The following is a 55,169-nucleotide window of genomic DNA, read 5'->3' as shown; positions in this document are numbered from 1 at the left end:
GATGGGCTGCGACAGCGGCACGGCGATCGACAGAATCTCGCGGTGCAGATCGCCATGGCTGCGGCAAAAGCCGTGCAAGGCCAGGTCCTGGCGCGCATCGTCCAGGCGCTCGCGCAGCAGCGCAGCGCGCTCGGGTGCGCGGCCATCGAGCTCGTCCAGATAGGCCTGGCGCTCGGCCTCGCTCTGGCCCAGCAGGTAGGCGCGGCCAGTGGCAGTGCGCACCAACGATACGGCCACCCCGATCTCGGGCGTGAAGACCTTGTTGTCCATGCCGTTGGCCAGCTCGGCCAGCACCAGGCGCCGGCCCTCACCCACCGCCAGCTGGATCTGGCCGCCCATGTAGTTGGCCAGCTCCTGCATCTGCGGGCGGGCAAACTGACGCACCGTCATGCGCGACAGCAGTGGCGAGGCGAGGTTGAGCACCCCGATGCCCAGCACGTACTTGGACAGGCGCTCCGAATAGCGCAGCAGGCCCAGCTCGCACAGGGTTTCGGTCAGGCGGAACAAGGTCGGTTTGGGCAAGCCCGTCAGGTCCATCAGCTCTTTGCCACTGAGTTCTTGCTGCTTGTTGTTAAAGCACTGCAAAATACTGACGCCTCGCACCAGCGCGCTGACCAGTTTTCCATCCGCTTCAGAATTCATATTTCAGTATATAAGTTACTTATTACGAGACAAATGTCTCGATTTATGAAATTCTAATCGGGATTGGTCCGATATGGGCAGCTTGCAGCTTGGCTTGGTGCCCCCAGCCGCCCAATGGCGGCAATCTGCAACACTCCCCACCTGCCATGAGCCTGAACCAACACGGTCTGCCCACCCGCGTACCCGCGATCGCCGCCATCGGCCAAATGCTGGCGGACCGGCAGCTGCCCGCCGCCGAACGCCAGCAGGCCCTGGATCTGCTGGTGCAGGACCATGCCGATCTGGACGAGGTGGAAAGCCAGGCCGCCCTCTGGGCCATCGCCCAGATGGGGCGCGAGCAAGCTGCGTGCACTGCGCTGCTGGCCTGCGCCGATACCTGGTTGCAGAACGCTGAGATGGCGCAGCCGTTTCTGGATGGCTATGCCCAGGTCTGCGGCAACCGCATCGTGCCCGCTGCAGCGCCGGCCTTTGCCCAGCTGCAGCAGCTGGCGCAGCACGATGCCGAACTGGCCGCCCGCCTGCCTACCTTTACGAAAGCGTCTTGATGTCTCTGCTGACGACCACCGCCTTGTTTGTGCTGACGGCCATTGCCGAGATCGTGGGCTGCTACCTGCCCTATCTCTGGCTCAAGGACAAGGCGCCGGCCTGGGTGCTGCTGCCGGCGGTGTTGGCGCTGGTGGCCTTTGTCTGGCTGCTGAGCCTGCACCCGACCGCATCGGGCCGGGTGTATGCCGCTTACGGCGGCGTCTATGTGACGACGGCGATTGCCTGGCTGTGGCTGGTCGATGGCATCCGCCCCAGCAGCTGGGACATCGCCGGCGTGCTGCTGTGCCTGGCCGGCATGGGCGTGATCATGCTGGGCGCGGCGCAACGCTGAGCCGTCCAGACTGTTTTAGCCCTTGTTGGCAGCGCGGCGCGCCTGCACCGCTTGCGCCAACTGGGCCAGCACCGGCAGGGTCTGCTCCATGCTGATGCAGGCATCGGTGAGCGAAACCCCATAGGCCAGCGGCTGGCCTTCGACGATGTCTTGCCGGCCTTCGTGGATATGGCTCTCGATCATCACACCGGTGATGCGGCGGTCGCCCGCTGCGACCTGCTGGGCCACATCGGCGGCCACATCGATCTGGCGGCGGTGCTGCTTGCTGCTGTTGGCATGCGACAGGTCGATCATCACCTGCTGATGCAGGCCGGCCTTGGCCAGCATCTCGCAGGCGGCCTGCACATCGGCCGCGCTGTAGTTGGGCTGCTTGCCGCCGCGCAGGATGATGTGGCAGTCCTGGTTGCCACGGGTCTCGAAGATGGCGCTCTGGCCCATCTTGGTCATGCCCATGAAGGCATGCTCGGACTGGGCCGCCAAAATGGCGTCGCTGGCCACCTTGACGCCACCATCAGTGCCGTTCTTGAAGCCCACCGGGCAGGACAGGCCACTGGCCAGCTGGCGGTGGCTCTGGCTCTCGGTGGTGCGCGCGCCAATGGCGCCCCAGCTGACCAGGTCACTGATGAACTGCGGCGACAGCAGATCCAGAAACTCGGTGCCCGCCGGCAGGCCCAGCGCCAGAATGTCCAGCAGCAGGCGGCGCGCCAGCTCCAGCCCCTCATTGACGGCAAAGCTGCCATCGAGGTGCGGGTCGTTGATATAGCCCTTCCAGCCCACCGTCGTGCGCGGCTTTTCAAAGTACACGCGCATGACCACCAGCAGGTCGTCCTTCAATGCTTCGGCCTGCACCTTGAGCTGGCGCGCATAGTCCATCGCCAGGTCATGGTCGTGGATGGAGCAAGGACCCACGACGACGACCAGGCGGTCGTCCTGGCCATGCAGAATCCTGGAGATGGCCGCGCGGCTCGACGCCACCAGCTGGTAGGCCTCGTCGGTGATGGGCAGCCACTCCTCCAGCAAGGCGGGCGTGATCAGCGGGCGCACCACCTTGATGCGGGTGTCATCGATGCGGGTCTTGTCAACCGTGGAAAGCCGGGACGGGGACTTGCGAGGCACGGTGCCTGCAGCAATAGAAGAATCGGTCATCCCGCTATTGTCGCAGGGCCTGCAAACACGTTCGCAGGCCTAAGGCATGCAGGATCAGGAAGAGGACAGCTTCATCAGCACCAGACCGCTGACAATCAGCAAGGCCGCCACCACGCGCATCGGCGTCAGCGCCTCGCCCAGCACCGTGATGCCGACGAGGAACGCACCCACGGCACCAATGCCGGTCCAGATGGTGTAGGCCGTGCCCAGCGGCAGGCTGCGCATCGCGACCGACAGCAGGCCAAAGCTGGCAATCATCGCAACGAGGGTGATCGCGCTGTATTTGATGTTGGTGAAGCCATGGGACTGCTTCATCGTGAACGCCCACACCACCTCCAGCACACCGGCAACCAGCAAATAGACCCAGGCCATATCGAACTCCTTGAAAAACGGAAATTTGGAATGGCCAGGCCGTCCTGGCGGTGGTGCGCGCCGCTGCTGCAGCGCCATGCAGGGCCGTCCCTGCGCAACTGGGTCCCATGATAGCGGCGCGGCCTGCGCAGGGCCAGGTGGCGGCTGGATTGCCCGTGGCGCTGTGGGTGGTTGGCGCGCCACAGTGGGCAGCGCGATCAGGCCAGAGATTCGGTCTCGGCCTCGGCGGGCTCCATCTGCAGCAGGTTGCCGACGGTGGCGCCGTAGTAGGTGGCCACCCTTTTGCGCTGCTTGAGCACGGCCTTGTCCTTGCTGACCAGTAACGCGCGGTGCTGGCTGGCCAGGTCCAGAAAGTGCTGGTCGTCCGGGTCGGTGCAGGTAAAGCGGATCTTGGGGGCAGCATCGACATACTGCACGGCCGCATCGAAGGCGGCCATCACGCCCTCGGGTGTCTTGCCGTAGTAGCTGACGCGCGGGGCGATCTGGCTGTAGTGCAGCACCCTTTCGAGCTCGGTGCGCTGGGCCTGGTCGGCAATCCAGCGCAGCGCGCCCTGCGCCACCAGCGCACGGATCGGCGGGATGTGGGGATCGTCGAAGATCAGCATGTCGAGCACCACATTGGTGTCCAGCACCACGGGCCGGGGCAGGGGCCCGGTGTAGCCTTCATTGCAGGAAGGCCACTTGAGCACGACCTTCATCGCTGGCCGCCGGGCGCAGCCTGCTCGCCCCGGGGCTTGAGCGCGCCCTTGATCATGTCAAAGCGGAACAGCCGGCACTCGATCGGGCCGTTCCACATGGGGGTGCGGCGCGATTCCTTCAAGCGCATCTTGCCGGGCAGCTTCAGGTCGGGCGTCAGCATCCAGGCGCTCCAGCCGCTGTAGTTCTTCTTCCAGTGGCTGGCCAGCTGGGTGAAGAACTCGCCGCCATCCTCGGTCTGCGCCGTCTCGCGCCCTGCGCGCTCGACATGGCCCATGCGCTCGGCCGCATTGCGGCCGGCACTGCCGGCTGCGGCAATACGCTCGCCGTACGGCGGGTTGAGCAGCATCATGCCGGGTAGCTCGCTCGGGGGCATGCGCTGCAGCGCATCGCCGCCGCGCAGCTCGATGGTCTCGGCCACACCGGCACGCTCGGCATTGCGCTGGGCAAAGTCGACCATGCGGAAGGAGATGTCCGAGCCATAGATGCCCACCGGGCTCTGGGGCAGGATCTGGCGCTCGGCCTCGTCGAGCATCGCCTCCCAGACATGGCGCTGGAAAGGCACCAGCTTCTCAAACGCAAAGCGGCGCAGGATGCCCGCCGGGATCTTGCGCGCAATCTGGGCGGCCTCGATGACCACGGTGCCACTGCCGCAGCAGGGGTCGTACAGCGGCTGCGGGTCGTCGCCATGCGGGTCCCAGCCGCTGGCGGCAATCATCGCGGCAGCCAGGGTTTCCTTCAGCGGGGCATCGCCCTTGTCCTCGCGCCAGCCGCGCTTGAACAGCGCCTCGCCCGAGGTGTCGATATAAATGGTGGCGCCATCGGTGGTCAGGTGCAGGTGCACGCGCACATCGGGGTGGTGCGTCTCTACGCTGGGGCGCACGCCGTGGCGGCGCTCGCGGAAGCGGTCGGCAATCGCATCCTTGACGCGCAGCGCCGCAAAGTTCAGGCTGGTCAGCGGGCTGTGCTGGGAGGTGACCTCGATCTTGAAGGTCTCCTTGGGCGAGAACCAGATCTCCCAGGCCACCTCGCTGGCAGCGCGGTAGAGATCGTTCTCGTTGCGGTACATGCTGTGCGACAGCTCCACCAGCACGCGCTGGGCCAGGCGGCTGTGCAGGTTCAGCAGCAGCGCATCGCGCCACATGCCGCGCAGCATGACGCCGCCGCGCGCCACCAACAGGTCCTGGCCGCTGGCGCCGGTGATGGCATGGACTTCGTCCGCCAAAAGGCCCTCGACGCCGGCGGCGCAGGGCAAAAACAAATGCAGTTGGTTCATAAGCAGGGGCGCAAGCATACGCGCTTGCGCCATTGTCTGCGCAAGCGCATGGGAATGTGTACTGTGCCAGCCGCCTTCGGGGCCGGGCCCTCGATAGCGCTGCGGTAATGATGGGCCGGCTGCTATAGTCCGACTCCAGAGCGGGCCGCCGCCCCGTGCGCCCAGGCCCTCCCCCCAGACCCCTGAAGAAAGATAAGCGGATGCCCTACCTCGGAGCCGGCGTACACGTCATCATTGCGCTATTTTTTGCCGTCCATGCGGTGCGCAGCGGCCAGAACAACTACTGGCTGTTTGTGCTGCTGGCCTTCCCCTTCCTGGGCAGCGTGGTGTATTTTTTCGCCATCTACCTGCCCAATTCACGGCTGCAGCGCCATGCCCGCAGCCTGGCGAGCAATGCCGTCAAGGCGCTGGACCCGACCCGCGAGGTGCGTGAAGCCCAGGCCGCCTACGATTACAGCCCCACCGCGCAGAACCAGATCCGCCTGGCCCAGGCGCTGCTGGCCACCGGCCAGGCCGAGCAGGCCTTTGGCCACTTCGAGGCCAGCATGAAGGGCCCGTTTGCCAATGACCTCGATATCCGCTGGGGCGCTGCGCAAGCCGCCTACCAGGCCGGCCATCCGCAGCAGGCCTTGCAGCAGCTGCGCGTGATTGCGCAGGCCGACGTGCATTTCCGCGCCGAGGCCGTGGGCCTGCTGGTGGCCAAGGCCTATGCCCAGCTGGGCGACCAGGAGATGGCCCGCAAGAGCTTTGACTTTGCGCGCCAGCACTCGGGCAGCTTCGATGTGATGGCCGAGTATGCGATCTGGGCTGCAGGCCAGGGCGACTGGCAGACCGCCCATGCGCTGCAGGCCGAGCTGAACAAGGCGATGACGCACTGGAGCGGCCAGCAGCGCCAGCTCAACCGCGAGATGCTGCAGCGCCTGAAAACCGCCTTCGCGGCACAGCCCAAGTAAGCGCGCAGGCCTGGGACGTCGGCAATAGGCCTGCTGGCAGCAGGCCATCAGACCGCCCCGCAGGCCTTGCAGCGCGCCGGTTTGCGCTCGCGCAGACACCCGCCACAGCGCAGTCGCTAAAATCGCTGTCTATGGCAAAAATCATCGTTCTGGCCCTGGTGCTGCTTTTCTTTGGCTGCGGCCTCTACATGCACCTGCGTGGCAAGGTGCGGCACAAGCTGCTGCGCCAGCTGTTTGACCACTCCACCTTCACGGCGCCGTTCAATGTGTTCATGCTGATGTTCAGCAAGGTACCGCGCACGCCGTACCTGCCCACCAGCACCTTCCCCGACCTGGCCCCGCTGCAGGCCAACTGGCGCGAGATCCGCGAAGAGGCCATCGGCCTGCACCAGGCGATGCAGATCAAGGCAGCGGCCAACAACGACGACGCGGGCTTCAACTCCTTCTTCAAGACCGGCTGGAAGCGCTTCTACCTGAAGTGGTACGGCCAGGCCCACCCCTCGGCAATGGAGCTTTGCCCCAAGACCACGGCGCTGGTGCAGTCCATCCCCGGCATCAAGGCGGCCATGTTTGCCGAGCTGCCGCCCGGCGCCAAGCTCAACCTGCACCGCGATCCCTACGCCGGATCGCTGCGTTACCACCTGGCCGTGCTGGCACCCAATGACGACCGCTGCATGATCGAAGTCGATGGCACGCCCTACAGCTGGCGCGAGGGCGAAGGCGTGGTCTTTGACGAGACCTATATGCACTGGGCCGAGAACCGGTCCGAGGGCAACCGCATCGTGCTGTTCTGCGATGTCGAGCGCCCGATGACGAATGGCTTTGCGCAGTGGCTCAACCGCTGGCTGGGCACGCATGTGGTGGCTGCTGCCAGCTCGCCCAACAACGAAGGCGATCCGCGCGGCTTCATCAGCCGCATCTTCAAGGTCTCCTTCTACATGGGCCAGTACCGCCGCCGCTTCAAGGCCTGGAACAAGACGGCCTACAAGCTGACCAAGTTCGGCCTGATGCTGGCCGTGCTGGCCTTGTTCATCTGGTGGCTGTGGCCGAAGTAAAACCGCAGCGCCTCAACGCAAAAACCGCAGTGTGCAACGCCACTGCGGTTTTTTCATGGCCCGTGCTGCCTGCGTTTACAGCGCCTTGCGCAGGCTGGCCGGCGGGATGCGCATCGCTTCGCGGTACTTGGCCACGGTGCGGCGCGCGCATTCAATGCCCTGGGCCTGCAGCAGGTCGGCAATTTTTGCGTCCGACAGCGGCTTCTTCGCGCTTTCCTCGTCCAGCAACTGCTTGATCAGCGCCTTGACCGCCGTACTGGAGGCGCTGCCGCCCGTCTCGGTGCCCAGGCCCGAGCCGAAGAAGTACTTGAGCTCGAAGGTGCCCTGCGGCGTGGCCATGTACTTGGCCGTGGTCACGCGGCTGATCGTGGATTCGTGCAGACCCAGCTCATCGGCGATCTCGCGCAGCACCATCGGGCGCATCGCCAGCTCGCCATGCACAAAGAAATTGCGCTGGCGCTCCACAATGGCCTGCGAGACACGCAAGATAGTGTCAAAGCGCTGCTGGATGTTCTTGATGAACCAGCGCGCCTCCTGCAGCCGCTGCTGCAGGGCGCCATGGCCCTCGCAGCCCTTGTGGCTGCGCAAGGCATTGGCATAGACATCCTGCACGCGCAGGCGCGGCATCACCTCGGCATTGAGCTGCACGCTGAAGCCGGGCACCGGCAGGCCGCGCTCGTTGCTGGGGCGCACGATGACATCGGGGATGATGGCATTGCGGTCCACATCGGCATAGGGCCGGCCCGGGCGGGGTTCGAGTTTGGCAATCAGCCCCAGCGCGCTGCGCACCGCCGCCTCGTTGCAGCCGGTCAGCTGCATCAGCTTGCGCACATCGCGGCGCGCCAGCAGGTCGAGGGATTCCTGGCAGACCAGCAACGCGGTCTCCAGCGCCAGCGCATCGGCCTCGGGCGTGTCCGAGCCCTCTTCATCCAGCAGCCGCTGCTGGGCCTTGATCTGCAGCTGCATGCATTCGGACAGGTTGCGTGCGCCCACACCGATGGGTTCCAGGCTTTGCAACAGGCGCAGCGCCACCGTCAGGTGGTGCAGCAGTGCTTCGTAGCGCTCGGGGTCGCTGGCATCGCCAAAGCTTTGTGCCAGCTCGGCGAGTGTTTCTTCGAGGTAGCCGTCGTCGTTCAGCGATTCGATCAGAAAATAGAGCGCTGCCCGGTCTTCCTGGCACAGGCGCAACGACAGCGCCTGGCGGTGCAGCACATCCTGCAGGCTCAGGTGCTCGCTGCGCCGCTCGGACATCGGCGTTTCGTCATCGTCATCGCCCGCACTGGCACGGGCCGGCAGCTCGCCGCCCCACTCTTCCCAGTCCGATGCCGAATCGCCCGCAGCTGCCTCGGCATCTACGCCGGTTTCCTTGCCGGCGCCAAAGTCCAGCGGCAGATCCGATGCACCCGGCTCGAAATCGCTGGTGTTGCCGGGGTCGGTGCCGGTCACGAGGTCGGCAACCTTGTCGGCCGCATCTGCAGCCTCGGTGGACTCGGCAGATTCAGCAGATTCGGCGGCGTCCTTGCCCGGTTCGGATTCGGGCGCATCATCGCCCTCGCGCTCCAGAAACGGGTTTTCGTCGAGCATCTGCTCGACTTCCTGCGTCAGCTCCTGCGTGGACAGCTGCAGCAGGCGGATCGACTGCTGCAGCTGAGGCGTCAGCGTCAGGTTCTGCGATACGCGCAGTGACAGCGAAGGCATCATCGCAGAGCCCCCGCTGCGGCTGCGGCAGCTGGCAACGGATCAGCCCCGCCAGCCCCAATGTGAGGGGCGGCTTCTTGGCTCGCACGCCCGCCAGGGCGTGCAGTATCACATGCGGAAATGCTCACCCAGGTACACCCTCCGAACCTCTGCGTTCTCCACAATCTCTTGCGGCGTCCCTGCGGCCAGCACCTTGCCATCGCTGATGATGCAGGCATGGTCACAGATACCCAGGGTTTCACGCACATTGTGGTCAGTGATCAGCACGCCAATGCCACGTTCCTTGAGGAAAGCCACAATGCGCTGGATCTCGATCACGGCGATCGGGTCAATGCCGGCGAAGGGTTCGTCGAGCAGGATGAAACGGGGCTGGGTGGCCAGCGCGCGGGCGATTTCGACCCGCCGGCGCTCACCACCAGAGAGCGCGACCGATGGCGACTCGCGCAGATGCTCGACACGCAGCTCCTGCAGCAATGCGGTCAGCTGGCGCTCGACCTCGGCGCGCGACAGCGACTTGCCATGCTCGTCCTTTTGCAGCTCCAGCACGGCGCGTACGTTGTCCTGCACGCTGAGTTTGCGGAAGATCGAGGCTTCCTGCGGCAGGTAGGACAGGCCCAGCTGCGAGCGCTGGTGGATCGGCATATTGGCGACCGACTGCCCATCGATGCGGATGTCGCCGCCATCGCTGCGCACCAGGCCGACGATCATGTAGAACGAGGTGGTCTTGCCAGCGCCGTTGGGGCCGAGCAAACCCACCACTTCGCCCTTGCGCACGGACAGCGATACGTCCTTGACCACCTTGCGGCTGCCGTAGGATTTCTCCAGATGCAACACCTCGAGCTGGCTGCGCTGGTCGCTGGTGGCCACCCGGGCGTTGACGGAAATGGTCGACGAATTCTCTGCCACGGTTACTTGGCTCCGTCGTTCAGTTGGGTGCTGGGGCGCAATGGCGTCTTGTCGTCGGCTGCGGGCTTGGCCGGACTGCTGGCCTTGTCGTCCGCCTTGCCATCTGCCTTGGGGGTCAGGATCACACGGACACGGTCCTTCTTGGGCGCGCCGGGCTTGGGATCGGCCGCCTGGGCGCCCTTCTGGCCGGAGACGGTGAAGGTATCGCTCAGGTTGTTGTAGACGATCAGCGGGCCGCTGACCTGGTCGGTCAGCGTGGTCTCGCGGTAGCGGCGCAGCTCACCCCGCCGCTCGAAATGCACGGTGTCATCGCGGCCGTTATAGGTGATGACCTCTCCTTCGCCTTCGACGAACTCGTCGGGAGCGCCCGGTGCGGAATCACGTTTTTGGCGGAAGAACGCCAGTTTGCCCGGTGCAGCGGTGACCACGCCATGCTGGAAGCCGTCGCGGTCCTGGCTCACCGTCAGCTGCGCGCCACGGATGATGATGGTGCCCTTGGTCACCACCACATTGCCCGTGAAGACGCTGGTCTGCTTGAGTTCATCATGGCGGCCATCGTCCGCCTCGATGTTCATGGGCTTGGTGCGGTCTGCACGCTCGGCATGCGACAGCAGCGGCACGGTCAGGGCCGCTGCCAGCAACAAAGAGGTAAAAATACGGTGTCTCATAAAGGCATGAATCTTGCTCTGCCCCATTGTAGCCATGCTGGAGCGTTGGACCGTTTTCGGCACAAAAAAGCCCGCGTGCGCGGGCCTTGTCTATCGCGGTGGGAAGTCCGTTCAGCCTTGTGCAGCCAGGAACTCTACCACCTGCAGCACATTGCTCATCGAGCCTGCACGGGTGCCGTCGGTGTAGTACTTGCCGGCCACGCCCAGCGATGGCACACCTTCGACGCCATAGGACTCCTGCAGCTGGGTCGCCTTGCGCACCTGGCCTGCCACGCTGAACGAGTTGTAGGCTTCCTTGAACTTGGCGAGGTTCACGCCGTTCTTGTCCATCCAGGCGAAGATTTCCTCGTCCTTGTTCAGGCGCTGGCGCTCGACATGGATCGCGCGGAACACCTTGACATGCACCTCGGGGATCAGGCCCATCGACTCCAGCGCAAAGTAGATCTTCTGCTGGGGCACAAAGGTGTTGTTGAAGGCGACCGGCACGCGGCGGATCTGCAGGTTCTTCGGAGCCGACTTGGCCCAGGCTTCGAACTGCGGCTCGAAGGCATTGCAGTGGGGGCAGCTGTACCAGAAGAATTCGATCACTTCCACCTTGCCAGCGGGTGCATCAGGGGTCACCGGCTTGGCCAGCTTGATGTAGTCCTTGCCTTCCTTGAACTTGGCCTGCGCATTGGCGCCGGTGGCGAAAGGCAGGCTCAGCGCGGAAGCGGCCGTAGCGGAAGCCGCGAAAGTGGAAAACTCACGACGTTTCATGTTTTGTTAACTCCAGTGACAAGTTGCGGTTAGGAGTGCGCGGCACCGCCAAAAGTTCAACGCTGCACGCGGACGATCTGCGCATCGACGCCAGCGCCATCGAGCTTGCCTTTGAGGCCATCGGCATCATCGCGCTTGTTGAAGGGTCCCACGCGCACCCGGTATACCGTGCGGCCATTGACCTCACGCTCGCTCACCCTGGCTTCCCAACCCATCATTGCCAGTTTGGCGCGCTGCGCATCGCCATCGGACTGGGTGCGGAACGCACCGGCCTGCACGAAGTACTGGAAGCCATCGGTGCCATCCGCACTGCGCGCCTTGGCCAGGTCTCCCAGCGGATCGGCGCCCTGGCCGGCCTTGGGATCGAGCTTGGCCACCTGTGTCTTGTCTGCCGGCTTGTCAGCGGGCTTGCTGGCATCCGGCAGCACCACTTCGGGTTTGGCGGGTTTGGCCTCGACCGGCGGGGTGGCGTTGTCGGCCACCGTGCGCGGTGGCTCGGGCACCACCACCCCCTGCGCAGCCGGTGCCACCGCAGCCGGCGCACGCGCAGGGTTCTTGCCGTACAGCGGCGAGTTCGGGTCCCAGTTCTGGTTACGCTGCGCCTCGGCCTTGTCCTTGGCTTCGCCCTTGACGCCACCTTTGTTGACAAACGGCACCGGCACATTGGTGACGTACACGGCGACGGCCAACGCCGCGCCCACGCCCACCAGCAGCCCCAGGATCAGGCCCAGGATGGTTCCACCACGTTGATGTCGTCGCATTGCAGTTATTACCTTTTCTCGCAAAATCACATGCGTTCCGGGGCACTGACGCCCAGCACGGCCAGGCCGTTGCGCAGCACTTGGGCTACCGCTGCCACCAAGGCCAGACGGGCCAATTTGGTGGCTTCGTCATCGACCAGGATACGCTCTGCATCATAGTAGCTGTGGTAGGCCGAAGCCAGGTCACGCAGGTAGAACGTAACATCATGCGGCGCATTGCCATCGGCAGCATTGGTCAGCATCTCGGGATACTGGGCCAGCATCTGCATCAAGGCCTGGGCCTGGGGGCCTTGCAGCGCGCCCAGGTCGATGCCCGCCAGCGCAGGCAGGCCGGCGCCGCCCTGCTCCTGCCAGCCGCGCAGCACCGAGCAGATGCGCGCATGGGCGTACTGCACGTAGAACACCGGGTTGTCGTTGTTCTGGGCCACGGCCAGATCGACGTCGAAGGTGTATTCGGTATCGGGCTTGCGCGACAGCAGGAAGAAGCGCACCGCATCCTTGCTCGTCCACTCGATCAGGTCGCGCAATGTCACATAGCTGCCGGCGCGCTTGCTGATCTTGACTTCCTCGCCGCCGCGCACCACGCGCACCATCGTGTGCAGCACGTAGTCAGGGTAGCCCTGGGGGATGCCGACGTTGACCGCCTGCAGGCCGGCACGCACGCGGGCAATGGTGCCGTGGTGGTCCGTGCCCTGGATGTTGACGGCCTTGCCGTAGCCGCGCAGGAACTTTTGCGTGTGGTAGGCCACATCGGGCAGAAAGTAGGTGTAGGTGCCGTCGGACTTGCGCATCACGCGGTCCTTGTCGTCACCGAAGTCGGTGGTGCGCAGCCACAGCGCGCCATCCTGCTCATAGGTATGGCCGCTGGCGATCAGGCGCTGGACGGTCTCGTCCACATGGCCATTCTGGTACAGGCTCGATTCGAGGTAGTACTCGTCGAACTTGAGGTTGAAGGCCTGCAGGTCCTTGTCCTGCTCGTTACGCAGGTAGGCGACCGCAAAGTTGCGGATGTTGTCGTAGTCTTCGACATCGCCATTGGCGGTGAACGTGCGGTCATCGGCCTCGATCGTCTGCTTGGCGAGGAACGCCTGGGCAATGTCGCCGATGTAGTCGCCGTTGTAGAAGTTCTTGGCCAGCGGGTTGTCGCTGTCGGTGGGCCAGCAATCGTCACCGGGCTTGAAGCCCTTGGCACGCAGCTGGGTGCTCTTGGTCAGGGTGTCGATCTGCACACCCGCGTCGTTGTAGTAGAACTCGCGGTGCACCGACCAGCCCTGGCTGGCATAGAGGTTGCAGATGGCATCACCCAGCGCGGCCTGGCGGCCGTGGCCCACGTGCAGCGGGCCGGTGGGGTTGGCCGAGACGAACTCGACGATGATCTTTTCATCGCGCTGCGGCTGCATGCCAAAGCGCTCGCCCTGGGACAGCACCTCCTGCACCACCTGCTGCTTGGCAGCGGGCTTGAGGCGCAGGTTCAAAAAGCCGGGGCCAGCGATCTCGATCGCATCCACCCATTGCGCAAACGCGGGCGTGGCTTCCAGCGCGGCCTTGAGCTGCTCGCCCAGTGCGCGGGGGTTGGCCTTGAGCGGCTTGGCCAGCTGCATCGCGGCGGTCACCGCATAGTCACCATGCGCTGCCACCTTGGGCGTTTCAAAGGCCGCGCGGCTACCTGCGCCAGGCGACAATTTCTCGAGCTCGGCAGCAAGCACTGCGAGCAAATCTTTTTTGACTTGCAACATATTTGAAACTTAGACGAAGCAGTTACCAGCGCTGGGCCGGTTTACCAGCCCCGGGCATAAAACACGGCGACGGCGGCGATCACGGGAATCAGGTGGGCTTGCCACATGACCCATTTGCGCGTGGCGCGCACCTCGGCGTCCCCAGGCAAAGCGCCATTGTCGCGCAATTGCCGTAACCAGCGGCGGAACACGGCTGTCGGCTTGAACGACAGCACCACACCGACGACAACCAGGGTCATCTTCAGGTGGAACAGCGGCTGGCTGACATACCAGGTCACCCCCTTGGCCCCGAGAAACAGGCGCAGCAGGCCGGTGGCCAGCACCGCCAGCGCGGCAAAGGCGTAGACCAGATCGAGGCGCGCCAGGCGCTGCACGACAGCCGCATTCATCCACTCACCCCGGCACAGCGCCGCCTCGCTGGAGAGAAAAACCACCATGGTCAACAAGGCCAGCAGGTGCAGACAGGCCAGAACAGCTTCCAAAGTCATCGTGTTACTCCATCTTCTTCCAAAAATCGGCACGTTCGTAGTGCTGCTTGACGAAATCGATCCACAAGCGCACCCGCAGCGGCAGGTGCTTGCGCTGCTGGAACATCACATAAATGCCATTGGGAGGTGCGGCAAAGTCCTCCAGCACCTCCACCAGGCGGCCGGCGGCGATCTCCGCCTCGACCTCCCAGGTACTGCGCCAGGCAATGCCCCAGCCTTGCTGGCACCAGTCATGTAATACCTGGCCGTCCGAGCAATCGAGCGGCCCGCCGGGCTTGAGGTAGACCACCTCGCTGCCGCCCGCCGCAGCCGGCATGCGAAAAGCCCATCCCCGCGTCTGCGAGGCCTCGCTCGACAGGGTCAGGCAGTCATGCTGGTTCAGTTCGCTGGGGTGGCGGGGAATGCCACGGCGGCGCAGGTACTCCGGGGTCGCCACGCACAGGCGCCGGTTGTCCGCCACGCGCACGCTCACCAGCGACGAGTCGGGCAGATCGCCCACGCGGATCGCGCAGTCATAGCCCTCGCCGGCCAGGTCCACCAGCCGGTCGCTCAGGTTCAGCGAGATCGTGACCTCGGGATGGCGCGCATGGTAGAGCGGCAGCAGCGGCGCGACATGGCGCCGCCCAAAGCCGGCTGGCGCGGTCACGCGCAGATGCCCGGTGGCCTTGATGCCGCCGGCGCTGACGCTGGCCTCGACACTGGCCAGCTCGGCCAGCAGCCGCTGGCAGTCTTCGAGAAAGGCCGCGCCCTCGTAGGTCAAGGTCAGCTTGCGGGTGGTGCGCACGAGCAGCTTGACGCCCAGGCGCTCCTCCAGCGCATCGAGCCGGCGGCCCATGATGGCCGGGGCCACGCCTTCGGCCTTGGCAGCCGCCGTGAGGCTGCCGCGCGAGGCGATGGCGACAAATGATTCGAGCTGCTTGAGGCGATCCATACCAGAACACAGAAAATATGCAAAGCCTGCCGGCCCGCGCTTGAGCGACGCGCTGGCTGGGCCACCGCCTATTATCATCGGGGCTCCGGCCTGGCGGGCGCATGAAAGCGCACATCCCGCTGCGACATCATTGACAGCCGCTCTTTTCCTGCGCCCCCGCTCCTATGCCGCTTGCTTCAACGCCGCCTTCCAGCACCCCGTCCAGCGCCGACACCCTCTGGTATGCCCCGGCGCAGCTGCTGCGCCTGTTTGGCAGCAGCCCGGTGGCGATGGCGTACTGGGGGCGCGACCAGCGCCTGCGCCTGGCCTCGCCGCAATGGTGCGAATGGTTTGGCGTGCCCAGCACCGGCATCGCAGGCCAGCTGCTGGGCGAGGCGCTGCCCCCCGCCTTTGCACTGCAGCACCAGGAGGCCCTGCAGGCTGCCGCGCAAGGCCAGCGCCAGCAGTTCGACACGTGCAAGACCGATGCCCATGGCCAGCTCGCCTGGCGCCGTGTCAGTCTTTCGCCCCACCTCTGGCCTGGGTCTGCAGGCAGCAAAAGCGCCCAGGGCGTGCTGATGCTGATGCAGGACTGCAGCGCTGAATACGCCAATGCGGCGCAGGCCGATGCGCTGCGCGCTCAGCTGGCCGCGCTGTCATCCACCAATCCCGAACGCAGCGAAGAGAAGGGCGAGTTGCTGAAAATGCGCACCTTGCTGGACTGGCGCACCGCGATGCTGGCCGAGCACAGCGAGATGCTGCAGCTGCTGTCGCATGAGATCCGCCAGCCGCTGAACAATGCCTCGGCCGCGATGCAGGCTACCATGTCCGCCATTGCCGACCTGCAACTGGCCCAGACCACGCCGGCCACCAAGGCCCTGCTGCGCGCCGAACATGTGCTGCAGCAGGTCATCGGCACCCTGGACAACACCCTGGCTGCCGGCACCATCCTGGCCGTCGGCGGGCGTGCCGGCGCATCCTCCGATACCGATCTGCCCACCCTGGTCAACCTGGTGCTGCACGATATCGCCGCCGATGCCCGTCCCCGCATCCAGGTGGTCTGGGACGCCGAGGCACGCACCGTACAGCTGCACCCGGCGCTGATGCGGCTGACCATTCGCAACCTGCTCAACAACGCGCTCAACTACGCCCCTGCAGACAGCCCGGTGCTGCTGCGCCTGGCCGATTCGGACGACCCGCTGGCGCTGATCATCGAGGTGATCGACGAAGGCCCGGGCATTCCCGATAGCCTGCGTCCCCGCCTGTTCGAAAAGGGTACGCGTGGCAGTGACCATCGCCACCGCGCCGGCGCCGGCCTGGGGCTGTTCATCGTGCGCTCGGTGGTGCAATTGCACCAGGGCACCGTCCAGGCCTTGCCGCGCCAGCCAAACGGCACCATCATGCGCATGGAGTTGCCCCAAGGGCTGGACGACTAGCCAGCACAGCGATGACCGCAACACCCTGCCCCTGCTGAAGTTGGTTCTCGCTTCCCAGGCCTTTACACCGACAGTATTCTTTCAACCGATACACCATGCTTCCCGCCACGCTCGCCCTGGTCGACGACGACCCCGAATACAGCGAATTTCTGGCCCAGCACCTGCGCAACCAGGGCGTCCAGGTGCAGGTCTACAACGACAGCAGCGACCTGCTGGCCGACATCGAGCCCTACCGCTTCGACTTCTATGTGCTGGATTTGATGCTGCCCGGCGTCAATGGCACCGAGCTGCTGCGCATTCTGCGCAAGCGCAGCCAGGCGGGTGTGCTGATCGTCTCGGGCCGGCTGGGCCCCGAAGTGTTTGGCGAAGTCATCCATGCCGGCGCCGACATGTACCTGACCAAGCCGGTGACTTTCGAGCAGGTGGAGCTGGCCGTGCGCGCCGTGCACCGCCGCATCATGACCACCGCCCAGGTGGCAACGGCCTGGAAGCTCGACAGCCACCGCAGCATCCTGATGACGCCCGATGGCCAGAGCGTCGAGCTGAGCCCCACCGACCTGATGCTGATGCAGTGCTTTCTCAAGGCCCAGGGCGCCGTCGTCGGCCGGGACCAGATCCGGGAGCTGCTGGGCTATCCGACGGCGAGCGACTCCGACAACAGTCTGCATGCCACGATCTACCGCCTGCGCCGCCGCATCGAAAAGGCCACGCCGCTGGCCGTGCCGCTGCAGTCGCAGCAGAAAGTGGGCTACCAGTTCCGCGCGCCGCTGGTGTCCGCCTGACACACCGCAACACGACGGCCAGCATCGGCTTCGCTGGAATACGCACGAAAAAAAGCGGGCCCATCAGGCCCGCCCGGTGATCGCGGCAACGCGCAATCACATGCTCATGTTCGATTCCACATCCGCCACCTTGCGGCGCGCCAGCGCCAGGTTGGAGCGGGATTTGTCCAGCACGTAATAGACGAAGATGCCGGACAGCCGCTGAGAGGGGCGAATGATGTGGTACTGCTTGCCCAGGGTGATGAGGATGTCGTCGATGTTGTCGTTCAGACCCAGGGCCTTCATCGTCTTCATCTTCGCGCGCACCACTTCGGTGTTGCCGGCCGCTGCCAGCTCCATGTCCACGCCAGTGCCTACGCTGCCCAGCATCATGCCGCTGCTGTAGTCCACCACAGCAGCGCACAGGGCGCCGTCCATCGACATCAAATCGTTCAAGCTGTCGTTCAGATTTGCCATAACCACTCCAATCTATGTGATCTAGATCAACCACTGCTACCTTATAAAGGTATAGATGATTCTAATAAGTCACTTCTGATTCGAGCAATCATCCGCTGTGCACCGCTGTCACGGATGCCGTAGTCCCAGCGCAGGCCTGTGCTAATTAGATAGCAGCAGCCCTTGGACTGGCTTGCATCCATCCGCAAAACAGCGCCTGGGAACCGCAAGCAGGATTCGTAACAAACCGTGTGTTATTTGCGACGGCCTGCAGTCAACGCAGGCCCCGCGCCCGTGGAGAGGGCCGTGGGAGCCATCTGCAAGCTTATCGGCACCCGGAGCTGGCAATGGCGCCAGCCCGCCATTACATGGTGATGCCGGCTTCGACGTCGGTGACCTTGCGGCGTGCCAATGCCAGATTGGCGCGCTTGTTGTCGAGCACGTAGTACACGAAGATGCCAGCCAGGCGCGAGCAGGGGCGAATGATGTGGTATTGCTTGCCCAAGGTGATGAGGATGTCGTCAATGTTCTCATTGAGGCCCAGCGCCTTGATGGTCTTCATCTTGGCACGCACCACTTCGGTGTTGCCGGCAGCCGCCAGCTCCATGTCCACGCCGGTGCCGGCGCTCGCCAGCATCATGCCGCTGTTGTAGTCCACCACGGCTGCACACAGCGCGCCTTCCAGAGACATCAGATCATTCAAGCTGTCGGTCAAGTTCGCCATGAAACACACTCCTGAAAAAGACGAAGGCGCGTGGGAAATTACCGCCTTTCGATAAAAATGATTGTATCTGATCATTTCTGACGTGCATCAATCTTTGTGCGCATTTTCTGACGGCCTGCTACTTTTCGGCAACAACTGTGCTAATGGACGCTGAGCGCCAGGATGCCCGCCCGCGCAGACCACCCCAAGCCCCGCCCACACCATCTGAGACATAAATAAAGCGGATCATTTCATGCAATCCATCAAAGCTTTGGGCCGGACACGGCGGTAGCAGTGTTCGATTACATCCAAAAAAGTCATATATCAAAGTGTTTTTAATGGATTGATTGCGCTATGGGGTATGGAATAAAGTGTGCTGATGCTGCCCGAGGGCCTTGCGCTCCTGAGGCGACTGCAGTTGATATGTATTGAAAGGTAGACACCATGACTGAACGCACCACCGTCCACGGCCTGCAAGTGGCCCAGACTCTGTATGACTTTGTGAACACCCAGGTGCTGCCAGGCACCGGCGTGGAGCCCGCTGCGTTCTGGCAAGGTTTCGATGCCATCGTCTCCGACCTGGCGCCCAAGAACGCCGCGCTGCTGGCCGAGCGTGACCGCCTGCAGACCGAGCTGGACCACTGGCACAAGGCCCACCCCGGCCCGATCACCGACATGCCGGCCTACCGCCAGTTTCTGACCCAGATCGGCTACCTGGTCGAACAGCCCCAGGACGTGAAGGCCAGCACTGAGAACGTGGACTCCGAGCTGGCCGTGCAAGCCGGCCCCCAGCTGGTGGTGCCCATTCTCAATGCCCGCTACGCGCTCAATGCAGCCAACGCCCGCTGGGGCTCGCTGTACGACGCGCTCTATGGCACCGATGTGATCAGCGAAGACGGTGGCGCAGAAAAGGGCAAGGGCTACAACCCTGTGCGCGGCGCCAAGGTCGTCGCCTATGCGCGCCAGTTCCTCGACCAGGCCGCGCCACTGGCCCGGGGCTCGCATGCCGATGCCACCGGCTACACCGTTGAAGGCGGCCAACTGGCCGTCTCTCTCAAGGACGGCAGCAAGACGGGCCTGCAGGATGCTGCCAAGTTTGTCGGCTACCAAGGCGATGCGGCAGCGCCCCAGTCGGTGCTGCTGAAGAACCATGGCCTGCATATCGACATCATCATCAACAAGGCCACCCCCATTGGCAGCAGCGACGCCGCCGGCGTCTCTGACGTGGTTGTCGAAGCTGCGCTGTCGACCATTCTGGACCTGGAAGACTCCGTTGCAGCCGTGGATGCCGAAGACAAGGTCAACGGCTATGCCAACTGGCTGGGCATTCTCAAAGGCACCTTGACCGAGTCCTTCGACAAAGGCGGCAAGACAGTGACCCGTGGCCTTAACGCCGACCGCGAATACAAGGCGGCCAACGGCGACAGCCTCAAGCTCCATGGCCGCTCGCTGATGTTCCTGCGCAATGTCGGCCACCTGATGACCAACCCGGCCATCCTCTGGGGTGCAGACAAGCAAGAGATTCCTGAAGGCATCATGGACGCGGTGGTGACCACCGCCATTGCGATGCACGATCTGCAGGGCAAGGGTGCGCACGGCATCCGCAACAGCCGCACCGGCAGTGTCTACATCGTCAAGCCCAAGATGCACGGCCCCGCCGAAGCAGCCTTTGCCGATGAGCTGTTCGGCCGCGTCGAGCAGATGCTGGGCCTGCCCGCCAACACCGTCAAGCTGGGCATCATGGACGAAGAGCGCCGCACCACGGTGAACCTGAAGGCCGCGATTGCTGCAGCGCCTGCGCGCGTGGCGTTCATCAATACCGGCTTCCTGGACCGCACTGGCGACGAAATGCATACCGCGATGTACGCCGGCCCGATGGTGCGCAAGGCCGACATGAAAACCTGCGCCTGGCTGCCCGCCTACGAAAAGAGCAATGTGCTGGTGGGCCTGACGATGGGCCTGCGCGGCCGCGCCCAGATCGGCAAGGGCATGTGGGCCATGCCTGATCTGATGAAGGCCATGCTGGAGCAGAAGATTGCCCAGCCCAAGGCCGGCGCCAACACCGCCTGGGTGCCCTCGCCCACCGGCGCCACCCTGCATGCACTGCACTACCACCAGGTCAATGTGGCCGAGGTGCAAAAGGAGCTGGAAAAGACCAGCGCCGACGCCGAGCGCGACAACCTGCTCAATGCCATCCTGCAGGTGCCCGTGGCCGCCAACCCGAACTGGAGCGATGCCGAGAAGCAGCAGGAAGTGGACAACAACGTGCAGGGCATCCTCGGCTATGTGGTGCGCTGGATCGACCAGGGCGTGGGCTGCTCCAAGGTGCCTGACATCCACAACGTGGGCCTGATGGAAGACCGCGCCACCTTGCGCATCTCCAGCCAGCACATCGCCAACTGGCTGCAGCACGGCATCGTGACCGAGGCGATGGTGCGCGACAGCTTCGCCCGCATGGCCCAGGTCGTCGATGGCCAGAACGCTGGCGATGCGGCTTACAAGAGCCTGGTGGCCAACCCCCAAGGCGCGGCCTTCCAGGCCGCACTGGACCTGGTGTTCAAGGGCAAGGAGCAACCCTCGGGCTACACCGAGCCGCTGCTGCACGCCTGGCGCCTGAAGGTCAAGGCCGGTGCCTGAGCGGTCACCTGGCCGGGGCAGGGCTGCGTGCCCTGCCCTCGGTCACTAATCAGGGTAAATACTAGGAGCAGCCCAGGTGGCTGCTTTTTTTATAGCGCCTAAGCTAATCCTCTTCAGAGCCTGCCCGGTTTGGGCAGGCTTTTTTACTTATTCGTAAAAACAAAGCTCAAAAGTAAAGCAAGTTGCCAATTTGCAGATCTTTGTAAAGAAACCTTGGAAGGATCGACTCAGTCTATGAGCCTATATGTAATCTGGTTGTTACGACCATATTGATTTTCTATAGGCATCATCTAAAAATCAAATTCATCTGCTACTAAATATTTCTTGTGTCATGAAATATTCATGATTCACCCGGTTTCAACTCGTCATTTCTGCGCGCCCGACTGCAGTTAAAAACACGCCTTAGCAAGTTTTCGTCTATCGGCAAGGAGTAACTGACCATGGGCCATCAATCCATTACACGCACTGCGCAGGCATGGATCCGCGCACTGGCACCGCAGCGGCATCTGCTGCTGTGCGTGGGCTGGGGGCTGAGCGCCTCGGTATTCGCCCAGAACAACCAGCAGGTGGTGGTCAATGGCGGCATCGTCAATATCTCCGGCCCGGCAGCCCATGCGGTGATGAATATCTCGTCCAACAAGAACATCACCCATATCCGCGGCAACAACCAGGTGACCTCGGTCAATGGCGTGGTCGCGAACATGGCCAGTTTCGGGGCCTATAGCGAATTGAATATTGCGTCGCGCAACGGCGGCGTCGGCAGCGGCAGCCAGGTCGTCTCGGTCGGCGGGCCTGTGGTCAACCAGGCCACCGGCACTGGCATGCGCAGCGTAGTGAACATTGGCGGGCGGTAGCAGGGCGCCATGCGACCGCACGCCGGTGAACGGTTCGGTTTCTCCGCCACGGGGAGCTGACTGCAGAGGTGCATACCCAAGAAGTGCACCATATTCTTTCAGTAACGAGGAGATTTTTATGAAGAAGTTTTTAGCAGTTCTGGTTTCGGTTTCCGCTATGGCCATGTCTGCGCAAGCGGAAGTGAAGATCAAGGGCAACAATGACCAGAAGGTCACCGTGAAAAACGGCGCAGTCGCCAATATGGCGATTGGCGCTGGTGCCACCGCCAAGCAGAATCTGGCCTCCAACAAGGGCAACGTCAATATCGGCGGCAATAACAAGCAGGAAGTCTCGGTCACCAACGGTGCTGTCGCCAATATGGCCATCGGCGCGATGACCAAGGCCGAGCAAAATCTGGCGTCCAACGACGGCAAGTAATCCCCCTTTCCCACCTGCTGGCCACCGCATGCGCCCAAAGCCATACGCTGGTCAGCCCCTCAAAAAAAAGATCCTCTGCAGAGCCTTTGCCCCGGGAATGGATGCGGCCGCGTCCCCACCCTGGCAGAACGTTGTGCAGAGGGTCCCTCAAGGAGACTGCGCATGAAAGCCAGCTATGTCGGGGCCTGTGTCCTGGCCCTGTTATGCGCCGCCGCGCAGGCGCAGCAAAAACCGCCCGCCGGCCGCAGCGGCCTCGATCCGGCCTCGCGCAACAAGGTGAGCAACGCGATGGCCCGCAACTACCTGACGGAGCAGGATTCGCGATCGGCGATCGAGCGAGAAATGGTCACCGGCCCTTCGGGCAAGAACTGCAACACCAATGTGGGTGCCGCCCCGCAGATCCAGGAAGGCACTGCCGGGATCGGAAACCGGTATGGCGCAGGCAACGCCGACCAGGTCACCGTCGTGCGGGGCTCCGTGATCAACATCTGCAAATAAACACGAATAAACACGATGGCAGCCACGCCGGAGCTCCGGGCTCAGGCACATGCACTGCGGGGCCAGGGAGCCCGGCAGGGCGCTGGCCGCAGCGGCAGCAGCGCTGCGGATGCAGCTCCACCATCGCCATAAAGAATAAACACCATGCATCTTTCATCGATTCGCCGCCTGGCTGTGGCGCCTTGCGTGCTGGCCTTGTCGGCCTGCAGCATCCAGCCTACGCTGTCCGACCGCAAGGACATCATTGAAAAGGGCATCACCGAACAAGCGCCGCTGGTCACCCCGACCAAATCCGCATCGGCGATGCGCGAGGGCCTGGCCTGCATGGACCGCATGCTCGCGGCCGAGCAGGTGCCCTCGACGCTGGTGGCGGTCAAGAGCATCCCGGACCCGTCGGGCCTGTTCTCCACCGGCACCAAGGAGATGGTAATCACTGCGCTGTCGCGCATGTCGCGCACCAGCCAGGCGTTCCGGGTGGTGGACTACGAAGTCGATGCGCTCAAGCAGGACACCGTGCAGACGATGACCAGCCTGCTGCTCAACAACGGCCAGATCGAGCTGCGCAAGCCGCAGATCTATGTCTCGGGCGCCATCAGCTTTGGCGACAAGACGGTGGTCTCCAAGCGCAGCAGCCTGGGGGTCTCCACCGCCAATACCGACACCGGCTACAGCTGGGATCTGCTGGGCACCGTGGTGGGGCTGGATCTGCATCTGGGCGACATGAACTCCCGCACGCTCTACCCGGGTCTGGACTCGGCCAACGAGCTGGTCGTCGCCACCGGCGGCCGCTCGGTCGAGATCGGCGGCCGCGCCACCGGCCTGCCCAAGCACATCTACCGCCTGGGCGTGCAGTACGAAGTCGCCGCCGACGTGAACCAGGGCGCAGGCGCAGCGGTGCGCCTGCTGGTCGATCTGGCCACCATCGAGCTGGTGGGCAAATGGGCCAAGGTACCGTACTGGGAATGCATCGACTACGAGCAGAACCATCCCGAGTTCAAGCGCCAGATGCGCACCTGGTTCGATGAACAGGGCCCGGCAGACCGCATCAACCTGGCCCAGCGCGTGCTGCGGGCCGAAGGCGCCTGGAACGGCCCCATCGATGGCAACGACTCCACCGCACTGCGCAATGCGCTGGCGCTCTACCAGGCCTCGCTGGACCTGACCCCTGTGGGCACCGTCAACTTTGAGACCTACATGGGCCTGCTGCGCCTGTATGCCGGCATGTCGGCCGATGACAAGATCGCCTCCAGCTACTCGCCGCAAAGCGATGAACTCAAGCCGCGCCCCCACGGCCTGCCCGACAACGAGCCGACCAGCGATGCGCTGACCCTGTCGCTGCTCGGCCACAAGGAATTGGCATCGCAGCTGCCCATCGGCACCTCGGTGGTGCTGCGCGTGGCGCCCGCCCGCACCGGCTTCCTCTACTGCTACTACCAGGATGCCGCCCAGGTGGTCACCCAGGTCTATCCCAATCCGCAGCAGCAGGCCGTGGTGGCCCAGGGCCGCATCGGGCTGATGGTGCCCGATGTATCGCAGGCCAACTCCTTTCTGATCGAGACCGCCCGCCCCGGTGTGGAGCAGGTGTACTGCGCACAGACGGTCAAACCGCTGACTGGCCGCGTGCCGGTGGCCCTCACCCAGGCCCAGCTCGCGCCGATCGAGGGCGTGACCAGCATCGAGGCGGTGCAGCAGCAGATTGCCGCACAGACCGGTGTCATCGCGCAGTCGCAGCTGCGCTGGGAAGTCGAAGGCCCCGTGGCTGCCGTCGCCACCCCGCCCGCCGCCGCACGCAGCGGCAAGAAGCCATGAGCCGCCTTGCAGCCACCGGCCGCCGTGCCGGACTCGTGGCGCTGACCGGCAGCCTGCTGCTGCATGCCTGCGCCAGCTGGGCAGCGATTGTGCTGCCCTCGGCAGGTGCTGGCGATGCCGGCACGGCCGCCAGCAGCAGCGCTGCACCAGCAGCGCCTGCGGCGCCGGGCTCATCGATACGCGTGCCTGCCCCGCGCAGTGATGCCAGCCTGCAGGCGCTGCGCAGGCAGGCGCAGGAAGGCGAGGTCAGCGCCCAGTTCGAGCTGGGCATGTACTACTACCACAATGCCGGTCTGCCCCAAGCCGGTGCGCAGGCCCGCCAATGGCTGGGCCAGGCCGCAGCACAAGGCGATGCACGCGCGATGGCCGCGCTGGGCTACATGCTGGGTACGGGCACCGGCGGTGTGCGCGATGTACCCGCTGGCCGCCAATGGCTGCAGCGCGCGGCCGATGCGCGCCTGGCGAAAGCCACCTACCTGCTGTCCCTGGTCGAGCGCCGGGTGACCGGCCCCAGGGCCATGCAGCAGTCGCGCCTGCTGTTGGAACAGGCTGCGCGCGATGGCGATGCCATGGCGCTCAACGACCTGGCCGTCGAGCGCGAGCTCGAAGGGCGCATGAACGAAGCCAAGGAGCTGTACGCCCAGGCGCAGGCCGGCGGCAGCCAGACGGCAGCACAGAACCTGGCCCGCATCGCCAGCTACCAGCGCGCCAGCACCTCCGAGCAATTGGGTCGCCTGCGTGCGCGCGCCGATGAAGGCAATGCCAATGCGCTGCTGGAGCTGGCCTACCGCTACCACCTGGGGCGCGGCGTGCAGCGCAATTTCGCCACCGCGATCCAGTACTACCGGCGCGCCGCCGATGCAGGCTCTCCCAAGGCGCGCGAGTTTCTGGCGCTGATCTTCAGCCGCAGCAACGAGAAGCAGCCGGTGATTGACGAAGCCTGGATGCAGGAGCTGGCCGCACGCATCAACGCCGTCGCCCTGCAGGTCGAGGAAAAGCACCCCAGCGCGCCGCCTGATCGCCCCCAGCGCGTGGCCGACCCGCTGGCGCAGCTGAGCCAGCAGCCCTTTGCCTGGCCAGAGCCGCCCGCTGCCGATGGTGATGCGGCGACGGATACCAACACACCGCCGCTCTCGCAGGAGCAGGCGTTGCCGAACGAGGAGCGTCCCGCTCCCGGGCATGCCCAAGGCATGCAGCCCTCCAACCTGAGTCACAACGCGCCGCTCACCGAGTAGCGCAAGAAAGGACAAGCATGCAACAAACCAACATCAAGCAGGCCCTGGCCGTGCTGACCCTGGGCCTGGCCGCTGGCGGCGTCTGGGCGCAAGGCGCCGTCATCTCCGCCCCCGGCGTCGATGTGCGTGGCGGCAGCCAGGGCGCCTCGGTCACCGTCAACGGTGCCGTCGTCAATGCGGCCTCGGGCCGTGGCGCCGTGGCCGAGACGAATATCCCCGGCCGCAGCAGCACCGTGCACGGTGGTGCCGGCGGCGCAGCCGTCGTCGTCGAAGGCCAGGGCAAGTCCTCCACCACGGTGCGCAGCCAAAAGCGCAGCGGCGGCGGCAGCAACCAGGCCCATGTGAACGCCAACATGTCGGGCTCCAACCTGCCCCAGGCCAACTTTGCCGGCCACAGCTTCACCAATGTGGACCTGTCCAACTCCAACCTGCAGGGCGCCAACTTCCAGGGCGCCGAGCTGGTCAATGTCAGCCTGGACAACTCCAACCTGGCCGGCGCCAACCTGAGCGGCGCCACCCTGGTCAATGTGTCGATGGACGGCGCGCTGACCACCGGCGCGATCTGGACCAACGGCCAGCGCCGCTAAGTACGCATTCGCCAACCCTTCAAGCCCCCAGGCCGCTGGCCAGCCACTACCATGCGCGCATGGAGCACATACAACCCATTCGCCCTGGTGGCTGGTTGCCCGGCCTGTTGGGCTGGGCGCTGCTGGCCGGTTGCGCCAGCCAGGCACCGCAAAGCCCGGCCCCGGCCAGCGCCGCGATGGACCGGTCAACGATGTCGCTGGCCGAGGCACCCGATGTGCTGCTGCTGGGCGAGCAGCATGATGCCGCCGCGCACCAGCAGTGGCAGCGGGCCACGGTAGCGCATTGGGCTGCAAGACAGCAATTGGCCGCCGTGGTGCTGGAGATGGCCGACGCCGGCCACAGCACCCAGGGCCTGGCCCCCAGTGCCAGCGACGCGCAGGTGCAACAGGCGCTGGCCTGGAATGACAAGGGCTGGCCTTGGCGCCACTATGGCCCGGTGGTGATGTCGGCCGTGCAGGCAGGGGTGCCCGTGTTGGGCGGCAACCTGCCACGCGCGCAGATGCGCGAGGTGATGCAGCAAACCCGCTGGGACAGCCACCTGCCCGCGGCGGCATGGCAGCGCCAGCTTGACGCGATGGCCGATGGCCACTGCGGCCTGCTGCCTAACCACCAGTTGGCCCCGATGGCGCGCATCCAGCTGGCCAAGGACGAAAGCATGGCCAGCACCGCCACGGCCCAGTTGCAGCCGGGCAAGACCGTGCTGCTGATCGCCGGTCGCGGCCATGTGCTGCGCAGCACCGGCATCCCCACCTGGCTGCCTGCGGGCACCCGTTCGGTCGTGGCGATTGGCCAGGCGGGCAACCAGGCCCAGGCCGATGCGGCGGACCGCGACTGGGTGCACAGCACCCCGGCGCTGCCGGCCGAGGACCACTGCGCCGCGCTGCGCGAGAAGTGGAAGCAGTAAGCGCGTCAGGTCACCGGGGCGGGATTGAACAGCACCAGCGCATTGTGCAGCTGCCATTGCTCGGCCCAGGTCTTCCTGCGGCCACTGGCCACCTCCAGCATCAGGCGGAACATCTCCCAGCCCATCTCCTCGATGGTCGCTTCGCCATCGGCAATGCGCCCGGCGTTCACATCCATCAGGTCATGCCAGCGGCGCGCCAGATCGCTGCGCGTGGCCACCTTGATCACCGGCACCTGCGCCAGCCCATACGGCGTGCCGCGCCCGGTGGTGAACACATGCAGGTTCATGCCGGCGGCCAATTGCAAGGTGCCGCAGATGAAGTCGCTCGCGGGCGTGGCCGCGTAGACCAGGCCGCGCTGGATACCGCGCTCGGCCAGCCGTTGGCCGGGTGACAGCACGCCGGTGATCGGCGCGGTGCCGCTCTTGATGATCGAGCCCATCGCCTTTTCCACGATGTTGGACAGGCCGCCTTTCTTGTTGCCCGGCGTGGTGTTGGCGCTGCGGTCCACCTTGCCCTTGTCCAGGTAGGCGTCGTACCAGGCCATCTCGTCGATCATGGCCTGCGCCACCTCGGGGCTGGAGGCGCGGGAGGTCAGCTGGTCAATGCCATCGCGCACCTCGGTCACTTCGCTGAACATCACCGTGGCACCGGCGCGCACCAGCAGATCGGTGCAAAAGCCGACGGCCGGGTTGGCGGTGACACCGCTGAACGCATCGCTGCCGCCGCATTGCACGCCCACCACCAGGGCACTGGCCGGCACGGTCTCGCGCTGGCGCTGGTTCAGCCGCGCCAGGTGTGCCTCGGCCCGGGTCATGATCGATGCAACCATCGACATAAAACCCACATGGGCCTCGTCCTGCAGGCAGACCACATCGAGCTCGGGCGCGCGCTCGTCGGTGATCGGGAAGGATCCCGGCGGCAGCAGGCGCTCGGGCTGCAGCTTTTCGCAGCCCAGGCTCACGACCATCACCTCGCCACCAAAGTTCGGGTTGTGGCTGATGTTGCGCAGGGTGCGCTGCGGTATGTCGGCACCCACCGCATCAATGGCCACGCCGCAGCCATAGCTGTGCTCCAGCCCGACGACATCGTCGACCTGCGGGTAGCGCGGCAGCAGCTCGGCCTTGATGCGGCGCACCGCAAAATCCAGCACGCCGGCCACGCACTGCACCGTGGTGGTGATGGCCAGGATATTGCGCGTGCCCACCGTGCCATCGGCATTGCGGTAGCCCTCGAAGGTATAGCCCTCCAGCGGCGGCAGATCGGGCGCCGGCACGGTGGCGATCGGCAGGCCTTCGAGCGAGCGGGCCTCGGGCATCTGCAGCAGGCGCTCATGCACCCAGCTGCCCGCCGCGATGGCCTGGCGCGCATAGCCGATGACCACGTTGTAGCGGCGCACAGCCGCGCCCTGCGCAATGTCCACCAAGGCCACCTTGTGGGCCTGCGGCACCTGCTCGGCCAGGCGCAGGCCCGAAGGCAACACCGTGCCGGCGGGCAGACCGCCGTCATTGGCAATGATCGCGACGTTGTCCGCCGCATGCATGGAAATCGAAAGGGGGGTCGTTCTGGCTTGTGTCATATCCAATACTCTCTGGCGCGGTGCGGGCGCGGCCGCTGCACCGCGCACCTGTCCTCCAAGGTGACAGGCCGGCTGCGCTGTGTCAATCGGCCTTGATGCCGGCGGCCTGGATCACCTGCGCCCATTTGGCCACCTCGGCCTTCTGGAACTCGGCCAGCTCGGCCGGCGTCATCGTCGAGGGCTGCATGCCAAAGGCCTTCAGGCGGGCCTGCACCTCGGGCGTGGCGACGATTTTCATGATCTCGGCATGCAGGCGGTCCACCACCGGCTTGGGCGTGCCCGCAGGCGCAAACACCGCTTGCCAGGAGCCCATGTCAAAGCCTTTTTCACCGCCCTCGGCAATCGTGGGCACATCCGGCAGGGATTCCAGGCGCTTGGAGCTGGTCACCGCAATCGGGCGCAGCTTGCCGGCCTGGATATGCGGGCCCACGACCAGGGCCGTGTCGAACATCATGTCGACCTGGCCGCCGATGACATCCTGCACTGCCGGGCCGCTGCCCTTGTAGGGCACATGGGTGAACTTGACCCCGGTCTGGTAGGCCAGCAGCTCCAGCGCCATGTGGTTGGAGGTGCCGCTACCGGGCGATGCCGAGGTCAGCCCGCCGCTGGCGGCCTTGGCCTTGCTGCCAGCCATCACATCGGCCAGGGTCTTGTAGGGGCTGGAGGCGGGCACCACCAGCACCAGCGGCCCCGAGCCCAGCATCGCGACCGGCGTGAAGGACTTGACCGGGTCGTAGTCGAGCTTGGAGTAGAGGCTGATATTGATCGCATGCGAGCTGATCGTGCCGCCCAGGATGGTGTAGCCATCGGGCGCCGCGCGGGCCGCCAGGGCCGAACCGACGCTGCCGCCCGCGCCGCCCTTGTTCTCGATGACCATCGGTGTGCCCAGTGCCTTGCCCAGCGGCTGGGCCACCACACGCGCCAGGGTATCGGTATTGCCACCGGGCGGAAACGGCACCAGGTAGGTGATGGATTTGCCGGTGGGCCAGTTGCTTTGCGCCAGCGCGGAGCTGCTGGCGAGGCCGGCGCCCAGCATCAGCGCGCTGGCCGCGAGGGAGCTTTGGATCAGGGTTCTGCGTTGCATGGAGGTCTCCTTGGTTTGTAATCGTCGAAAGCAATGCACGCGGCGTGGCTCAGAAACGCGGCTGCCTGCCGTCAAAGCTGGGGTCGTACTTGCGCATCTGGCCCAGGTCATCGCGGTTGCGGATGCCGCAGTGCAGGTAGTTGTCATGCAGGCGCGCCAGCGCATGGCGGTCCAGCCGCACACCCAGGCCTGGCGTTGTCGGCACACGCAGGCTTCCGGCTTCGAACTGCAGGCGCCCGCCTTCGATGACCTCCTCGTCCTGCCAGGGGTAGTGGGTGTCGCAGGCATAGGTGAGCAAGGGCACGCTGGCGCACAGATGCGTCATCGCCACCAGGCTGATGCCCAGATGCGAGTTGCTGTGCATCGACAGGCCCAGGTCAAACGTGCGGCACAGGGTGGACAGGCGCTGCGTCGCGCGCAGACCGCCCCAGTAGTGGTGGTCGCTCAGCACAATCTTCACCGGGCAGCCCATCTCGGCATTGCGCCGGAACTCGGCAAAATCGGTCACCACCATGTTGGTGGCCAGCGGCACCTCGCAGGCGCGGGCCACGGCCGCCATGCCGTCCAGCCCGGGCGCCGGGTCTTCGTAGTACTCCAGCACACCGCGCAGCTTCTCGACAATGCGCAGGCTGGTCTCCACTGTCCAGTTGGCATTCGGATCAATGCGCAAAGGCAGGCCGGGAAAGGCCTTGGCCAGGGCCAGAATGCCGGCGGCCTCCTCATCGGGCGGCAAGGCCCCGGCCTTCAACTTGATGCTCTGGAAGCCGTACTGGCCCATCATGCGCTGCGCCTGCGCCACCAGCTGCTGCGGGGTCAGCGCCTCGCCCCAGGCATCGGGTGCATACGGCTGGCCGGCATGCTCGGCGTACTTGTAGAACAAATAGGCCGAGAACGGCACGCTGCTGCGCGCCGCGCCTCCCAGCAGATCGACCACCGGCGCATTCGCCATCTGGCCTTGCAGATCGAGCATCGCCACCTCAAAGGCGCTGACCACCTTGGCCACCGTCTTGGATACATGGGTGCCCGGCGCCAGCGATACCTGCTGGCCCAGGAACTCCGATGCCGTCTGCACCGGTGGTGCCACCAGCGCGGCCACCCGCTGCTCCATCTCGTTGAGCGCCCAGGGCGACAGCCCCACCAGTGCCGGCGCCGCCTTGGCCAACGCATCGAGCATCGGCTCGTCGCCATAGCTCTCATTGATCCCCACCAGGCCCGAGGCGGTCTCGATCTCGATGATGGAGCGCAGTCCCCAGGGTTCGTGGATGCCGGCAGCGTTGAGCAGCGGCGGATCGCGGAAGGCAATCGGCGTGATGCGGATGTGGCGAATGGCGTGCGAGGTACTCATCGTGAAAGCGCAGAAGCAAGCAGAAGGGGTGAAGGCTTGTGAGGCAGCGAAGGCTTAGCGCACCGTCATGAAGATCTGCGGCAGCCAGGTGGTGAAGGCCGGCACAAAGGTCACCAGGCCCAGCGCAAAGATCAGCGCGCCATAGAACGGCCAGATGGTGCGCATGACGGTACCCACCGACACGCCGCCAATGGCGCAGCCGACAAACTGCGTCGTGCCCACCGGCGGGGTGTTCAAGCCCAGCGCGCAGTTGATCAGCAGCACAATGCCGAACTGCACCGAGCTCATGCCGTAGTGCTGGGCAATCGGCAGGAAGATGGGCGTGCACAGCAAGATGGTGGCAGCCATGTCGAGGAAGGTGCCGAGCAGGAACAGGATGATGTTGATCAGCAGGAACACCATCCAGGGCGTGGTGGTCACCTGGGCCAGCATCTGGCCGGTGAGCTCGGCCACGCCGTAGAGACTGATCAGGTAGCCAAAGGTGCTGGAGATGCCGATCAGCAGCAGGATGATGCCGGTGTTGCGCACCGCCTTGGACGCCGCCTTGACAAAGTGCGCCCAGCTGAGCGACCGGTAGACAAACACCGTCAGCGCCAGTGCATACAGCACGGCCACGACGGCCGATTCGGTGGCGGTGAACACGCCCGACAGAATGCCGCCCAGAATCAGCACCACGACAAACAGGCCCGGCAGCGCCGCTGCCAGGCTGCGGCCCACGACCTGCCAGCCGGGGAAGGTGCCGGCCGGGTAGCCCCGGCGGCGTGCCACCCAGTAGGCCGCGCCCAGGTTGCTCAGGGTCAGGATGATGGCCGCCAGGATCAGCGCCGCAATCGACACCTTGCCGCTGGCTGCCAGCGCATAGATGATGATGTTGTGGCTGGTCGGCATCAGCGCGCCCACCAGGGCCGCATGCGTGGTCACGTTGACGGCGTAGTCAGCGTGGTAGCCCTCTTTCTTCATCATCGGGATCATCACCGCGCCCATCGCCGAGACATCGGCCACCGGCGAGCCCGAGACGCCGCCAAACAAGGTGCAGGCCACCACATTGGACATGCCCAGCCCGCCGCGCACATGGCCGATCAGCGCCCGCGCAAAGTTGACGATGCGGTCGGCAATGCCGCTGTGCAGCATCAGCTCACCGGCAAAGATGAAGAACGGAATCGCCAGGAAGGAGAACACCCCCATGCCGGCGGTCATCTGTTGAAAACCCACCTCCAGCGGCAGGCCCTCGTAGGCCAGGGTGGCCAGCGCAGACAGGCCAATGGAGAAGGCCACCGGCACGCCCAGCAGCAGCAGGACGGCAAAGCTCAGGCTCAGAATCAGCAAGGCTGTGGTCATCGCCGCGCTCCTAGTTGGGCTGCACTTCGCGGCCTTGCGCGAGTGCGATCAGGTGTTCAATGGAAAACAGCACGATCAGGCTGCCGGCAAGAATGGCGGGCACATATTTCCAGCCCTCGGACACGCCCAAGGTCGGCAGGCGGTAGTCCCAGACCGATTCGGCCAGCGACGCGCAGCCATAGGCCATCGCCGCGCCGAACAGCAGAATCAGCGCATGGATCAGAAACTCCATCTTGGTGCGCAGCCAGTCCGGCGCCAGCACCAGCAGCGATTCCAGCCCGATATGGCCGCTGTCGCGCACGCCGACGGCGACACCGAACATGGTCACGTAGAGCACCAGCAACAGCGACAGGCTCTCGGCCCAGGTCGGCGTGTTGTTGAGCACATAGCGGCCAAACACCTGCCAGCTGACGGCAGCGATCAACAGCATCAGGCCGGCAATACCCAGCCACATGCACAAGCGCGACAAGGCGCTGCAAATCTTGGTAAACATCGTGGTGCCCGAGCAGCCCGGGGCGCACAGCCCCGGGCGATGGTTGCAAGGAGCCAGCACCCGGCGGGCACTGGCATTGGCGTTGGATCAGCGGTGGATCAAGGCGTGTCTTGCGCGCGCTTGACCAGATCCTTCAGCTTGGCATCGGTGATGAACTTGTCGTACACCGGCCGCATCGCCGCCTGGAACGGGGCCTTGTCCACCTCGATGATCTCGGCGCCGCCGGCCTTCACGACCTCGAGCGACTTGGCCTCGCGCTCGGCCCACTGTTTGCGCATATACGGCACCGATTCCTTGGCGGCCTGGCGCACCCAGCCCTGCTCCTCGGGCGAGAGCCTGTCAAAGGTCCGTTTGGAGAACAGCAATATCTCCGGCGCCATCGAGTGCTCGGTCTTGCTGAAGTACTTGGCGACTTCGAACGAGCGCGAGCTCTCGAAGGTCGGGTAGTTGTTCTCGGCTGCATCGATGAGGCCGGTCTTCAGCCCGGTGTAGACCTCGCCCATCGGCATCGGCGTCGCATTGGCGCCCATGGCCTCGAGCATGCTCACCCACAGATCGGACTGCTGCACGCGCACCTTCATGCCCTTCATGTCGGCCAGGCTCTTGACCGGCCGCTTGGCGGTGAACATCGAGCGCGCGCCGCTGTCGTAAAAGCCCAGGCCGACAAAGCCCTGCTTCTCACAGGCTTTGAGGATCTCCTCGCCCACGGGGCCATCGAGCACCTTGTGCATATGCTCCACCGAGCGGAACAGGAAGGGCATCGTGGGCACCACGGTCTCGTTGCAGACATTGTTCATCGCGCCGACATTGACCCGCACCATCGCCAGCGCACCAATCTTGGCCTGCTCGATGGTTTCCTTCTCGCCCCCTAGCGCCCCGTTCGGGTAGACGCGGATACTGTGCTTGCCGCCTGACAGCGCCTTGAGGCGCTCGCCCATGAACTTCACCGCCTGCACGGTCGGGTAGTCGTCCGGGTGGATATCCGATGAACGAAATTCGGTGGCCTGCGCGCCGAGCGCCAGCAGACCGGCAGCCAGTGCTGCACTGATAGTGGAAAGTCGCATTTGTCTACCTCGTTATCTCTATGGTTGGGGGAACATGCCCGGATGGTTTCCGGATCTCTGGGTCACACACACCTCGCCTGTTTACAGGGGCCGAAATTCCGTCTCCTCCATTCCTGGTACGCCGGGGCGCAGCGCAAACAGGCCACCGGCCAGCGGCTGGTCCGACAGATCGATGCCGTCTGGCCGTATCGATGTGACATAGAGCACATCCAGGCCCGGGCCGCCAAAGGCGCACATGGCCGGCTTCTTGACCGGCAACGGCAGCGAGCGGTCCAGTTGCCCATCGGGCCGGAAGCGGTGCACCAGGCCGGCGTCATTGCCGCAGATCCAGTAACAGCCTTCGGCATCGATGGCCGCCCCATCGGGCCTACCCGGCAGGCTGGTCATGTCGACAAACAGGCGGCGGTTCCGGGGTGTGCCGCTGGCGGTGTCGTAGTCAAAGGCCCAGATCTGCTGGCTGCGGGGGTGCGAGTCCGACAGGTACATGGTCCGGCCATCGGGGCTGAAGGCCAGGCCGTTGGGGGTGATCAGCGGGCCCAGCTGCAGATCCTGCGCGCGGCCTGCTGCCAGGTCATCGGCGCCAAAGCGGTAGACCCGGCCCACCGGCTGCGCCGCCGCCATGTCCATCAGCATGCTGCCGGCCACCAGGCGGCCCTGGCGGTCACAGCGCCCGTCGTTGAAGCGCATGCCGGGCATCGCGTGGCCGACGGTGGCCAGCGCCTGGATACGGGCCTCGCCATGGCGGTCACCATCGCCCAAGGTCACCTGGTAAATGCCATCTTCCAAACCGGCAATCCAGCGCCGCGGCTCGCCCTGCCAGGGGGCCATGCAGGCCAGCATCTGCGGCAGCTGCCATTGCGTGGCGGCGCCTTGCCCGGGCTGCCAGCGCTGCAGCAGGCCCCTCGGTATGTCGGCCCAGTACAGCGCAGCCTCCTGCGCCCGCCACACGGGGCTTTCGCCGGTGGCGTTGCGGGCATCGATGACCAGCTCGGCGGCTGTCATGCAGGCTGCTCCGGCGTATCGCCAAAGGGGCCCTGGGCGGTGAAGGCGCCGCCCTGGTAGACGGCGACCGGGTCGTTGGCGGCAGGGGCGGGTTGCGCCTCCACCTTGGCGCGCCAGGGCTCGGAGCTGTCCTTGGGCACAAAGCCCAGGTGGGCGGCGGCATGGTTGTCCCACCACAGATCGCGGTTGGCCGATGCGCCATAGACGACGGTATGGCCGACGTTGGGGGTGAACAGGCTTTTCTCCACCAGCTGCACCAGATCGTCATAGCTCAGCCAGCTGTGCATCATGCGCCGGTCCTTGGGCTCGGGGAAGGACGAGCCAATGCGTATGCTCACCGTCTCGATGCCATAGCGGTCAAAGTAAAAACTCGCCATGTCCTCGCCAAAGGACTTGGACAGGCCGTAGTAGCCATCGGGGCGGCGGCGCGCGTTGGCGTCGATCTTTTCGCTCTGCTTGTAAAAGCCGATCACATGGTTGGAGCTGGCAAACACGATGCGCTTCACACCATGGCGGCGCGCGGCCTCGTAGAGGTGGAAGATGCCTTTGATATTGGCCTCCAGCACCTCTTCAAAAGGCCGCTCCACCGATACACCGCCCAGGTGCACGATGGCGTCGCAACCGGCTACCATCGCATCCACCGCCTGCTTGTCGGCCAGGTCGCAGGGGACGACTTCTTCTTGCGCATCCAGCGGCGCGCCCATGCCGGCGATATCGGACACGCGCAAGACGGGCGCCAGGCCACGCAGGCGCTGGCGCAGCACCCGGCCCAGGCCGCCGGCCGCGCCGGTCAACAGCAAGCGTTGCAGCGGGGGAGTTTGTACCTGCATGTGCTGCTCCTTTTCCATAAAAAAAGGCGCTTGTGAAAAGCGCCTTGGTTGCTCAGCCTTGTGCCAGGCCGTCGATGGCAGAACGGATGTTCTTCAGCGCCTTCACCACCAGCGCGGGGTCGGTGGCGAACGACAGACGGATATAAGGCGACATGCCAAACGCAGCGCCCGGCACGGTCGCCACCTGTGCGGCATGGAGCAAAAAGCCCGACACCGCGGCATCGCTGTCCAGCACCTGGCCTTCGGCCGTGCGGCGGCCGATCAGGCTCTGGCAGCCGAGGAACAGGTAGAAAGCACCATCGGGCACCGACGACAGGGTCAGCTCGGGCACGATGGCCAGTGCGCTGCGGATGGTCTGCAGCCGGTCGACAAAGGTCTGGCGCGCCTGGCGCACGCAGTCCTGGTCGCCCAGCAGGGCCGCCTGTGCAGCCGCCTGCGCCACCGAGGTGGCACTGGTGCAGCTTTGCGATTCGAGCTTGTTCATGCCGCCGATCAGCTTCTCGGGGCCTGCCGCATAGCCAATGCGCCAGCCGGTCATCGCGTAGGACTTGGAGACACCGTTGATGATCAGCATGCGGTCCTTCAGGTAAGGACAGGCCTGGGCGAACGAGACAAAGGGCACACCGGTCAGGATGATGTGCTCGTAGATCTCATCGGACATGACCAGCACCTCGGGGAAGTCCTTGAGCACCTCACCCAGCGCCTCCAGCTCGGCACGGCTGTAGACCGCGCCGGTGGGGTTGCCGGGGCTGTTGATGATCAACCAGCGCGTCCTGGCCGTGATGCTCTGGCGCAGGGCCTCGGGCGTGAGCTTAAAGCCGACTGCCTCGGAGCAGGGCACATAGACCGGCACGCCGCCGTGCAGCGCCACGATGTCGCCATAGGACACCCAGCAAGGCGTGGGCACCACGACCTCGTCACCGCTCTCCAGGGTGGCCATGAAGGCATTGAAGATCAGCTGCTTGGCGCCGACACCGGTGGTGATCTCGGCCACGGCGTAGTCGAGTTCATTGTCCTGCTTGAACTTCTGCGCAATCGCCTTGCGCAGGCTCTCGTTGCCGGCGGGCACGGTGTACTTGGTGGCACCGGCCTTGGCCGCCGCCATCGCTGCATCGATGATGTGCTCGGGCGTATTGAAATCGGGCTCACCAATGCTCAGGTCGATGACATCGATGCCTTCGGACTTCATCTTCTTGGCCTGCGAGGAAATCGCCATGCTGGGCGACGAAGGCAGGCTCTCGACTTTTTGACTTAGCTTCAACATAAATTCGCAATCGCTCGGTTTCTCTTAGATGCCCTTGTCGTTGGGGTTGGCGTAGAGCGCCTTGGTCGAATCGCTGAGCGGGAAATTGATGTTCACGTTGCGCGGCGGGATCGTGGTCATGAACCACTTTTGGTAGAGCGCTTCCATCTCGCCGGACTTGATCATCGCGTAGACGGTGTCATCGACCAGCTTCTTGAAGCCCGGGTCGTCCTTGCGCAGCATCACGCCATAGGGCTCGGTGCGCAGTGGCTCATTGAGGATCACGTACTGGTCGCGCTGGGGCGAGGTGGCGATAAAGCTGGCCAGTTGCACATCGTCGAGCACAAAGGCGTCGGCCTTGCCCGATTCGAACATCACAAAGGCTTCGGACGGGTCCTTGCCATAGACCTCGTTGAACTTCACGTTCTGGGCCTTCTTGTAGGCGCGCAGCAGCTGGATCGAGGTGGTGCCGGTGACGGTGGCCACATTGCGGTTTTGCAGATCGGCAATGCCCTTGACTGGCGAATCCTTGCGCACCGCCAGGGTCACGTTGGCCGAGAAGTAGCTGGGCGAGAAGGCCACCTGCTCCTGGCGCGCAATGGTGTTGGTCACCGGCGTGCAGTCCAGATCGACGGTGCCGTTCTGCACCAGCGGAATGCGGCTGGTGGGCGTGGTGATCAGGTACTTGATCTCCATTTTCTGCAAGCCTGCCGCCTTTTGTGCCGCCTCGGCCACCTTCAGGCAGATGTCATTGATCAAGCCGATGGGATCCGCATTGCCATTGACCTTGTAGCTGAAAGGCACGGACATGTCGCGCGCACCGATGGTGATGGAGCCGCTCTGCTTGATCTTCTCCAAGGTGGAGGTCTGCGCTTGCGCCAGGGAAGCAGCCAGCAGGGTGACGGCACATACGGTGGTTTTCGAGAAAAGCTTGAGCATGGTGGGAAAGTAGGTTACAACAAGGCATCAGTCATGTGTTGTCTGATGACAAGGGTGAATTATGATCACAGCTATGCCCAAAAGCCCCTCGGAATTACCCGCATCCCCATCGATGGCATCCCCCACGGAGGCCTCTATGCATGGCCGCCGTGCCCCCGCAGGCCGCTGCCTGGCCCCTCTCCTGCCGGATCACAGCCATGCTTAAAAGCCCCTCGGAATCCACCACCGCCCCATCGATGCCCCTGGACTCCGCTGCCAGCCTGCGCGGCAGCCGTGCCGCCAAAGGCAGCCGCAGCCTGGCCAATCTGCTGTCGGAAGAGTTTGAAAACAAGATCCGCCAGGGCCTGTTGCAAGAGGGCGACAAGCTGCCGACCGAGACCGAGCTGGTACGCAACTACGATGTCAGCCGCACGGTCGTGCGCGAGGCGCTGTCCAAGCTGCAGGCCTCGGGTCTGGTGGAAACCAAGCATGGCATCGGCACCTTTGTGCTGCCCGCGCGCAGCACGCCGGGCATGGTGCTCAGCGCCCATGAACTGAGTGAGTCGGTCGACGTGCTCGCCGTGCTGGAGCTGCGCATCAGCCTGGAGACCGAGGCCGCCGGCCTGGCCGCCACCCGGCGCCAGGAGCCGCATCTGCGCGCGATGCGCACTGCCTTGCAGGCCTTTGAGCAGAACTTTGCGCTGGGCCGCGAGACCGTGAGCCACGACCTGGACTTCCACCTGAGCATCGCCAAGGCCACCGGCAACCGCTACTTCCAGGAGATCCTGCAGCACTTTGGCTCGATGCTGATTCCGCGCAACCGGATTGCCTCGATCCACATCCCCACACGGGACCCGGATTACCTCAAGCGCGTGAACCGCGAGCATGAAGAAATCTTCTCTGCGATCGAGCGCCAGGATGCGGACTCGGCCCGCGCTGCGATGCGCATCCACCTGACCAACTCGCGCGAACGCCTGCGCCTGGCCCAGCGACTGGCCCAGGAGCAGCAAGCCGCCGGTGCGCCAGGCAGCGAACGCTGAACCGCCCGCACGCTAGCCCGCCACCGGGCTGCAGCGCTCAGGCCCCAGGCCCTCGGCGGCAGCGCCAGCCACCCCTTGCTAGCGCGCACGCAAGGGCCCCGCCAGCACCGCGCCAAGGCCACGCCAATCAGCCTGCATCCCCACTCCCATCCCCCAGCCAAGCGTTTCCCCTAGTCCACCACACCTTGGCGATCTTTGTTTTCAGTTGTATGATGTCTTATATCTAAAAAGGAGACAAAGACCTATGCATCGCCGTTCGCACCTGATCTGTTCAGCGCTGGCCCTGGCTGCCGGGGGCTTGTTGTCGACGCCGCTGTGGGCGGCCGATGCATGGCCCAGCAAGCCGATCCGGCTGGTGGTCCCCTACCCGCCAGGCGGCAGCTCGGACATCATTGCCCGCTCGATTGGCCAGCTGATCTCGCAAGAGCTCAAGCAGACGGTGGTGATCGACAACAAGCCCGGTGCCAACGGCAACCTGGGGGCCGAGTTGGTGGCCCGCGCCCAGCCCGATGGCTACACCTGGCTGCTCTGCGATCTGGGTGCGCTGGCGATCTCGCCATCGGTCTACACCAAGCTCAGCTTTGACCCGAGCAAGGACCTGCGTGGCGCCGCGATGCTGGCCTACTCGCCGCACATGCTGGTGGTGCACCCTTCGGTGCAGGCCAACAACCTGCAGGAGCTGGTGGCGCTGTCCAAGAAACAGGACCTGAACTTTGCCGTCACGGCCACCGGCAGCGCGCCGCACCTGGCCGGCGTGGAGCTGGCACGGCTGACGGGCGCCAAATGGGTCTATGTGCCCTACAAGGGCGGTGTGCAATCGGTGCAGGACACCGTGGCCGGCCAGACCCAGGTGCTGATGAACGGCATGCTGGCCACCTACCCCCATGTGCAAAGCGGCAAGCTGAAGCTGCTGGGCATCTCCAAGAACACCCGCATGCCGCTGATCGCCGATGTGCCGACCCTGGCCGAGCAAGGCGCGGCCGGCTTTGCTTCGGGCACCTGGCAAGGCGTGGTCCTGCCGGCCAAGACGCCCGACGCCGTGATCCAGAAGGTGAACCAGGCCTTGCTGACCGCCATCCGCTCGCCCGAGGTGCGCTCGCGCCTGACGGGCCAGGGCGCCGAGGTGGTCACGATGACGCCGGCCGAGACCGACCAATTTTTCAAGGCCGAACGCCAGCGCTGGCGCACGGTCGTCCAAACCGCCAACCTGCAGCTCGATTGAGCCGCGCAGATTTGGCACTGTCGATTCCCCCTCTTTTCTTTGAAAGTTTGATATGAGCACCATGAGCCCCCAGGATGTGAAGAACGTGATGAGTTCCGGACTGCTGTCCTTCCCCATTACCGACTTCGATGCACAAGGCAACTTCAACGCCAAGGGCTATGCCGAGCGCCTGGAATGGTTGGCCCCGTTTGGCGCCAGCGCGCTGTTCGCCGCTGGCGGCACCGGTGAGTTCTTCTCGCTGACTGCGGAGGAATACCCCGCGATCATCAAGACCGCGGTAGACACCTGCAAGGGCAAGGTGCCGATCATTGCCGGTGCAGGCGGCCCGACCCGCTTTGCGATCCAGTGCGCACAGGCTGCGGAAGCCGCTGGTGCCCACGGCATCCTGCTGATGCCCCATTACATGACCGAAGCCAGCCAGGAAGGCCTGGCCGCACACGTCGAAGCCGTCTGCAAGAGCGTGAAGTTCGGCGTCATCATCTACAACCGTGGCGTGAGCCGCTTCACCCCCGAGACCGTGGCCAAGCTCTGCGAACGCAACCCCAACCTGGTGGGTTTCAAGGACGGCGTGGGCGACATCGAAGCCATGTCGGCCATGTACCTGACCATGGGTGACCGCCTGGCCTACCTGGGTGGCTTGCCGACCGCCGAAGTCTATGCCGCTGCCTACAAGGCACTGGGCACGCCGGTGTACTCGTCGGCCGTGTTCAACTTCATCCCCAAGACGGCCATCCGCTTCTACGAAGCCGTGCGCACCGATGACCACGCCACCCAGCACCAGCTGCTCAAGGACTTCTTCATGCCTTACCTGAAGATCCGCAACCGCAGCGCCGGCTACGCCGTGTCCATCATCAAGGCCGGCGCCAAGCTGGTGGGCCACGATGCCGGTCCGGTGCGCGCACCGCTGGCCGACCTCAAGCCCGAGGAAATCGACATGCTGGCAGCGCTGATCAAGAAGATTGAAGCCTGATCTGCGTTGACCTCCTGGCCCGGTAACCACCCGCAGCACGGTGCTGCAGGGAGTGCCGGGCTCCTTCCGTTCAAAGCCCTCCACACATGACTGCTACCCAACGCCCGCGCGTGCTGCAAATGGGCAAGATGCCGCTGCCCGCGCTTGACGCCGATCTGGCCCAGGAATTCGATACCACCGTGCTGAGCGCACAAGCGGACCCGCAGCAGTTCCTGGCTGCCCATGGTTCGGAATTTGCCTACCTGGTCACCTCGGCCAGCATGGGTGCATCGGCCGCGGTGATCCAGGCCTTGCCGGCACTGCGCGGCATCAGCAGTTTTGGCGTCGGCTTTGATGCGCTGGACCAGCAGGCCATCCTGGCCACATCCGCCCGCGTGGGCTACACCCCCGGCGTGCTGGACGACTGTGTGGCCGACATGGCCTTTGCGCTGCTGCTGGACAGCGCCCGGCACCTGGCGGCGGCCGACCGCTTTGTGCGCGCCGGCCTCTGGCCCAGCGAACGCTTTGGCGTCTACACCCGCGCCTCGGGCAAGCGCCTGGGCATTCTGGGCATGGGCCGCATTGGCCGCCAGGTGGCGCGCCGCGCCAGCGGTTTTGACATGGAGGTGGCCTACCACAACCGCCGCCCGGTCAGCGATTCGCCGCACCGCTACATGGCCTCGCTGCAGGAACTGGCCGAGTGGTGCGACTTTCTGGTCATCACCGCAGCCGGTGGCGACGACACCCGCCACCTGGTCGATGCCCAGGTGCTGCAAGCGCTGGGCCCGCAGGGCTTTCTGATCAATGTGGCGCGCGGCAGCGTGGTCGATGAAGCGGCGCTGCTGGACGCGCTGCAACACCAGCGCATTGCCGGCGCCGGCCTCGATGTGTTCGAGGACGAGCCCCGCCCCCTGCCCGGCCTGCTGCTGCAGGACAACGTGGTGCTGGCACCGCATATCGCCAGCGGCACCCAGGAGACGCGCCGCGCGATGGCCGATCTGGTGCTGGCCAACCTGCGCAGCCTGATCGCCCACGGCCAGCCGCTGCAGGAAGTGCCCTGGTCCCTGGCAGCGGCACAGGCCCGCATTGCCTGAGCGGCACCTGAACCACCCCTCCATTTTTTTGAGACCAGGCCCCAACCGCCTGGCAAGCCTATGACGACACACAACAACCTGATCAACGGCAGCTGGACACCCGGCAAGACCACCTCTCCCAACACCAACCCCAGCGACCTGTCCGATGTGATCGGCCAGTACGCCCAAGGCGATGCCAGCGACGTGGATGCCGCAGTGGCGGCGGCCACTGCGGCCTTCCCAGCCTGGAGCGTCTCGGGCATCCAGGCGCGCCATGATGCGCTGGACAAGATCGGCCATGAAATCCTGGCGCGCAAGGAAGAGCTGGGCGATCTGCTGGCCCGCGAAGAAGGCAAGACCCGGCCCGAGGCGATCGGCGAAGTGGCCCGCGCCGGCCAGATCTTCAAGTTCTTTGCCGGCGAATGCCTGCGCCTGGCCGGTGAGAGCCTGCCGTCGGTGCGCCCCGGCATTGGCGTGGAAATCACGCGCGAGCCCATCGGCGTGGTCGGCCTGATCACGCCCTGGAACTTCCCCATCGCGATTCCGGCCTGGAAGATCGCCCCCGCGCTGGCCTTTGGCAACTGCGTGGTGATCAAGCCCGCCGACCTGGTGCCCGGCAGCGCCTGGGCACTGGCCGACATCATCCACCGCAGCGGCATCCCGGCCGGCGTCTTCAACCTGGTGATGGGCCGGGGCCGCATCATTGGCGATGCACTGGTGCAGCACCCCGATGTGGCGGCGATCAGCTTTACCGGCTCGGTCGGTGTGGGCCGGGGCATTGCCGAGGCCTGCGTCAAATCGGGCAAGAAGGTGCAGCTGGAGATGGGCGGCAAGAACCCGCAGGTGGTGCTGGACGATGCCGACCTGGCCCAGGCCGTGGAACTGTCGGCCCAGAGCTGCTTTTACTCGACCGGCCAGCGCTGCACCGCATCGAGTCGCCTGATCGTCACCGACAAGATCTACCCCGCCTTTGTGCAGGCGCTGCAAGAGCGCATGGCTAAGATCAAAGTGGGCGATGCGCGCGCCGCCGGCACCGACATCGGCCCGGTGGTGAGCCAGGCCCAGCTGGAGCAAGACCTGAGCTATGTGGAAATCGCCAAGGCCGAAGGCGCCGTGCTGGCCGCTGGCGGCAGCCGCATTGCCTGCCACACCGGCAGCGGCAAGGAGGGGTTTTTCATGCAGCCGGCCCTGCTGGTAGACAGCACGCCGCAGATGCGCATCAACCGCGAAGAGGTGTTTGGCCCGGTCGCCAGCGTGATCCGCGTGCAGAACTATGAAGAAGCACTGGCTGTGGCCAACGACACCGCCTTTGGCCTGTCTGCCGGCATTGCCACCACCAGCCTGAAGTACGCCAGCCACTTCAAGCGCCACGCCCAGGCCGGCATGGTGATGGTGAACCTGCCCACCGCCGGCGTGGACTACCATGTGCCGTTTGGCGGCCGCAAGGGATCGAGCTACGGCCCGCGCGAGCAAGGCCGCTATGCGCAGGAGTTCTACACCACGGTGAAGACGGCCTACACGCTGGCATAAACGCTGCGCCAGCCCATGGCGCCTGCGGGCATGCGGTGGCCCTCCACCGCATGCCCGCGCAGTACTTGGTCGCTCTCAGGTAATACGCTTGGCGGAAAATGGCAGGATGAAACTTCTGCCCGACCTTTCTCTGCCGGTGACGGCCGACATCAACGACCCTCAGCCCCTGATCCTCTACCACGGCCGCAACTGCCCCGATGGCTATGGCGCGGCGCTGGCGGCCTGGCTGTTCTTCTCCGGCAACGCAGAGTTTCGCGGCCTGGACCATGGCGAGATCCAGACCGTGGACGACCTGGGGCCGCTGGCCGGCCGCACGATCTACATCCTCGACTTTGCCTTTGGCCCCGAGCTGCTGGCGGCCATCGAGGCGCAGGCCCACAAGCTGGTGCTGCTGGACCACCACAAGAGCGCGGCAGAGAAGCTCCATGGCTACCAATGCACCTGCGGCGTCGTGCATTTCGACATGAACAAGTCCGGCGCGCGCCTGGCCTGGGAGTTCTTCTTTCCCCAGAACCCCATCCCCGCGCTGGTGCTGCACATCGAGGACCGCGACATCTGGCGCTGGCAGTACCCCGAAAGCGGTGCCTTCCTGGCCGCGCTGGACATGGAGCCGCGCAGCTTTGAGCGCTGGGCCGAGATTGCAGCCTTCAGCCCCGAACAACTGAGCGCCTTCATGGCCCGGGGCGGCGCGATGGACGAGAAGTACCTCAAGCTCTGCAGCGACATTGCCGAAGGCGCGCAGCCGCTGGTGTTCAATGGCGTGGCTGGCTTGATGGTGAATGCCCCGGGCATGTTCCACAGCCAGGTCGGCGATATCCTGGCCAAGCAGAGCGGCACCTTTGCGCTGATGTGGAGCGCCAGCCCCAAGGGCGCCAAATGCGGCCTGCGCTCGCGCTCGGACTTCAACTGCATTCCGCTGGCCGAAAGCATGGGCGGTGGCGGCCATGCGCAGGCCTGCGGCTTCCGTATGGGGGTGGACCGCCTGCCCGAGCTGCTGGCCGGCAGCCTGACCGCCCGGCCCGAAGACGCGCTGCCGCCCCCACGCCCCGCGCCCGCCGCAGCGCCTACCCCGGCGCCCACGGGCACGCCATGATGCCTGCCACCGGCACAGGCAGCGGCACCTGGGCGCAGCAATGCCCCTTGTGCGGCCAGCGCAACGGCTGCGCCGTGGCCCAGGGCCTGCCCGCTGCCCAGTGCTGGTGCATGACCGCCGATATCGACCCCCAGGCCTTGCAGCGCCTGGCCCCGGCCGAGCGCGGCCAGCGCTGCATCTGCCCGGCCTGTGGCAGCGCGCAACCCGAGCCCGGCGCCAGCCCCAACCGGGGTGACTGACAAGCCCCAGCCCCAGGATCATCATCAAACGCCCGGGGCCGGCCTGCTTGCAGGCGCCCCACCCGGCCAACCGCCACACGCGCCCCATCCGCCCAGCCTCCGCCATGCAGATAAGACACCACAACGCCCAGGATCTGCGCAGCCTCTATGGGGAGCGCTTTCGCTGGTACCTGCTGTTCAGCGTGATGGTGGGCACGATGGCCTCGATCATCTCGTCAACCATTTTCAATGTCGCCATTCCGGCGATGAGCCAGCACTTCCAGCTCGGCCAGTCGCGTGCGCAATGGGTGACTTCGTCCTTCATGGTGGCCACCACGGTGGCGATGCTGACCACGCCCTGGCTGCTGTCGCGCTATGGCTACCGCAACACCTACCTGGGCGCCGTGCTGCTGCTGATGCTGGGGGGGATGGGCGGCGGTTTCAGCAGCGACTACAACCTGGTGCTGGTGGCGCGCGTGGTCGAAGGGCTGGCGGCCGGTGTGATCCAGCCGATTCCCGCCATCATCATCCTGCATGCCTTCGCATCGCATGAGCAAGGCCGGGCCAACGGCCTGTTTGGCATGGGCATCGTGCTGGCGCCGGCCATTGGCCCGAGCGTGGGCGGCCTGCTGGTCGACTGGATGGGCTGGCGTTCGGTGTTCTTCATGGTCGTGCCGCTGTGCCTGGCCTCGGTCTGGCTGGGGCTGAAGTTTGTGCCCGTCAATGCGCCCGGCGGCGCCGCCGCCGACCGCCATGGCAACAGCCTGGACTGGCTGGGCCTGGCCATTGCCACCACCGGCACGGTCTGCCTGCTCAATGGCCTGGTGGCGCTGCATGGCAGCGGCTGGCAGCAAAGCGCCGTGCTGCTGGCGATTGCGCTGGTCTGCCTGCCCGCCTTCATTGGCTGGCAGCGGCGCCTGCTGGCCCAGGGCGGCAAGCCGCTGATGGACCTGCGCCTGTTTGCCAGCAAGCCTTTTGCGGCCGGCTGCATCGTGGCCTTCATCTACGGCGTGGCCTTGTTTGGCTCCACCTACCTGCTGCCGGTATTCATGCAGCTGGGGCTGTCGTACTCGGCGTCGGTCGTGGGCACCACGATGCTGCCCGCTGGCCTGGTGCTGGGCGGCGTCATCGCGCTGGCCGGCCGCATGGCTGACCGCACCCCTGTGCACTGGCTGGTGATCGGCGGCCTCTCGCTGCTGGCGCTGTCCTTTGTGCTGACCGGTGTGCTGCAGCCGGGCTCGTCGCTGTGGCTGCTGGTGGGCTATACGGTGCTGGGCCGCATTGGACTGGGCTTCATCCTGCCGTCGCTGACCCTGGGCAGCATGCGTTCGCTGGACAAAAGCCTGATCTCACAGGGGTCGAGCAGCTTCAGCTTTCTGCGCATGCTCGGCGGCGCCGCCGGGGTGAGCCTCTGCGGCATCTTTCTGGAGTGGCGCGTGGCCTTCTACGCCAACCAGTCGCCCGCCATCGACATTGTGCTGGCCGAGCGGGTGGCGGGTTTTCGCGACACTTTTTTGATGCTGGCCGTGGTCTGTGTGCTCGCGGGCGTCGCTGCCCGCCAGCTGCAGGCACCTGCGGCGGCCAGGCCATAAGAGACTTTGACCAGGTTCTTGGCCCGTAGCGAATGGTCTACACTGGGCCATCCAACGGTTTCCAAAGAGTTTTTGCCATGTGCCAACTGCTGGGGATGAACTGCAACACCCCCACCGACATCAACTTCAGCTTCAGCGGCTTTTCGCAGCGGGCCGGCAATACCGACCACCACAGCGATGGCTGGGGCATCGCCTTCTTTGAAGAAGGCGGCCTGCGCCTGCTGGTGGACCACCAGCCGGCCGTCCAGTCGCCGGTGGCCGAGCTGGTGCGGCGCTACCCCATCCACAGCCGCAATGTGATTGCGCATATCCGCAAGGCCACGCAGGGCCAGGTGCTGCTGCAGAACTGCCACCCCTTTGTGCGCGAGCTCTGGGGCAAGAACTGGGTGTTTGCCCACAATGGCGACCTCAAGGACTTCCGCCCCCGCCTGCACACCCACTTTCATCCAGTAGGCGATACCGACAGCGAGCATGTGTTTTGCTGGCTGATGCAGGAGCTGTGGAAATCCCATGCCGGCACGCCCAGCATCGCCGAGCTGACCCACACCCTGCGCGAGCTGGCCGCGCAGATTGCGCCGCATGGCACCTTCAACTTTCTGCTCTCCAATGGCGAGGCGCTCTGGGCCCATGCGAACACCTTCCTGTGCTACACCGAGCGCGCGCATCCGTTCTCGCAGGCACAGCTGAGCGATGAGGACGTGAGCATCGACTTTGCCACCTGCACCACGCCGCAGGACCGGGTGGCCGTGGTGGTGACGTCGCCGCTGACCACCAACGAGCAGTGGACAGCTTTCCAGCCCGGCGAGCTGATGGTGTTTGCCGACGGCCGGCGCCTGGCGCTCTAAACAACAAACCCGGCAGCGCCGGGTTTGTTTTTCACGATCCTGCAAAGGCCCTCAAGCCAGCGCGCGGGTGATCAGGATCTTCTGCACATCGCTGGTGCCTTCATAGATCTGGCAGACCCGCACATCGCGGTAGATGCGCTCCACCGGAAAATCATTGACGATGCCATAGCCGCCCAGGGTCTGGATGGCGGCGCTGCAGACGCGCTCGGCCATCTCGCTGGCAAACAGCTTGGCCATGGCGGCTTCCTTCAGGCACGGCTGGCCGGCATCGCGCAGGCTGGCAGCATGCCAGATCAGCTGGCGGGCGGCCTCGATCTGCGTGGCGCATTCGGCCAGGCGAAAGCCGACGGCCTGGTGGTTGATGATGGGCGTGCCAAAGCTCTCGCGCTCCTTGGCGTACTGCACGGCCACATCAAAGGCGCTGCGCGCCATGCCCACGCTCTGCGCAGCAATGCCAATGCGCCCGCCTTCGAGCGCGCCCAGCGCAATCTTGTAGCCCTCGCCTTCGGCGCCGATCAGGTTCTCGGCCGGCACCACGCAGTTCTCAAAATTGATCTGCGCGGTATCGCTGCTGTGCTGGCCAAGCTTGTCCTCCAGCCGCGCCACCTGGTAGCCCGGGTTGTCGGTGGGCACGATAAAGGCGCTCATGCCCTTTTTGCCGGCGCCCTTGTCGGTCACCGCAATCACGATCGCCATCTGGCCGTTCTTGCCGCTGGTGATGAACTGCTTGACGCCATTGATCACATAGGCATCGCCCTGTTTGCTGGCGGTGGTGCGCAGCGCGCTGGCGTCCGAGCCGACATGGGGCTCGGTCAGGCAGAAGGCGCCCAGCATCTCGCCCTTTGCCAATGGTGCCAGCCATTGCTTTTTCTGCGCATCGCTGCCGTAGCGCATCAGGATGGCATTGACGGGGCAGTTGGTCACGCTGATGGCGGTGCTGGTGCCGCCGTCGCCAGCGGCAATTTCTTCCAGTACCAAGGCCAGGCTGATGTAGTCCAGCCCTGCGCCACCGAGCGCATCGGGCACGCAGATGCCGTAGGCACCCAGCTGGGCCAGGCCCTGGTGGGCTGCCTTGGGGAACACATGGTCGCGGTCCCACTGCGCGGCGTGCGGCCACAGCTCGGCCTGGGCAAATTCACGCACGGCATCGCGGATCATCGTCTGGTCGTCGTTCAAAAGCATCGGTTGTCTCCGGATTTTCTCGTTCTGTCGCTGTCTGCTTGGCGGGCTTACCAGTGCTTGGCGCGGCGGCCATCGTGGTGCAGCAGGCGCCCCTTGTCCGCATCGCTGACCGAGGCCAGGGTCTGGCGCATGCCGCTCACGCTTTGCTGCACGGTCAGCGGCGCTTCATCCCCGCCCATGTCGGTCTGCACCCAGCCCGGGTCCAAGGTGATCAGGCGCGCGCCGGGGTAGTCATGCTGGGCGGAGGCCACCGCCATGTTCAGCGCCGTCTTGCTGACCCTGTACAGCCAGGAATAGCTGTCATCCACGCCTTCGATCTGCGACATCGACGACGAGATAAAGGCAAACACGCCGCCGCTGGCCTCGACTATCGGGCCGATCTGCGGCAGCAGCTGCATGGCGCCCAGCACATTGGTGTGCATCACCGCATCAAAATCGGCCTGGGTCGGCACCGTGCGGGCATTGGGCCGGCGGATCACACCGGCCACATACATCGCCAAGTCGATCTGCTGGCCCGCCAATGCCGTGGCCAGTGCCGTCACGCTCTCCGGCTTGAGCACATCAACCAGAAAAGCCCGCGCGCCCAGCGCCTGCAGCCGCGCCTGCGCCTCCGCATCACGCACCGTGGCCAGCACCGTCCAGCCTGCCTGCGCATATTCCCGCACCAGCTCCAGGCCAATGCCGCGCGAGGCGCCGATCACCAAAATCACAGCCATTCCTACGCCCTCCTCGGCGGTTGTCGTCACTGTCCCTGCTCTTGCAGGATTTGCTGCTGGTAGCGCGCCACCATGTCCGCCTGCGGCTCGGGTTCCGCGCTTGAGCCCATCTGGTCATGGATCATCTGGTTGAGCGTGGGCAGGGTGCTGCGCGCGATCTGTGCCTCGGCCTGCCACAGACGCGAGCGCATCAAGGCCTTGGCGCAGTGCAGATAGGCTTCGCGCACCTCGATCTCGATCACCAGCTTGGGCCGTTGGCGTTCGCCATCGAACACATCGATGAAGCGGGCCTCATCGCGCAGCTTTGCGGTGCCGTTGACGCGCAAGGTCTCGTCCACGCCAGGCAGCAGGAAAAGCAGCGCGATACGGGCATCGGTCAGCAGGTTGTTGAGCGAATCGAGCCGGTTGTTGCCCCCGGCATCGGGCAGCAGCAGGTGCTGCGCGCTCTGGCATTTGACAAAGCCGGGCGGGCCGCCCCGGGGCGAGGCATCGAGCATCTCGCAAGCCTGGCCGGCCGTGGCCACCACGCATAGCGGCGACAGCGCGATAAAGCGCTGGCAATGCACATCAAGGTGGTCCAGCTGCTTGGCCAGCGCACGCTCGGCGGGCTGGGCGTACAGCGCGCGCAGTTGCTCGGTAGATTCGATCATGCAGCCTCCGGGTCGTCATGTTCTGCATCGGCCGCCGCAGCGCCTGCGGCTGCATAGACGGCCAGATACGCATCCCAGGAGGGATCGAAAGACACGTCGACGCGACCGGGCAGGGCCACCGCCTGCTGCTGCAGACTTTGGCGGGCGGCTGCGGCGTCATCGACGTAGTAGCAGGCAGTGCGCTCGCGCATGCCTTCGATACGGGTATAAGCCAGAATGCCGTTTTCCATGCGCTCCAGCGCCGCCTGCAAGCCTTCCTGCGCATCACGTGCCTGGTCCAGGGTCTCGCCGTCTTCAAACGTTAAGGTCCATTGCAGGCAGTAAGGCAGATCGGCGCGCGTGGCCACGGCATTGGCCGACAGGCGCAGGCCCAGCAGATCGGGCACGGCATCGGCGGGGGCATCGCGGCGGCGTGCCTCCAGCATTTTCCAGCGGTCATCGTCGGCCGGGGGGAAGCGGTAGCTGCGCCCCAGGCTGTCGCGCAAAAAGGCGTCGAACACGGCAGGGAAGGCGGAGAGCGGGCCCACGCCAGCGACCTCGGGCGAGAAGGCATCGACCACATCGACCGGGCCGACCCGCACCGCAAAGTCCCATTCGCCCAGGACATGGTCGAGCATGATGAAGGCCATGTGCTGGGCCAGTTCGCGCTGCTCGGGGGCGATGATCTTCTCAAAGCCCAGCTCCAGGCCAACGATGCCGCCGGCATCGTAGTGGGCCACCAGCACGTCCGAGCAGGAGAGCTCCAGGCCCTCCATCGCCATGCTGAAATCGTTGATGGGGCTGCGGTTGCGGAAGGCCTGCACCTTGTAGCCCGGCAGGCTGGGCGCCGCACGCACCAGCGCCATCAGGTTCTCGAACTGGTCGACATTGCCATGGGCGCTGAACACCAGGCGCGAAAACAGGCTGCCTTCCGAGCGCTCCAGCTCCAGCGCCAAATCGGGGGCGATGCGGGCCAGCATCTCGTTGGCCTGCACCACAAAGGCCTGGTTGGGCAACAGCGCCAGGTGGCGCTCCTGGTAGACCAATTCCTGCCAGAAGGACTCGATATCCTTTGCCTGCATCTGCCCCGGGCCGGGGCCCACCGATTCGTTCGTCATAGTTTCTCCTCTGTCAGGATGACTAGACTACATGATTTCAATCGCCATCGCAGTGGCCTCACCTCCGCCAATGCACAGCGTAGCCAGGCCACGGCGCTTGCCACGGGCCTGCAGCGCATGCAGCAGGGTCACCAGAATGCGCGCACCGCTGGCACCAATGGGGTGGCCCAGCGCGCAGGCGCCGCCGTTGACGTTGACGATGTCGTGCGAGACCTTCATGTCGGCCATCAGCGCCATCGGCACCACGGCAAAGGCCTCATTGATTTCCCAGAGGTCCACATCCTCGACCTTCCAGCCGGCCTTTTTCAGGGCCTTCTCGGTCGCGCCGATCGGTGCGGTGGTGAACCACTCGGGCTCTTGCGCGTAGCTGGCATGGGCCACGATCTTGGCCAGCGGCTTGCAGCCCAGCTCCTTGGCGGTGGATTCGCGCATCAGCACCAGAGCGGCTGCGCCATCGTTGATGCTGGAGCTGGACGCCGCCGTGATCGTGCCATCCTTCTTGAACGCGGGCTTGAGGGCGGCGATCTTGTCCAGCCGCGCTTTGCCGGGGCCTTCGTCCTCGGTCACGGTGACCTCGCCCTTGCGGGTGGACACAGTGACCGGCGTGATCTCTGCCTTGAAGGCGCCGGACGCGGTCGCCGCCTGCGCGCGCTGCACGCTGGCAATGGCGAACTGGTCCTGCTGCTCGCGGCTGAACTGGTACTTGGCGGCACAGTCCTCGCCAAAGGTCCCCATCGAGCGGCCGGGCTCATAGGCATCTTCCAGGCCATCGAGCATCATGTGGTCGAACACCTTGTCATGGCCCATGCGGTAGCCGCCACGGCCCTTTTTGAGCAGGTAGGGGGCATTGGTCATGCTTTCCATGCCGCCGGCGACCATCACATCGCGGCTGCCGGCCACCAGCTGGTCATGGGCCAGGATGGTGGCCTCCATGCCGGCGCCGCACATCTTCGACAGGGTCACAGCGCCGGTGCTCTTGGGCAGACCACCCTTGAACAGGGCCTGGCGCGCCGGGGCCTGGCCCTGGCCAGCCATCAGGCAGTTGCCGAACAGCACCTCTTCCACTTTTTCAGGGGCGACACCCGCGCGCTCCACCGCTGCCTTGATGGCCGCGCCGCCCAGGTCATTGGCCGAGAGCTCGGCAAAATCGCCCATGAAGGCACCCATGGGGGTACGAGCTGCGCCAACGATAACGACGGGATCATGCATCTGGTGTCTCCTGATTGAATTCGGGTCTTGTGCGGCAGGCCTCTCAGGGACCGCTCGCGCTGTAAAAAAGGCAGCCCTGGACGCAGGGATGCCTGGCGGGTTTAATCGCGCTTGCGCTCGGCCACCAGGGCCACGGCGCGTTGGTGGACTTCGGACAGCCCGCCAATGCCTGGAACGGTCATCTCCAGGTCGGTGATCAGGCCGTTCTTGAGGCTGTAGCACCAGCCGTGCAAGGTCACCTTCTGGCCGCGCGTCCAGGCGTCCTGCAAGATGGTGCTCTGCGCCACATTCACCACCTGCTCGATGGCATTGAGCTCGCACAGCGCATCATGGCGGTGCTGGGGCGACAGGCTTTGCAGCAGTGCCAGGTGCTTGTCGCGCACATCGCGCACGTGGCGGGTCCAGTTGTCGACCAGGCCCAGGCGCAGGCCTTCGAGCGCAGCAAGCACGCCGCCGCAGCCGTAGTGGCCCACGACCATCAGGTCCTGGATCTTGAGCTGGTCCACCGAATACTGGATGGTGGACAAACAGTTCAGATCGCTGGGCACCACCACATTGGCCACATTGCGGTGCACGAACACCTCACCGGGCTCCAGACCGGTGATCTGGTTGGCGGGCACACGGCTGTCCGAACAACCGATCCACATGTACTTGGGGTGCTGCTGCGACATCAGGCCCGTGAAGAACCCGGGGCGGTCACGCTCCATCTGCTCTGCCCACAAACGGTTGTGGTCAAACAGGTCTTTGATGGAGGTTGTACTCATAAGGCTATCCTTTTGTTGTGTGGGTATCAGGATGGCGCAGCGCAGCCGGTCAGCAGGTTTCTGCGAACAGCTCACGCCCAATCAACATGCGGCGAATCTCGCTGGTGCCGGCGCCAATTTCATAGAGTTTCGCATCTCTCCACAGGCGGCCGAGCGGATACTCGTTGATATACCCATTGCCGCCATAGATTTGCACGCCTTCGCCGGCCATCCAGGTGGCCTTCTCGGCGCACCAGAGAATGACGCTGGCGCAGTCCTTGCGTACCTGGCGCACATGGTCGGTTCCGAGCAGATCGAGGTTTTTAGCGACCGTATAGGCAAAAGAGCGGCCCGCTTGCAGCACGGTGTACATATCAGCCACCTTGCCCTGGATGAGCTGGAACTCACCGATGCTTTGGCCAAACTGCTTGCGGTCATGGATGTAGGGCACGACGTTGTCCATCACCGACTGCATGATGCCCAACGGGCCACCGGTCAGCACGGCGCGTTCATAGTCCAGGCCGCTCATCAGCACCTTGGCGCCGCCGTTGACTTGGCCCAGCACGTTCTCCGCAGGCACTTCGACGTTCTGGAACACCAGCTCGCCGGTATGGCTGCCGCGCATGCCCAGCTTGTCCAGCTTTTGTGCAATCGAAAAACCGGGCATGCCCTTCTCGATCAGAAAGGCGGTGACACCCCGGGCGCCCATCTCCGGCTCGGTCTTGGCGTACACCACCAGGGTGTCGGCATCCGGGCCATTGGTGATCCACATCTTGTTGCCGTTGAGCAGGTAGTAGCCGCCCTTGTCCTCAGCCTTGAGCTTCATGCTGATGACGTCGGAGCCGGCACCCGGCTCGCTCATCGCCAGCGCGCCCACATGCTCACCGCTGATCAGCTTGGGCAGGTACTTGGCCTTCTGGGCTTCATTGCCGTTGCGGTTGATCTGGTTCACACAGAGGTTGCTGTGCGCACCGTAGGACAGGCCTACCGACGCGCTGGCACGGGAGATCTCCTCCATCGCCACCATATGGGCCAGGTAGCCCATGTCGGCGCCGCCATACTGTTCGGATACCGTGATGCCCAGCACGCCCAGGTCACCAAACTTGCGCCACAGGTCCATCGGGAACTGGTCGTTGCGGTCAATCTCGGCGGCACGCGGCGCGATTTCAGCCTGCGCAAACTCGCGCACGGCATCACGCAAAGCGTCGATATCCTCACCCAACTGGAAATTCAGGCCTGGCAATCCGGACATGGTCTTGTCTCCTATCTATATGGCGCACCAGATGCCGCGGCCACCGGCGAAGGCGGTGGAACGGCATCATTACGTTTACGTTCACGTCAACTATATATTATTTTTTTGACGGCTGCTTTGCGAGCAAAGCATGGGCTTCCTGCATATGCTCATCAATTTCTGCCAAGTTGGCCTGCAAATCTGCCAACTGGGTCTGCAGGCGCTGGCGGTGCGCCGTCAGAACCTCAATAAAGCGGCTCAGCTGAACACCGGTGTCGCGCGGCGACTCGTAAAGGTCGATGATTTCCTTGGCTTCCTGCAAGGTCAGCCCCAGGCGCTTGGCCCGTAAGGTCAGCCGAAGACGCGTGCGCTCCTTGGCCGAATACACGCGCTGCTTGCCGCCGGCGCCCGTGCGCTCGGGGTGCAGCAGGCCCATGTCCTCATAAAAGCGGATGGCCCGGGTCGTTAGATCAAATTCTGCCGCCAGCTGCCCGATGGAATAAGTCGGTGTCATGGTCCCCCTGCATGCGCTTGTTGTTCTGGATGGACCATTATGCGGCATGCACCGCTTGGCACCACCAGGCGCCGGACAAAAAGAAAAACCCCTCTACTCGGTAGAGCAGAGGGGTTGATCAGTATAAAAGCC

General features: G+C 64.8%; 56 protein-coding genes (1 of these 56 running past the window's edge). 23 read left to right on the top strand and 33 right to left on the bottom strand.

Annotated features, from left to right (window positions below):
- Window positions 1–642: the 5' portion of an IclR family transcriptional regulator gene (locus ACCQ08_RS20295; protein WP_116926261.1), read on the bottom strand. 141 nt of this gene lie to the left of the window's left edge; only the first 642 of its 783 coding nucleotides appear in the window; it begins with the start codon at window positions 640–642; its stop codon lies beyond the left edge, outside the window.
- A 146-nt stretch (window positions 643–788) separates the two neighbouring features.
- On the opposite strand from ACCQ08_RS20295, the gene ACCQ08_RS20290 reads away from it, so the two are divergent.
- Window positions 789–1,187: a hypothetical protein gene (locus tag ACCQ08_RS20290; RefSeq protein WP_239810461.1), complete on the top strand. Its 399-nt coding sequence runs from the start codon at window positions 789–791 to the stop codon at window positions 1,185–1,187.
- Window positions 1,187–1,519: a YnfA family protein gene (locus ACCQ08_RS20285; protein WP_239810460.1), complete on the top strand. Its 333-nt coding sequence runs from the start codon at window positions 1,187–1,189 to the stop codon at window positions 1,517–1,519. Before ACCQ08_RS20290 ends, ACCQ08_RS20285 begins: the two co-directional genes overlap by 1 nt.
- Before the next feature lie 15 nt (window positions 1,520–1,534).
- On the opposite strand, the gene ACCQ08_RS20280 is transcribed toward ACCQ08_RS20285, so the two are convergent.
- The 4 genes from ACCQ08_RS20280 to ACCQ08_RS20265 all read right to left on the bottom strand — a co-directional run bounded on the left by ACCQ08_RS20280 (window position 1,535) and on the right by ACCQ08_RS20265 (window position 5,009).
- Window positions 1,535–2,665, bottom strand: a complete 1,131-nt coding sequence (locus ACCQ08_RS20280; protein ID WP_373450810.1) for a 3-deoxy-7-phosphoheptulonate synthase — start codon at window positions 2,663–2,665, stop codon at window positions 1,535–1,537.
- Window positions 2,666–2,719: 54 nt separating this feature from the next.
- A complete protein-coding gene (locus tag ACCQ08_RS20275) occupies window positions 2,720–3,037 on the bottom strand; it encodes a multidrug efflux SMR transporter (RefSeq protein WP_239810458.1) in 318 nt (105 codons plus the stop codon).
- A gap of 197 nt (window positions 3,038–3,234) precedes the next feature.
- Window positions 3,235–3,735 carry a putative toxin-antitoxin system toxin component, PIN family gene (locus ACCQ08_RS20270; protein ID WP_373450809.1) on the bottom strand — a complete coding sequence of 167 codons (501 nt, stop codon included), beginning with the start codon at window positions 3,733–3,735 and terminating at the stop codon, window positions 3,235–3,237.
- A complete protein-coding gene (locus tag ACCQ08_RS20265) occupies window positions 3,732–5,009 on the bottom strand; it encodes a class I SAM-dependent RNA methyltransferase (protein WP_373450808.1) in 1,278 nt (425 codons plus the stop codon). Before ACCQ08_RS20265 ends, ACCQ08_RS20270 begins: the two co-directional genes overlap by 4 nt.
- A gap of 200 nt (window positions 5,010–5,209) precedes the next feature.
- Here ACCQ08_RS20265 and ACCQ08_RS20260 point away from each other — a divergent pair, with 200 nt between their 5' ends.
- Together ACCQ08_RS20260 and ACCQ08_RS20255 are read left to right on the top strand one after the other, a co-directional pair.
- Window positions 5,210–5,962, top strand: a complete 753-nt coding sequence (locus ACCQ08_RS20260; RefSeq protein WP_312836233.1) for a hypothetical protein — start codon at window positions 5,210–5,212, stop codon at window positions 5,960–5,962.
- Window positions 5,963–6,102: 140 nt separating this feature from the next.
- A complete protein-coding gene (locus ACCQ08_RS20255; RefSeq protein WP_373450829.1) occupies window positions 6,103–7,017 on the top strand; it encodes an aspartyl/asparaginyl beta-hydroxylase domain-containing protein in 915 nt (304 codons plus the stop codon).
- Window positions 7,018–7,092: 75 nt separating this feature from the next.
- Here ACCQ08_RS20255 and rpoN read toward each other — a convergent pair whose 3' ends face one another.
- The 8 genes from rpoN to ACCQ08_RS20215 form a co-directional block, all read right to left on the bottom strand.
- Complete coding sequence (rpoN, locus tag ACCQ08_RS20250) at window positions 7,093–8,718, bottom strand: RNA polymerase factor sigma-54 (protein ID WP_373450807.1); 1,626 nt, start codon at window positions 8,716–8,718, stop codon at window positions 7,093–7,095.
- Between the two features lie 105 nt (window positions 8,719–8,823).
- Window positions 8,824–9,600 (bottom strand): LPS export ABC transporter ATP-binding protein, encoded by a 777-nt coding sequence (gene lptB, locus ACCQ08_RS20245; RefSeq protein ID WP_373450828.1) that lies wholly within the window; start codon window positions 9,598–9,600, stop codon window positions 8,824–8,826.
- A gap of 23 nt (window positions 9,601–9,623) precedes the next feature.
- The gene (gene lptA / locus ACCQ08_RS20240) at window positions 9,624–10,289 is read right to left on the bottom strand and encodes a lipopolysaccharide transport periplasmic protein LptA (RefSeq protein WP_312459736.1); all 666 of its coding nucleotides are present in this window, start codon (window positions 10,287–10,289) and stop codon (window positions 9,624–9,626) included.
- A 111-nt stretch (window positions 10,290–10,400) separates the two neighbouring features.
- Window positions 10,401–11,045 (bottom strand): thiol:disulfide interchange protein DsbA/DsbL, encoded by a 645-nt coding sequence (locus tag ACCQ08_RS20235; RefSeq protein ID WP_239810451.1) that lies wholly within the window; start codon window positions 11,043–11,045, stop codon window positions 10,401–10,403.
- A 56-nt stretch (window positions 11,046–11,101) separates the two neighbouring features.
- On the bottom strand, window positions 11,102–11,806 hold the full coding sequence (locus ACCQ08_RS20230) for an SPOR domain-containing protein (RefSeq protein ID WP_312416716.1): 705 nt from the start codon (window positions 11,804–11,806) through the stop codon (window positions 11,102–11,104).
- 26 nt (window positions 11,807–11,832) lie between these two features.
- A complete protein-coding gene (gene argS / locus ACCQ08_RS20225; protein ID WP_239810449.1) occupies window positions 11,833–13,542 on the bottom strand; it encodes an arginine--tRNA ligase in 1,710 nt (569 codons plus the stop codon).
- 41 nt (window positions 13,543–13,583) lie between these two features.
- Window positions 13,584–14,030 (bottom strand): DUF2214 family protein, encoded by a 447-nt coding sequence (locus ACCQ08_RS20220; protein WP_239810448.1) that lies wholly within the window; start codon window positions 14,028–14,030, stop codon window positions 13,584–13,586.
- Between the two features lie 4 nt (window positions 14,031–14,034).
- A complete protein-coding gene (locus ACCQ08_RS20215) occupies window positions 14,035–14,961 on the bottom strand; it encodes a LysR family transcriptional regulator (RefSeq protein ID WP_239810447.1) in 927 nt (308 codons plus the stop codon).
- A 164-nt stretch (window positions 14,962–15,125) separates the two neighbouring features.
- Here ACCQ08_RS20215 and ACCQ08_RS20210 point away from each other — a divergent pair, with 164 nt between their 5' ends.
- Window positions 15,126–16,376 (top strand): ATP-binding protein, encoded by a 1,251-nt coding sequence (locus ACCQ08_RS20210; RefSeq protein WP_373450806.1) that lies wholly within the window; start codon window positions 15,126–15,128, stop codon window positions 16,374–16,376.
- A gap of 95 nt (window positions 16,377–16,471) precedes the next feature.
- Window positions 16,472–17,158, top strand: a complete 687-nt coding sequence (locus tag ACCQ08_RS20205) for a response regulator transcription factor (protein WP_239810445.1) — start codon at window positions 16,472–16,474, stop codon at window positions 17,156–17,158.
- A 96-nt stretch (window positions 17,159–17,254) separates the two neighbouring features.
- Here ACCQ08_RS20205 and ACCQ08_RS20200 read toward each other — a convergent pair whose 3' ends face one another.
- Together ACCQ08_RS20200 and ACCQ08_RS20195 are read right to left on the bottom strand one after the other, a co-directional pair.
- Window positions 17,255–17,614: a hypothetical protein gene (locus ACCQ08_RS20200; protein WP_239810444.1), complete on the bottom strand. Its 360-nt coding sequence runs from the start codon at window positions 17,612–17,614 to the stop codon at window positions 17,255–17,257.
- Between the two features lie 343 nt (window positions 17,615–17,957).
- Window positions 17,958–18,317, bottom strand: a complete 360-nt coding sequence (locus ACCQ08_RS20195; protein WP_239810443.1) for a hypothetical protein — start codon at window positions 18,315–18,317, stop codon at window positions 17,958–17,960.
- A gap of 423 nt (window positions 18,318–18,740) precedes the next feature.
- On the opposite strand from ACCQ08_RS20195, the gene ACCQ08_RS20190 reads away from it, so the two are divergent.
- The 8 genes from ACCQ08_RS20190 (at window position 18,741) to ACCQ08_RS20155 (ending at window position 27,239) form a co-directional block, all read left to right on the top strand.
- A complete protein-coding gene (locus ACCQ08_RS20190) occupies window positions 18,741–20,933 on the top strand; it encodes a malate synthase G (protein ID WP_313331716.1) in 2,193 nt (730 codons plus the stop codon).
- A gap of 440 nt (window positions 20,934–21,373) precedes the next feature.
- The gene (locus ACCQ08_RS20185; protein ID WP_373450805.1) at window positions 21,374–21,787 is read left to right on the top strand and encodes a hypothetical protein; all 414 of its coding nucleotides are present in this window, start codon (window positions 21,374–21,376) and stop codon (window positions 21,785–21,787) included.
- A gap of 163 nt (window positions 21,788–21,950) precedes the next feature.
- On the top strand, window positions 21,951–22,205 hold the full coding sequence (locus ACCQ08_RS20180; protein ID WP_312459767.1) for a hypothetical protein: 255 nt from the start codon (window positions 21,951–21,953) through the stop codon (window positions 22,203–22,205).
- Between the two features lie 162 nt (window positions 22,206–22,367).
- Window positions 22,368–22,703, top strand: a complete 336-nt coding sequence (locus tag ACCQ08_RS20175) for a hypothetical protein (RefSeq protein WP_239810439.1) — start codon at window positions 22,368–22,370, stop codon at window positions 22,701–22,703.
- Between the two features lie 144 nt (window positions 22,704–22,847).
- Window positions 22,848–24,512 carry a DUF4384 domain-containing protein gene (locus ACCQ08_RS20170; protein ID WP_313331710.1) on the top strand — a complete coding sequence of 555 codons (1,665 nt, stop codon included), beginning with the start codon at window positions 22,848–22,850 and terminating at the stop codon, window positions 24,510–24,512.
- Window positions 24,509–25,747, top strand: a complete 1,239-nt coding sequence (locus ACCQ08_RS20165; protein WP_373450804.1) for a tetratricopeptide repeat protein — start codon at window positions 24,509–24,511, stop codon at window positions 25,745–25,747. Before ACCQ08_RS20170 ends, ACCQ08_RS20165 begins: the two co-directional genes overlap by 4 nt.
- Before the next feature lie 17 nt (window positions 25,748–25,764).
- On the top strand, window positions 25,765–26,334 hold the full coding sequence (locus ACCQ08_RS20160; RefSeq protein ID WP_239810436.1) for a pentapeptide repeat-containing protein: 570 nt from the start codon (window positions 25,765–25,767) through the stop codon (window positions 26,332–26,334).
- A 59-nt stretch (window positions 26,335–26,393) separates the two neighbouring features.
- Window positions 26,394–27,239, top strand: coding sequence for a ChaN family lipoprotein (locus ACCQ08_RS20155; RefSeq protein WP_373450803.1), 846 nt, complete (start codon window positions 26,394–26,396; stop codon window positions 27,237–27,239).
- A 5-nt stretch (window positions 27,240–27,244) separates the two neighbouring features.
- Here the strand turns inward: ACCQ08_RS20155 and garD are convergent, their stop codons facing one another.
- From garD to ACCQ08_RS20105, 10 genes are all read right to left on the bottom strand, one after another.
- Entirely contained in the window at window positions 27,245–28,816 is a 1,572-nt protein-coding gene (garD, locus tag ACCQ08_RS20150; protein ID WP_373450802.1) for a galactarate dehydratase, read from the bottom strand.
- An 82-nt stretch (window positions 28,817–28,898) separates the two neighbouring features.
- Entirely contained in the window at window positions 28,899–29,900 is a 1,002-nt protein-coding gene (locus ACCQ08_RS20145; RefSeq protein WP_312417980.1) for a tripartite tricarboxylate transporter substrate binding protein, read from the bottom strand.
- A gap of 49 nt (window positions 29,901–29,949) precedes the next feature.
- Complete coding sequence (locus ACCQ08_RS20140) at window positions 29,950–31,245, bottom strand: glucarate dehydratase family protein (RefSeq protein WP_373450801.1); 1,296 nt, start codon at window positions 31,243–31,245, stop codon at window positions 29,950–29,952.
- 54 nt (window positions 31,246–31,299) lie between these two features.
- A complete protein-coding gene (locus ACCQ08_RS20135; RefSeq protein ID WP_373450800.1) occupies window positions 31,300–32,583 on the bottom strand; it encodes a TRAP transporter large permease in 1,284 nt (427 codons plus the stop codon).
- 10 nt (window positions 32,584–32,593) lie between these two features.
- Window positions 32,594–33,076 carry a TRAP transporter small permease gene (locus ACCQ08_RS20130; RefSeq protein ID WP_021025003.1) on the bottom strand — a complete coding sequence of 161 codons (483 nt, stop codon included), beginning with the start codon at window positions 33,074–33,076 and terminating at the stop codon, window positions 32,594–32,596.
- A 98-nt stretch (window positions 33,077–33,174) separates the two neighbouring features.
- Entirely contained in the window at window positions 33,175–34,140 is a 966-nt protein-coding gene (locus ACCQ08_RS20125) for a TRAP transporter substrate-binding protein (protein ID WP_239810430.1), read from the bottom strand.
- Window positions 34,141–34,221: 81 nt separating this feature from the next.
- Window positions 34,222–35,142: an SMP-30/gluconolactonase/LRE family protein gene (locus ACCQ08_RS20120; protein WP_239810429.1), complete on the bottom strand. Its 921-nt coding sequence runs from the start codon at window positions 35,140–35,142 to the stop codon at window positions 34,222–34,224.
- Window positions 35,139–35,972, bottom strand: a complete 834-nt coding sequence (locus ACCQ08_RS20115) for an NAD(P)-dependent oxidoreductase (RefSeq protein WP_239810428.1) — start codon at window positions 35,970–35,972, stop codon at window positions 35,139–35,141. The genes ACCQ08_RS20120 and ACCQ08_RS20115 overlap by 4 nt, the downstream gene beginning before the upstream one ends.
- 52 nt (window positions 35,973–36,024) lie before the next feature.
- On the bottom strand, window positions 36,025–37,236 hold the full coding sequence (locus tag ACCQ08_RS20110) for a pyridoxal phosphate-dependent aminotransferase (RefSeq protein WP_373450799.1): 1,212 nt from the start codon (window positions 37,234–37,236) through the stop codon (window positions 36,025–36,027).
- A 24-nt stretch (window positions 37,237–37,260) separates the two neighbouring features.
- Entirely contained in the window at window positions 37,261–38,154 is an 894-nt protein-coding gene (locus ACCQ08_RS20105; protein ID WP_312417968.1) for an amino acid ABC transporter substrate-binding protein, read from the bottom strand.
- A gap of 236 nt (window positions 38,155–38,390) precedes the next feature.
- Here ACCQ08_RS20105 and ACCQ08_RS20100 point away from each other — a divergent pair, with 236 nt between their 5' ends.
- The 9 genes from ACCQ08_RS20100 (at window position 38,391) to ACCQ08_RS20060 (ending at window position 47,695) form a co-directional block, all read left to right on the top strand.
- Window positions 38,391–39,173: a FadR/GntR family transcriptional regulator gene (locus tag ACCQ08_RS20100; protein ID WP_312418008.1), complete on the top strand. Its 783-nt coding sequence runs from the start codon at window positions 38,391–38,393 to the stop codon at window positions 39,171–39,173.
- A gap of 244 nt (window positions 39,174–39,417) precedes the next feature.
- Window positions 39,418–40,395 (top strand): Bug family tripartite tricarboxylate transporter substrate binding protein, encoded by a 978-nt coding sequence (locus ACCQ08_RS20095; RefSeq protein ID WP_373450798.1) that lies wholly within the window; start codon window positions 39,418–39,420, stop codon window positions 40,393–40,395.
- 61 nt (window positions 40,396–40,456) lie between these two features.
- Window positions 40,457–41,365 (top strand): 5-dehydro-4-deoxyglucarate dehydratase, encoded by a 909-nt coding sequence (kdgD, locus tag ACCQ08_RS20090; protein ID WP_312836261.1) that lies wholly within the window; start codon window positions 40,457–40,459, stop codon window positions 41,363–41,365.
- Between the two features lie 86 nt (window positions 41,366–41,451).
- The gene (locus ACCQ08_RS20085) at window positions 41,452–42,438 is read left to right on the top strand and encodes a 2-hydroxyacid dehydrogenase (protein WP_373450797.1); all 987 of its coding nucleotides are present in this window, start codon (window positions 41,452–41,454) and stop codon (window positions 42,436–42,438) included.
- Window positions 42,439–42,498: 60 nt separating this feature from the next.
- Complete coding sequence (locus tag ACCQ08_RS20080; protein WP_373450796.1) at window positions 42,499–43,947, top strand: aldehyde dehydrogenase family protein; 1,449 nt, start codon at window positions 42,499–42,501, stop codon at window positions 43,945–43,947.
- Window positions 43,948–44,053: 106 nt separating this feature from the next.
- Window positions 44,054–45,040 (top strand): phosphoesterase, encoded by a 987-nt coding sequence (locus ACCQ08_RS20075; protein WP_312836252.1) that lies wholly within the window; start codon window positions 44,054–44,056, stop codon window positions 45,038–45,040.
- On the top strand, window positions 45,037–45,279 hold the full coding sequence (locus ACCQ08_RS20070; protein WP_373450795.1) for a cysteine-rich CWC family protein: 243 nt from the start codon (window positions 45,037–45,039) through the stop codon (window positions 45,277–45,279). Before ACCQ08_RS20075 ends, ACCQ08_RS20070 begins: the two co-directional genes overlap by 4 nt.
- Before the next feature lie 104 nt (window positions 45,280–45,383).
- Complete coding sequence (locus ACCQ08_RS20065; protein WP_239810419.1) at window positions 45,384–46,850, top strand: DHA2 family efflux MFS transporter permease subunit; 1,467 nt, start codon at window positions 45,384–45,386, stop codon at window positions 46,848–46,850.
- A 77-nt stretch (window positions 46,851–46,927) separates the two neighbouring features.
- Window positions 46,928–47,695: a class II glutamine amidotransferase gene (locus ACCQ08_RS20060; protein WP_373450794.1), complete on the top strand. Its 768-nt coding sequence runs from the start codon at window positions 46,928–46,930 to the stop codon at window positions 47,693–47,695.
- A gap of 51 nt (window positions 47,696–47,746) precedes the next feature.
- On the opposite strand, the gene ACCQ08_RS20055 is transcribed toward ACCQ08_RS20060, so the two are convergent.
- The 8 genes from ACCQ08_RS20055 to ACCQ08_RS20020 form a co-directional block, all read right to left on the bottom strand.
- Window positions 47,747–48,877, bottom strand: coding sequence for an acyl-CoA dehydrogenase family protein (locus ACCQ08_RS20055; RefSeq protein ID WP_373450793.1), 1,131 nt, complete (start codon window positions 48,875–48,877; stop codon window positions 47,747–47,749).
- A 47-nt stretch (window positions 48,878–48,924) separates the two neighbouring features.
- Window positions 48,925–49,593 carry an SDR family oxidoreductase gene (locus ACCQ08_RS20050; RefSeq protein WP_239810416.1) on the bottom strand — a complete coding sequence of 223 codons (669 nt, stop codon included), beginning with the start codon at window positions 49,591–49,593 and terminating at the stop codon, window positions 48,925–48,927.
- Window positions 49,594–49,619: 26 nt separating this feature from the next.
- On the bottom strand, window positions 49,620–50,243 hold the full coding sequence (locus ACCQ08_RS20045; protein ID WP_373450792.1) for an MSMEG_1061 family FMN-dependent PPOX-type flavoprotein: 624 nt from the start codon (window positions 50,241–50,243) through the stop codon (window positions 49,620–49,622).
- A complete protein-coding gene (locus ACCQ08_RS20040) occupies window positions 50,240–51,340 on the bottom strand; it encodes a hypothetical protein (RefSeq protein ID WP_373450791.1) in 1,101 nt (366 codons plus the stop codon). Before ACCQ08_RS20040 ends, ACCQ08_RS20045 begins: the two co-directional genes overlap by 4 nt.
- 27 nt (window positions 51,341–51,367) lie before the next feature.
- The gene (locus tag ACCQ08_RS20035; RefSeq protein WP_373450790.1) at window positions 51,368–52,549 is read right to left on the bottom strand and encodes an acetyl-CoA C-acyltransferase; all 1,182 of its coding nucleotides are present in this window, start codon (window positions 52,547–52,549) and stop codon (window positions 51,368–51,370) included.
- 101 nt (window positions 52,550–52,650) lie between these two features.
- Window positions 52,651–53,313 carry a carbonate dehydratase gene (gene can / locus ACCQ08_RS20030; RefSeq protein WP_239810412.1) on the bottom strand — a complete coding sequence of 221 codons (663 nt, stop codon included), beginning with the start codon at window positions 53,311–53,313 and terminating at the stop codon, window positions 52,651–52,653.
- Between the two features lie 49 nt (window positions 53,314–53,362).
- A complete protein-coding gene (locus tag ACCQ08_RS20025) occupies window positions 53,363–54,544 on the bottom strand; it encodes an isovaleryl-CoA dehydrogenase (protein WP_021024982.1) in 1,182 nt (393 codons plus the stop codon).
- Between the two features lie 97 nt (window positions 54,545–54,641).
- On the bottom strand, window positions 54,642–55,037 hold the full coding sequence (locus ACCQ08_RS20020) for a MerR family DNA-binding transcriptional regulator (RefSeq protein ID WP_312417948.1): 396 nt from the start codon (window positions 55,035–55,037) through the stop codon (window positions 54,642–54,644).
- Window positions 55,038–55,169: the final 132 nt, after the last annotated feature.

The organism is Comamonas sp. SY3 (genome assembly GCF_041730275.1).
GTDB classification, from domain to species: domain Bacteria; phylum Pseudomonadota; class Gammaproteobacteria; order Burkholderiales; family Burkholderiaceae_C; genus Comamonas; species Comamonas sediminis.
Note: the sequence above shows the minus strand (reverse complement) of the source record. Positions and strands in the feature narration are given on the sequence as shown.

Coding starts and splice junctions, on each gene's coding strand:
- ACCQ08_RS20095 (WP_373450798.1), top strand. CDS start 39,418: ATGCATCGCCGTTCGCACCTGATCTGTTCAGCGCTGGCCCTGGCTGCC.
- ACCQ08_RS20075 (WP_312836252.1), top strand. CDS start 44,054: ATGAAACTTCTGCCCGACCTTTCTCTGCCGGTGACGGCCGACATCAAC.
- ACCQ08_RS20120 (WP_239810429.1), bottom strand. CDS start 35,142: ATGACAGCCGCCGAGCTGGTCATCGATGCCCGCAACGCCACCGGCGAA.
- ACCQ08_RS20070 (WP_373450795.1), top strand. CDS start 45,037: ATGATGCCTGCCACCGGCACAGGCAGCGGCACCTGGGCGCAGCAATGC.
- ACCQ08_RS20200 (WP_239810444.1), bottom strand. CDS start 17,614: ATGGCAAATCTGAACGACAGCTTGAACGATTTGATGTCGATGGACGGC.
- ACCQ08_RS20285 (WP_239810460.1), top strand. CDS start 1,187: ATGTCTCTGCTGACGACCACCGCCTTGTTTGTGCTGACGGCCATTGCC.
- ACCQ08_RS20115 (WP_239810428.1), bottom strand. CDS start 35,972: ATGCAGGTACAAACTCCCCCGCTGCAACGCTTGCTGTTGACCGGCGCG.
- ACCQ08_RS20060 (WP_373450794.1), top strand. CDS start 46,928: ATGTGCCAACTGCTGGGGATGAACTGCAACACCCCCACCGACATCAAC.
- lptA (WP_312459736.1), bottom strand. CDS start 10,289: ATGAGACACCGTATTTTTACCTCTTTGTTGCTGGCAGCGGCCCTGACC.
- ACCQ08_RS20080 (WP_373450796.1), top strand. CDS start 42,499: ATGACGACACACAACAACCTGATCAACGGCAGCTGGACACCCGGCAAG.
- rpoN (WP_373450807.1), bottom strand. CDS start 8,718: ATGATGCCTTCGCTGTCACTGCGCGTATCGCAGAACCTGACGCTGACG.
- ACCQ08_RS20125 (WP_239810430.1), bottom strand. CDS start 34,140: ATGCGACTTTCCACTATCAGTGCAGCACTGGCTGCCGGTCTGCTGGCG.
- ACCQ08_RS20135 (WP_373450800.1), bottom strand. CDS start 32,583: ATGACCACAGCCTTGCTGATTCTGAGCCTGAGCTTTGCCGTCCTGCTG.
- ACCQ08_RS20045 (WP_373450792.1), bottom strand. CDS start 50,243: ATGATCGAATCTACCGAGCAACTGCGCGCGCTGTACGCCCAGCCCGCC.
- ACCQ08_RS20130 (WP_021025003.1), bottom strand. CDS start 33,076: ATGTTTACCAAGATTTGCAGCGCCTTGTCGCGCTTGTGCATGTGGCTG.
- ACCQ08_RS20025 (WP_021024982.1), bottom strand. CDS start 54,544: ATGTCCGGATTGCCAGGCCTGAATTTCCAGTTGGGTGAGGATATCGAC.
- ACCQ08_RS20050 (WP_239810416.1), bottom strand. CDS start 49,593: ATGGCTGTGATTTTGGTGATCGGCGCCTCGCGCGGCATTGGCCTGGAG.
- ACCQ08_RS20175 (WP_239810439.1), top strand. CDS start 22,368: ATGAAAGCCAGCTATGTCGGGGCCTGTGTCCTGGCCCTGTTATGCGCC.
- ACCQ08_RS20145 (WP_312417980.1), bottom strand. CDS start 29,900: ATGCAACGCAGAACCCTGATCCAAAGCTCCCTCGCGGCCAGCGCGCTG.
- ACCQ08_RS20100 (WP_312418008.1), top strand. CDS start 38,391: ATGCCCCTGGACTCCGCTGCCAGCCTGCGCGGCAGCCGTGCCGCCAAA.
- ACCQ08_RS20105 (WP_312417968.1), bottom strand. CDS start 38,154: ATGCTCAAGCTTTTCTCGAAAACCACCGTATGTGCCGTCACCCTGCTG.
- ACCQ08_RS20155 (WP_373450803.1), top strand. CDS start 26,394: ATGGAGCACATACAACCCATTCGCCCTGGTGGCTGGTTGCCCGGCCTG.
- garD (WP_373450802.1), bottom strand. CDS start 28,816: ATGACACAAGCCAGAACGACCCCCCTTTCGATTTCCATGCATGCGGCG.
- ACCQ08_RS20290 (WP_239810461.1), top strand. CDS start 789: ATGAGCCTGAACCAACACGGTCTGCCCACCCGCGTACCCGCGATCGCC.
- ACCQ08_RS20215 (WP_239810447.1), bottom strand. CDS start 14,961: ATGGATCGCCTCAAGCAGCTCGAATCATTTGTCGCCATCGCCTCGCGC.
- ACCQ08_RS20055 (WP_373450793.1), bottom strand. CDS start 48,877: ATGCTTTTGAACGACGACCAGACGATGATCCGCGATGCCGTGCGTGAA.
- ACCQ08_RS20020 (WP_312417948.1), bottom strand. CDS start 55,037: ATGACACCGACTTATTCCATCGGGCAGCTGGCGGCAGAATTTGATCTA.
- ACCQ08_RS20165 (WP_373450804.1), top strand. CDS start 24,509: ATGAGCCGCCTTGCAGCCACCGGCCGCCGTGCCGGACTCGTGGCGCTG.
- ACCQ08_RS20195 (WP_239810443.1), bottom strand. CDS start 18,317: ATGGCGAACTTGACCGACAGCTTGAATGATCTGATGTCTCTGGAAGGC.
- argS (WP_239810449.1), bottom strand. CDS start 13,542: ATGTTGCAAGTCAAAAAAGATTTGCTCGCAGTGCTTGCTGCCGAGCTC.
- ACCQ08_RS20205 (WP_239810445.1), top strand. CDS start 16,472: ATGCTTCCCGCCACGCTCGCCCTGGTCGACGACGACCCCGAATACAGC.
- ACCQ08_RS20035 (WP_373450790.1), bottom strand. CDS start 52,549: ATGCATGATCCCGTCGTTATCGTTGGCGCAGCTCGTACCCCCATGGGT.
- ACCQ08_RS20110 (WP_373450799.1), bottom strand. CDS start 37,236: ATGTTGAAGCTAAGTCAAAAAGTCGAGAGCCTGCCTTCGTCGCCCAGC.
- ACCQ08_RS20210 (WP_373450806.1), top strand. CDS start 15,126: ATGCCGCTTGCTTCAACGCCGCCTTCCAGCACCCCGTCCAGCGCCGAC.
- ACCQ08_RS20235 (WP_239810451.1), bottom strand. CDS start 11,045: ATGAAACGTCGTGAGTTTTCCACTTTCGCGGCTTCCGCTACGGCCGCT.
- ACCQ08_RS20040 (WP_373450791.1), bottom strand. CDS start 51,340: ATGACGAACGAATCGGTGGGCCCCGGCCCGGGGCAGATGCAGGCAAAG.
- ACCQ08_RS20275 (WP_239810458.1), bottom strand. CDS start 3,037: ATGGCCTGGGTCTATTTGCTGGTTGCCGGTGTGCTGGAGGTGGTGTGG.
- ACCQ08_RS20180 (WP_312459767.1), top strand. CDS start 21,951: ATGTCTGCGCAAGCGGAAGTGAAGATCAAGGGCAACAATGACCAGAAG.
- kdgD (WP_312836261.1), top strand. CDS start 40,457: ATGAGCCCCCAGGATGTGAAGAACGTGATGAGTTCCGGACTGCTGTCC.
- ACCQ08_RS20185 (WP_373450805.1), top strand. CDS start 21,374: ATGGGCCATCAATCCATTACACGCACTGCGCAGGCATGGATCCGCGCA.
- ACCQ08_RS20190 (WP_313331716.1), top strand. CDS start 18,741: ATGACTGAACGCACCACCGTCCACGGCCTGCAAGTGGCCCAGACTCTG.
- ACCQ08_RS20085 (WP_373450797.1), top strand. CDS start 41,452: ATGACTGCTACCCAACGCCCGCGCGTGCTGCAAATGGGCAAGATGCCG.
- ACCQ08_RS20065 (WP_239810419.1), top strand. CDS start 45,384: ATGCAGATAAGACACCACAACGCCCAGGATCTGCGCAGCCTCTATGGG.
- can (WP_239810412.1), bottom strand. CDS start 53,313: ATGAGTACAACCTCCATCAAAGACCTGTTTGACCACAACCGTTTGTGG.
- ACCQ08_RS20220 (WP_239810448.1), bottom strand. CDS start 14,030: ATGACTTTGGAAGCTGTTCTGGCCTGTCTGCACCTGCTGGCCTTGTTG.
- ACCQ08_RS20230 (WP_312416716.1), bottom strand. CDS start 11,806: ATGCGACGACATCAACGTGGTGGAACCATCCTGGGCCTGATCCTGGGG.
- ACCQ08_RS20265 (WP_373450808.1), bottom strand. CDS start 5,009: ATGAACCAACTGCATTTGTTTTTGCCCTGCGCCGCCGGCGTCGAGGGC.
- ACCQ08_RS20280 (WP_373450810.1), bottom strand. CDS start 2,665: ATGACCGATTCTTCTATTGCTGCAGGCACCGTGCCTCGCAAGTCCCCG.
- ACCQ08_RS20270 (WP_373450809.1), bottom strand. CDS start 3,735: ATGAAGGTCGTGCTCAAGTGGCCTTCCTGCAATGAAGGCTACACCGGG.
- ACCQ08_RS20140 (WP_373450801.1), bottom strand. CDS start 31,245: ATGAGTACCTCGCACGCCATTCGCCACATCCGCATCACGCCGATTGCC.
- ACCQ08_RS20160 (WP_239810436.1), top strand. CDS start 25,765: ATGCAACAAACCAACATCAAGCAGGCCCTGGCCGTGCTGACCCTGGGC.
- ACCQ08_RS20170 (WP_313331710.1), top strand. CDS start 22,848: ATGCATCTTTCATCGATTCGCCGCCTGGCTGTGGCGCCTTGCGTGCTG.
- ACCQ08_RS20260 (WP_312836233.1), top strand. CDS start 5,210: ATGCCCTACCTCGGAGCCGGCGTACACGTCATCATTGCGCTATTTTTT.